The 57671-nt window shown below is 40.0% G+C and carries 46 protein-coding genes, 2 tRNA genes and 1 riboswitch (1 of these 49 running past the window's edge); of the genes, 29 read left to right on the top strand and 19 right to left on the bottom strand.

Annotation, left to right across the window (positions count from 1 at the left end):
* The 3 genes from HO345_RS00240 to HO345_RS00230 form a co-directional block, all read right to left on the bottom strand.
* Positions 1-850 carry the start of a vWA domain-containing protein gene (locus tag HO345_RS00240; protein ID WP_253683311.1) on the bottom strand. It extends 1229 nt beyond the left edge of the window, so the window shows 850 of its 2079 coding nt (coding positions 1-850); its start codon is at positions 848-850; its stop codon lies off the left edge, out of view.
* A 72-nt stretch (positions 851-922) separates the two neighbouring features.
* Entirely contained in the window at positions 923-3628 is a 2706-nt protein-coding gene (gene greA / locus HO345_RS00235; protein WP_253683310.1) for a transcription elongation factor GreA, read from the bottom strand.
* An 18-nt stretch (positions 3629-3646) separates the two neighbouring features.
* Positions 3647-4585 (bottom strand): tetratricopeptide repeat protein, encoded by a 939-nt coding sequence (locus HO345_RS00230; protein ID WP_253683309.1) that lies wholly within the window; start codon positions 4583-4585, stop codon positions 3647-3649.
* A 144-nt stretch (positions 4586-4729) separates the two neighbouring features.
* Positions 4730-4909: riboswitch (cobalamin riboswitch) on the top strand.
* A 144-nt stretch (positions 4910-5053) separates the two neighbouring features.
* Between HO345_RS00230 and HO345_RS00225 the strand changes: the two genes are divergently transcribed.
* The 6 genes from HO345_RS00225 (at position 5054) to nifJ (ending at position 13853) form a co-directional block, all read left to right on the top strand.
* Entirely contained in the window at positions 5054-6709 is a 1656-nt protein-coding gene (locus HO345_RS00225; RefSeq protein WP_010694586.1) for an ABC transporter substrate-binding protein, read from the top strand.
* Between the two features lie 117 nt (positions 6710-6826).
* Positions 6827-7702 (top strand): ABC transporter permease, encoded by an 876-nt coding sequence (locus HO345_RS00220; protein ID WP_253683308.1) that lies wholly within the window; start codon positions 6827-6829, stop codon positions 7700-7702.
* Positions 7703-7752: 50 nt separating this feature from the next.
* Positions 7753-8511, top strand: a complete 759-nt coding sequence (locus HO345_RS00215; RefSeq protein WP_253683307.1) for an ABC transporter permease — start codon at positions 7753-7755, stop codon at positions 8509-8511.
* Positions 8504-9457 carry an ABC transporter ATP-binding protein gene (locus HO345_RS00210; protein ID WP_253683306.1) on the top strand — a complete coding sequence of 318 codons (954 nt, stop codon included), beginning with the start codon at positions 8504-8506 and terminating at the stop codon, positions 9455-9457. The genes HO345_RS00215 and HO345_RS00210 overlap by 8 nt, the downstream gene beginning before the upstream one ends.
* Entirely contained in the window at positions 9450-10115 is a 666-nt protein-coding gene (locus HO345_RS00205) for an ABC transporter ATP-binding protein (protein WP_253683305.1), read from the top strand. The genes HO345_RS00210 and HO345_RS00205 overlap by 8 nt, the downstream gene beginning before the upstream one ends.
* A 177-nt stretch (positions 10116-10292) precedes the next feature.
* Entirely contained in the window at positions 10293-13853 is a 3561-nt protein-coding gene (gene nifJ, locus HO345_RS00200) for a pyruvate:ferredoxin (flavodoxin) oxidoreductase (RefSeq protein ID WP_253683304.1), read from the top strand.
* Positions 13854-13974: 121 nt separating this feature from the next.
* Here nifJ and sufD read toward each other — a convergent pair whose 3' ends face one another.
* From sufD to sufC, 3 genes are read right to left on the bottom strand one after another with little or no spacing between them, the layout of a single operon-like run.
* Entirely contained in the window at positions 13975-15114 is a 1140-nt protein-coding gene (gene sufD / locus HO345_RS00195) for a Fe-S cluster assembly protein SufD (RefSeq protein WP_253683303.1), read from the bottom strand.
* 2 nt (positions 15115-15116) lie between these two features.
* Positions 15117-16583 (bottom strand): Fe-S cluster assembly protein SufB, encoded by a 1467-nt coding sequence (gene sufB, locus HO345_RS00190; RefSeq protein WP_253683302.1) that lies wholly within the window; start codon positions 16581-16583, stop codon positions 15117-15119.
* On the bottom strand, positions 16580-17320 hold the full coding sequence (sufC, locus tag HO345_RS00185) for a Fe-S cluster assembly ATPase SufC (RefSeq protein WP_253684608.1): 741 nt from the start codon (positions 17318-17320) through the stop codon (positions 16580-16582). The genes sufB and sufC overlap by 4 nt, the downstream gene beginning before the upstream one ends.
* Before the next feature lie 172 nt (positions 17321-17492).
* Here sufC and HO345_RS00180 point away from each other — a divergent pair, with 172 nt between their 5' ends.
* The gene (locus HO345_RS00180) at positions 17493-18677 is read left to right on the top strand and encodes a dicarboxylate/amino acid:cation symporter (RefSeq protein ID WP_253683301.1); all 1185 of its coding nucleotides are present in this window, start codon (positions 17493-17495) and stop codon (positions 18675-18677) included.
* Between the two features lie 342 nt (positions 18678-19019).
* A complete protein-coding gene (locus HO345_RS00175) occupies positions 19020-19955 on the top strand; it encodes a radical SAM protein (protein WP_253683300.1) in 936 nt (311 codons plus the stop codon).
* Positions 19956-19983: 28 nt separating this feature from the next.
* Here HO345_RS00175 and HO345_RS00170 read toward each other — a convergent pair whose 3' ends face one another.
* The 7 genes from HO345_RS00170 to cobM all read right to left on the bottom strand — a co-directional run bounded on the left by HO345_RS00170 (position 19984) and on the right by cobM (position 27806).
* Entirely contained in the window at positions 19984-21366 is a 1383-nt protein-coding gene (locus tag HO345_RS00170; RefSeq protein ID WP_253683299.1) for an MATE family efflux transporter, read from the bottom strand.
* A gap of 21 nt (positions 21367-21387) precedes the next feature.
* Positions 21388-22203 (bottom strand): hypothetical protein, encoded by an 816-nt coding sequence (locus tag HO345_RS00165; protein ID WP_253683298.1) that lies wholly within the window; start codon positions 22201-22203, stop codon positions 21388-21390.
* A gap of 164 nt (positions 22204-22367) precedes the next feature.
* Positions 22368-24464 (bottom strand): methyl-accepting chemotaxis protein, encoded by a 2097-nt coding sequence (locus HO345_RS00160; RefSeq protein ID WP_253683297.1) that lies wholly within the window; start codon positions 24462-24464, stop codon positions 22368-22370.
* Between the two features lie 241 nt (positions 24465-24705).
* Complete coding sequence (locus HO345_RS00155) at positions 24706-25443, bottom strand: DUF4469 domain-containing protein (RefSeq protein ID WP_253683296.1); 738 nt, start codon at positions 25441-25443, stop codon at positions 24706-24708.
* A 163-nt stretch (positions 25444-25606) separates the two neighbouring features.
* Complete coding sequence (locus HO345_RS00150) at positions 25607-25939, bottom strand: hypothetical protein (RefSeq protein WP_253683295.1); 333 nt, start codon at positions 25937-25939, stop codon at positions 25607-25609.
* Positions 25940-26010: 71 nt separating this feature from the next.
* Positions 26011-27060 carry a cobalt-precorrin 5A hydrolase gene (cbiG, locus tag HO345_RS00145; protein WP_253683294.1) on the bottom strand — a complete coding sequence of 350 codons (1050 nt, stop codon included), beginning with the start codon at positions 27058-27060 and terminating at the stop codon, positions 26011-26013.
* Positions 27057-27806, bottom strand: coding sequence for a precorrin-4 C(11)-methyltransferase (gene cobM, locus HO345_RS00140; protein ID WP_253683293.1), 750 nt, complete (start codon positions 27804-27806; stop codon positions 27057-27059). The genes cbiG and cobM overlap by 4 nt, the downstream gene beginning before the upstream one ends.
* A gap of 175 nt (positions 27807-27981) precedes the next feature.
* On the opposite strand from cobM, the gene HO345_RS00135 reads away from it, so the two are divergent.
* The 5 genes from HO345_RS00135 to HO345_RS00115 all read left to right on the top strand — a co-directional run bounded on the left by HO345_RS00135 (position 27982) and on the right by HO345_RS00115 (position 32585).
* A complete protein-coding gene (locus tag HO345_RS00135) occupies positions 27982-29448 on the top strand; it encodes an ATP-binding protein (protein WP_253683292.1) in 1467 nt (488 codons plus the stop codon).
* 111 nt (positions 29449-29559) lie between these two features.
* The gene (locus HO345_RS00130) at positions 29560-30315 is read left to right on the top strand and encodes a ParA family protein (RefSeq protein ID WP_253683291.1); all 756 of its coding nucleotides are present in this window, start codon (positions 29560-29562) and stop codon (positions 30313-30315) included.
* Positions 30308-31201: a ParB/RepB/Spo0J family partition protein gene (locus HO345_RS00125; protein WP_253683290.1), complete on the top strand. Its 894-nt coding sequence runs from the start codon at positions 30308-30310 to the stop codon at positions 31199-31201. The genes HO345_RS00130 and HO345_RS00125 overlap by 8 nt, the downstream gene beginning before the upstream one ends.
* Positions 31202-31224: 23 nt before the next feature.
* Entirely contained in the window at positions 31225-31809 is a 585-nt protein-coding gene (locus HO345_RS00120) for a hypothetical protein (protein ID WP_253683289.1), read from the top strand.
* A complete protein-coding gene (locus HO345_RS00115) occupies positions 31809-32585 on the top strand; it encodes a TIGR02757 family protein (RefSeq protein WP_253683288.1) in 777 nt (258 codons plus the stop codon). Before HO345_RS00120 ends, HO345_RS00115 begins: the two co-directional genes overlap by 1 nt.
* Before the next feature lie 5 nt (positions 32586-32590).
* Here the strand turns inward: HO345_RS00115 and HO345_RS00110 are convergent, their stop codons facing one another.
* The gene (locus HO345_RS00110) at positions 32591-33508 is read right to left on the bottom strand and encodes a nucleotidyltransferase family protein (protein ID WP_253683287.1); all 918 of its coding nucleotides are present in this window, start codon (positions 33506-33508) and stop codon (positions 32591-32593) included.
* A 160-nt stretch (positions 33509-33668) separates the two neighbouring features.
* On the opposite strand from HO345_RS00110, the gene HO345_RS00105 reads away from it, so the two are divergent.
* From HO345_RS00105 to HO345_RS00050, 12 genes are all read left to right on the top strand, one after another.
* Complete coding sequence (locus HO345_RS00105) at positions 33669-34604, top strand: beta-ketoacyl-ACP synthase III (RefSeq protein WP_253683286.1); 936 nt, start codon at positions 33669-33671, stop codon at positions 34602-34604.
* A 22-nt stretch (positions 34605-34626) separates the two neighbouring features.
* A complete protein-coding gene (locus tag HO345_RS00100; RefSeq protein ID WP_253684607.1) occupies positions 34627-35601 on the top strand; it encodes an ACP S-malonyltransferase in 975 nt (324 codons plus the stop codon).
* Positions 35602-35617: 16 nt separating this feature from the next.
* Positions 35618-36361 carry a 3-oxoacyl-[acyl-carrier-protein] reductase gene (gene fabG, locus HO345_RS00095; RefSeq protein ID WP_253683285.1) on the top strand — a complete coding sequence of 248 codons (744 nt, stop codon included), beginning with the start codon at positions 35618-35620 and terminating at the stop codon, positions 36359-36361.
* A gap of 125 nt (positions 36362-36486) precedes the next feature.
* Positions 36487-38322 (top strand): N-6 DNA methylase, encoded by a 1836-nt coding sequence (locus HO345_RS00090; protein WP_253683284.1) that lies wholly within the window; start codon positions 36487-36489, stop codon positions 38320-38322.
* Entirely contained in the window at positions 38309-39061 is a 753-nt protein-coding gene (locus tag HO345_RS00085) for a hypothetical protein (RefSeq protein WP_253683283.1), read from the top strand. Before HO345_RS00090 ends, HO345_RS00085 begins: the two co-directional genes overlap by 14 nt.
* A gap of 78 nt (positions 39062-39139) precedes the next feature.
* Complete coding sequence (fabV, locus tag HO345_RS00080) at positions 39140-40333, top strand: enoyl-ACP reductase FabV (protein WP_253683282.1); 1194 nt, start codon at positions 39140-39142, stop codon at positions 40331-40333.
* Between the two features lie 8 nt (positions 40334-40341).
* Entirely contained in the window at positions 40342-41361 is a 1020-nt protein-coding gene (locus HO345_RS00075; protein ID WP_010694534.1) for a virulence RhuM family protein, read from the top strand.
* A gap of 9 nt (positions 41362-41370) precedes the next feature.
* Positions 41371-42723, top strand: a complete 1353-nt coding sequence (locus HO345_RS00070) for an ATP-binding protein (protein WP_253683281.1) — start codon at positions 41371-41373, stop codon at positions 42721-42723.
* 76 nt (positions 42724-42799) lie between these two features.
* A complete protein-coding gene (gene accB / locus HO345_RS00065) occupies positions 42800-43375 on the top strand; it encodes an acetyl-CoA carboxylase biotin carboxyl carrier protein (protein ID WP_253683280.1) in 576 nt (191 codons plus the stop codon).
* Positions 43376-43385: 10 nt separating this feature from the next.
* Positions 43386-44705 (top strand): acetyl-CoA carboxylase biotin carboxylase subunit, encoded by a 1320-nt coding sequence (locus tag HO345_RS00060; protein WP_253683279.1) that lies wholly within the window; start codon positions 43386-43388, stop codon positions 44703-44705.
* Between the two features lie 175 nt (positions 44706-44880).
* Positions 44881-45684 carry an acetyl-CoA carboxylase, carboxyltransferase subunit beta gene (gene accD / locus HO345_RS00055; RefSeq protein ID WP_253680941.1) on the top strand — a complete coding sequence of 268 codons (804 nt, stop codon included), beginning with the start codon at positions 44881-44883 and terminating at the stop codon, positions 45682-45684.
* Positions 45684-46601: an acetyl-CoA carboxylase carboxyltransferase subunit alpha gene (locus tag HO345_RS00050; protein WP_253680943.1), complete on the top strand. Its 918-nt coding sequence runs from the start codon at positions 45684-45686 to the stop codon at positions 46599-46601. Before accD ends, HO345_RS00050 begins: the two co-directional genes overlap by 1 nt.
* 191 nt (positions 46602-46792) lie before the next feature.
* On the opposite strand, the gene hutH is transcribed toward HO345_RS00050, so the two are convergent.
* Together hutH and HO345_RS00040 are read right to left on the bottom strand one after the other, a co-directional pair.
* On the bottom strand, positions 46793-48316 hold the full coding sequence (gene hutH / locus HO345_RS00045; RefSeq protein WP_253683278.1) for a histidine ammonia-lyase: 1524 nt from the start codon (positions 48314-48316) through the stop codon (positions 46793-46795).
* A 34-nt stretch (positions 48317-48350) separates the two neighbouring features.
* The gene (locus HO345_RS00040; RefSeq protein WP_253683277.1) at positions 48351-49433 is read right to left on the bottom strand and encodes an endonuclease/exonuclease/phosphatase family protein; all 1083 of its coding nucleotides are present in this window, start codon (positions 49431-49433) and stop codon (positions 48351-48353) included.
* Between the two features lie 198 nt (positions 49434-49631).
* On the opposite strand from HO345_RS00040, the gene HO345_RS00035 reads away from it, so the two are divergent.
* The 3 genes from HO345_RS00035 (at position 49632) to HO345_RS00025 (ending at position 51584) form a co-directional block, all read left to right on the top strand.
* A tRNA-Gln gene (locus tag HO345_RS00035) sits at positions 49632-49702 on the top strand.
* Positions 49703-49717: 15 nt separating this feature from the next.
* Positions 49718-49789 (top strand) — tRNA-Glu (locus tag HO345_RS00030).
* An 85-nt stretch (positions 49790-49874) separates the two neighbouring features.
* Positions 49875-51584: a DUF5312 domain-containing protein gene (locus tag HO345_RS00025; protein ID WP_253683276.1), complete on the top strand. Its 1710-nt coding sequence runs from the start codon at positions 49875-49877 to the stop codon at positions 51582-51584.
* A 2-nt stretch (positions 51585-51586) separates the two neighbouring features.
* Here HO345_RS00025 and HO345_RS00020 read toward each other — a convergent pair whose 3' ends face one another.
* Together HO345_RS00020 and dnaE are read right to left on the bottom strand one after the other, a co-directional pair.
* Positions 51587-52168 (bottom strand): YggT family protein, encoded by a 582-nt coding sequence (locus tag HO345_RS00020; protein ID WP_010694516.1) that lies wholly within the window; start codon positions 52166-52168, stop codon positions 51587-51589.
* 39 nt (positions 52169-52207) lie between these two features.
* The gene (dnaE, locus tag HO345_RS00015; RefSeq protein WP_253683275.1) at positions 52208-55657 is read right to left on the bottom strand and encodes a DNA polymerase III subunit alpha; all 3450 of its coding nucleotides are present in this window, start codon (positions 55655-55657) and stop codon (positions 52208-52210) included.
* A 144-nt stretch (positions 55658-55801) separates the two neighbouring features.
* Here dnaE and HO345_RS00010 point away from each other — a divergent pair, with 144 nt between their 5' ends.
* Positions 55802-56257 carry a hypothetical protein gene (locus HO345_RS00010; protein ID WP_253683274.1) on the top strand — a complete coding sequence of 152 codons (456 nt, stop codon included), beginning with the start codon at positions 55802-55804 and terminating at the stop codon, positions 56255-56257.
* A 4-nt stretch (positions 56258-56261) separates the two neighbouring features.
* On the opposite strand, the gene dnaA is transcribed toward HO345_RS00010, so the two are convergent.
* On the bottom strand, positions 56262-57671 hold the full coding sequence (gene dnaA, locus HO345_RS00005) for a chromosomal replication initiator protein DnaA (protein ID WP_253683273.1): 1410 nt from the start codon (positions 57669-57671) through the stop codon (positions 56262-56264).

The raw sequence follows: 57671 nt of genomic DNA, 5'->3' as shown, positions 1-57671 counted from the left end.
CGGAAGCTTCTTTAAAGTCCTTTGAAACATCGGTCAGACTGCCTTGTCCTGTTCCGGTATCACTTGAGCCACCCTGATCAGTACCGGAATTTCCGGAGCTTGAATCTCCGCCGGCATAGCCTCCTCCGCTTGAAGTAGAGCCGGAAGTTCCTGAAGTTGAGCTTCCGCCGGTTGAGCTGCCGGTCCCTTGAGTGCCCGAACCACCGTTGCCTGACCCTTGAGTACCCGAACCGCCGCTGCCTGTTCCGGCATATCCGTTTCCTGGATTATAAAATTCTTGGCCGTCCAAGCCTCGTATTACGGCATCGGCAGGATAAGGCAGTTTAACATAATAAACCTTCCAGCCTTTTTTTCTGATACTTCCTGCGAGAAGCCCTATTTCATTTTTTATCTGATCATCAGTATAATTTTTATAAGGACTTGATTCGGGCGGGTTGAAAATTCCATCCGAAATTATAATCAATATTTTTTCTTTTGTATCAGGTAAATTTGAACCGTATTGGCGGGCATACTGAAGACCGGTTAAAAAGTCAGAACTCTTTCCCAACTGGTATAGAAGCAAAAATCTTGAAACAACCCTGGACATATCCTTTTCGCTGTTAATTTTTTGCGACATTTCATAACGTGCATCTGCATTAAAGGATAAAACATGAACCGTATCGCCCTTCCTTACAAATTTATCGTTAATTTCAGACAAAACACGATTATTAATGTCTTCATAGTAGGGAAGAATAGTTCCTGACGTATCCATTAAGATGACAATTTCAGCATTTGTCTTAGCAGTATTTTGAGCAAAAATAGGTATAAAAAGAACAAACAAAAACAAACACAAAGAAACTCTTTTAAACATTTTTTTTCCTCCTTTCGGGGTGCAGTTAGAAGACTTGCACGTCTAAATCAAGACCTGCAAGTCTCAATCAAATTATTTCAAATCCGCGATAGAAATATCTATAATCTTATAGCTCCTCTTTTCGTCATTTACTTCAAATTCAACCTCTTCTCCTTTTTTATGGTTAAATAATCCGTTGCCCAAGGGAGACATATAAGAAATTACTCCGTTTGCAGGATCCGATTCCCACGGTCCTAAAATTGTATACTCTTCTTCTTGATTTGTCAAATTGTTTAAGATTTTTACTCGGCTTCCAAAGTAAACTTTCTTTGCTGTTGCAGTGGTGGGGTCAAAAATTTGAGCCCTGTCAAGCTCATCCTGTAATCTGGTCAAAGCATTTCCTAGGCGGGTTTGTTCTTCTTTTGCAGCCTTATATTCGGCATTTTCCCGCAAGTCTCCGAGCGAAAGAGCAAAACCGATGTCTTTGGCATTTTGCGGAATTTTAACATCCCTAATCTCGATAAGCTCTTTGTTTTTAAGATCGAGCATCTTTGCCGTAACTATCAAGCCGTGAACCGTAACAGTCTTTTCTTCAATATCAAAGAATTTAAAGTCCTTATGTTTTTCAACAATTTTAGCTCGAATATTCATCTTAATTACAGGATCAAGATCTTTTATGTCATCGATAAGAGTATAAAGTCTGGTTATTGTATCTACATCGCTTTCCATTATAAAGTTTTGTAAAAGCTCATCCTTACCGAATAGGATAGTATGTACCTGATGATTGATTTTTCGATTTTCGGTTGTATTTCTTCTCGATGCAATTTCACGATATGTAATATCAAGAATGTGAATAAGCACTATGAGCTGCTGCTCCACGCTGATACCAAGCTCCTTAAACCATTCTTCTTCCTGAATATTTTTAAAGAACCAGATAACGGCACTTCTGTATATGCGGTAGTTTTCAAAACAATCCTTTACCAAATTCTTTACATCATCGGTAGAGCCGGCCTCTATCAGAGCATCCAATATTTCGGAAGATAAAACCGTGGGGAATAGTCTGATATATTCTTTTTCCCAATTGGGAATAAGATTTTTTATGTACTTTAAGAATTTCTGACGAAGAGTCTGTCCCTTTATCGAGACCTTATCCTTTATTTGAGAATATACCTCCATCGGATCTTCAATACGGCTATAAAGTTCTGCAAAATTATATTGTTTTACGGCCGAGATAAGCTGTTTGTCGGAAATAAATTCTTTAACAAGAATATAGGCACAAATAACCTGCTCATTTACCTGACTAAAGGCTTTTAGGAAGCCTTCAAAATAATCAAGCATTTCGCGGAAGGTATCGGATTCATCATCGCAAGCTTCCGAGGTATCATAGGCATTGAGAAGTTCAATTCTGGCAAAAAAGTTCTTTTGAGCTTTAAATTCGTTTGAAAGCTTTTCTTCGGCGGCAATGGGACGCTCTCTTACGCTGTAAAAGTCTATATTATCCGGATTGATACCGAACATTGGATTTTCTTTTAAGACCTTTCTAGCCTTTGTATTCCAGCTGGTCCATTCACCTGCTGTCAAAAGGGATGGAACAAGCTCCTGCTTAATCCTTTTCATGTCGCAGTTATTGTCAAAACTCTTTATTATAATCTTCAGTGCCCATTCGGGATCACTCTTTATTTTTTTTGTAAGAATTTCCTTGCTGACCGTAGATTTTAATACCCAGATATGTTCTCTGTCCAAGGTTTGGAGGGCGGTAATACCCATTTTGAGGCTCATACTGTGACCGCGTTTTTTTGCAAAGTCTATAACCAGGTCATCGTCTTTAATTGAAGCAATGCGTCCTACACCCCATGTGCGGTGGAATACAAAGGAGCCCGTATCAAAGGAAATATGTTTTTCAAAGTCGGCAATAGCATCAAATACGGGGCGCCAAGGCTGGCTCAAGTCCGAAACCTTAATACATTCTGCAAGCTGGCTGTGATCTTTATACTTGTTTTTAAAACATTCTGTAATTTCTTCACGAGCCCAGTTGTCTTTTTCATCGTAAGAAAGAATAAGCTTTAAAATATCGATACAAATATTCCAGTTTTCATTTTCCCTGTAATATTGATAAACATCCTGCATCAATATGGAATTGCGGCTGTTATCCATAGCACCGGTAATCTTAGCCTGTATACGGAAGAAAAAGTCAATCTCATCGGGGATTAAGGTAACAAGTTTTGACCATATTTCTTTTACACCGTTTATTTGCTTGCGGTTTATAAAGCGGTATAAGGCTTTTTTATAATATTCTATAGATTTTTCCGTATTTCCGTCTTTTTCATATTTTTCGGCTAAAAGTTTGGCAACCTCGGCCTCATCATAATCAACCTTAACCAAGCGCTCCCAAATATCATAAAGGTCTTCACTTCCCGCAGCCTTATAACATTCTGCCAAAGTCCGGAGGGCAAATTTAGATTCTCCGTATTCGAGAACCTTTTTACAAAGATATTCAACTATTTGTGTTCTGTGGTTGTCGGTAAATATTCCGATTAGACTTACAACATTTGAATCATCCAAAAGCTGATTTGAAAGAGAAATTATACTTGAAATATAAAGAGCTATTATACTGTTTTTTGTATGTGTTAAATGTTCATCACATATTTGTTTAATTTCATCCACAACATTTTCTTTTTTTGCTGTAGATACTAATTTATATAGATCTTCAAAATTCTTTGTTGTGTAGTTGCCTATAGCTGCTCTAGTCCATTTTTCTTCATTGAGCATCTCGATCAGTTGTTTTTGTATATCAGCCATAAATCCTCCGAAAATCTGCTATCTCATATAGCAATTATATATATTTTGATCTAATACTTTTATCCGCAAAAGCAGGTCATCTATTTTTGACTTGCTTTCATTTACGCTCACATAATGGTCGATCAGCCAAAAATAATGGTTTATTAAACGCGGAACAAGCTTATGTTTTTGTTCTTGAGAGGCATTTTGAACCTCTCCTTCCATCAAAAAGATGTTTTGCTTTAATTGCCCTACTTCAAAGGCCCTGAGCTCACGCTTTACATTGAAAACGCCGTCAATAACGCCGTAAATAGGCACCCAATCAGCAATATCTTCAACCCTGTAGCCAAGATTATAAACTCTATTAATAAGCCTGCAAATAATTTCAGACTCAAGAAATTGAAGCTCAATCCCTTCAGGGTCTATAAAAAAGGCTTCTCTAAAAAAAGCTTTTGCAAATTTTATTTCCCCATATAGGGCATAACAATCGGCCAAATCCGCTAAAACCGATCCCGAATTCTTGTCTATCTCGGCGGCATACCTTAAAAAATCAAGAGCCCTTTCATAGTTTCCGAGAACCTTATAACAAAGACCTATTTTACGGTAAGGCTCTGCATCAGGCAGCTCTGACTCTTCATTAAATAGATCTGCATAGAATTCCAAAGCAATCGTAAAAACAGCACATTTTAAGGAATATATGATAAATTCTTTTTCTTCTCCCTGACGGTGAATATAAGCTAAAAAGGGCTTCCATTGAGAAATCATCATCTCTGCCCTTTCTAGAGGAGTAGAAGCTTTTTTTGCTTTTTCAAGCTTATCTTCCCAAAACCGCACACCCTTTAGAGTATAGTCAATTTCCGCATTTTCAAGGTCATTCTTCAATAACCTTTCAAGCTCGGCATAGGAACCTCTTAAGTCTCCCTGCTTGAGGATGTTTAATGCATTATTCAATTTACTCTGTATGGGTCTTTCACTCATAATATCCTCAATTTACTATTGTACACAAAAAAACGATTTTAGTCAATTGAGCGAGGCTTATGTTTTCCGTACTATGGCTCTTGTATCAAATATAAAAAAAGGATATACTTATTCCCATTGGAAAATAGTTTCCTTAAAATTAAATAACCGAAATCACATTAAGGTTCGGCGTAATTGCCGATTAAAAAGGAAATAGGTGAAAATCCTATGCAGTCCCGCTGCCGTAATTAAAGAGTTCTTTTCAATATGCCACTGATTTTTTTGGGAAGGCGAAAAGAATGATGACTTTTAAGCCGGAAGACTTGCCCTAATGATTTTAGCTTTTGCTCCTTGCGAGAGACGGGGAGGATTGCAGATACTTATCGGCATTGTATGGTGCTTCCTTGTATTTACAAATCCTCTTGCAGGTTTTTCCTGTGAGAGGATTTGTTGCATTAAAGCGGATATCGGTAATATTTTGGAGGGGTTATGAAAAACTCATTTTTTAAAATCTTGTCGGCTGCATTTGCAGCTCTTGTTCTGTCTGCTGCTTGTTCTAAAACCGATTTAGCTCAGCAAGCTCAAAAAGGCGGGCACGTTGAAAATCTTGTTATCGGTACTAATTTAGCTCAGCAAAACGATTTCAGCTCGCAAAGGCAGAGACCAGACGCCTTACAGTACAACGCTTTAACGCAAGCACATTTTGTATACAGCGATAAGAACGGAAAAATACACCCGTATTTTTTTAAGTCCTTTAGCATTTCCAAAGATGCAAAACAATTGGTTTTTACTTTTCCTTCTACGGCTGTTTGGCATGACGGAAAGCCGGTTACAAAAGACGATATTCTTTTTACATTTGATTTTATGAAAAACGTAAGAAAAACCGGTTCTTTAAAAAACTTAGAAAAATGGGAAATTACCGGAGAAAACGAATGTACTCTTACCTTTTCGGAGCCTGATGCTTATTATTGGATTAATAATGCGGTTTTAAGCGCTTTTGTTTTTCCTAAACATGTCTGGGAAGGGGTTGAAGATTATCGCCAATATAATGGAAAGGATGCCGCATTAGGCTGCGGCCCTTATCGTCTTGTTTCTCTCGATAAAGATTCTCAAACGTCCGTTTATGAAGCTGTTCCTCAAAATGCCTTTTTGGGAGAGCTTACCGTTGACAAAATTACCGTACAGACTTATTCGGGTGAAGATACGCTTATGTTCGCAATGGCAAACGGAGAAATAGATGCTATGTTCAATTATGCAAATTCCGTTGATGTTACCGTAATCGATTCTTTTAAAGGAACCGACGGAATAGATTTCGGTGAAAGCGATTATGCCGGAAACTATCAGGTTACATATGGAATGGAAAGAAAGCCGTGTACAGATATTGCTTTCCGAAAGGCTTGCAGGCTTGCATTCGATTACGGTAAACTTGCCGCCGTTATTAACGGATCGTACGGTACGGCTCCGGGTGCAGGCATTATACCTCCTTCATGTAAAGGCTTTGACCCGTCTTTACCCATTCTTAAAACAGACATAAAAGAAGCAGCACGGCTTTTGGATGAAGCCGGTTACAAAGATATTAATGGAGACGGATTTAGAGAATACCCGGACGGTTCCGAATTAAAAGTTATGGTAACACAGCAATTTTCAACTAGAAATAAGGAACTGTTTAACCGCATGTCCGATGTAATTATGGCCTCGTTAAAAAACATAGGCGTTAAGACTTATGTCGATGAAGAAAGCTTAAGGAACGACGAAGTTTGGGAGCAAAATATAATTGACGGAAATTATGATATTTCAATCGGCTATACCACTTCGGGAATGGCTCAATATACAAGTGCTTTTAGGTATTTTTTAGCCGATCCCAGATTTGAAGGTGAAAATACATGGATTTGGGGAACCTTTCATAATGACGAATTTAAAGACACCTTTTTTGCCATGCAGCGGGCTTCCGATGATGAGACCTACATCAAAAATGTAAGAAAACTTCAATCTATGGCAAACGACGTAGCTTTTGCTCAGGCTCTTTGTTGGGAAAAATGTTTTTTCCCATATAGAACGGATAAGTATGAGGGCTGGGATAACTATCCTTCTTGGGGTGTCATCCATCCGACAACATGGTTTGAGCTTAGAACAATAAAAAAATAAAGCTTCAAAGACAAAATGAGATCAACGGGTAAAAAATTTCTGTACGCTCTGTGTACGGTTTATATGATAATATCGCTCAGCTTTTTGCTCATTCATATCATGCCGGGGAAACCCATTATGTATTTGGTTGGGCAAGAAGAATACTATTATCTTTTGGATCAATACCCTGCCGAACTTGAAGCATTAAAATTAAAATTCGGACTTGATGATTCGTTATGGGTGCAATATAAAAAATATTTAAAATGTATTGCAACGCTCGATTTTGGACGAGCTCATTCGAATCATCAGCCCGTTTCAGAAAACGTTTTGAGGGCGGCAAAAAGCACTTTACTGCTTTCTATTCCCACGTGGATTTTGGGCGGAATTTTAGGGGCTGTTTTGGGAACTCTTGCAGGGTGGCGGACAAAAGGAATTTTCGACCGCATTACGACTCCGTTTTTTTTGTTTGTAAACACAATTCCATCGAACTGTATAGGCTTGATTTTTCTCATCATATTTTCGTACAAGCTTAAAATATTTCCTATAAACGGAATGGTAGGACCGGGGCTTTCGGGGATGGAGCGGATTTGGAGTTTATTAAGCCATATGGCATTACCGCTTATCATTTTAGTTCTTTCGCGTACGGCAGGAAATTTTATGCTTATGAAAAGCTCCGTTTCTCAAATCTGTAACGAAGATTATTTAATAACTGCGGAATCAAAAGGATTGGAAGATAAAAAAGTGTTATTCCGCCACGTTTTATGCAACGCACTGCTTCCGTATTCAACATCTCTTTCAATTCAGCTGGGTTGGCTTTTATCGGGAGCGATGATAGTTGAAGTTATTTTCGGCTGGAAAGGAATGGGTTCCCTTATGTTTGACGCGGTAAGCAGGCGCGATTTTCCGACAGCTCAACTGTGTTTTTTAATTTCGGCGGTAAGCGTTGTCGCTGCAAACTGGATCAGCGATATTGTCAATATCATAATAGACCCGCGTGTAAGGGATGAGCAATGACACAATTTTTAAATATAAAAAAAATGCCGTATTCTTTTAAGGCGGGGATTATGATTGTTTTGACGGCAGCTATTATTGCAATTTTCGCACCCTTTATCGCTCCGTATGATCCGTATGAAATGGGAAATATTTATGAAAAGCCTTGTTTTGATCACCTTTTAGGAACGAATGATGTCGGACAGGATATTTTAAGCGAGCTGGTGTACGGTGCTCGAGTTTCCCTTTTTGTAGGTTTTTTTGCGGCAATTACTATTACCGGTATCGGTGTTGTTTTTGCCCTGCTTTCAGGATATTACGGCGGTATTATCGATAGACTTATAACAGTGCTTACCAATATTGCAATGTCTGTTCCTGGGCTGCCTTTGACGGTCTTGTTGGTGGCGTTTATGAAACCCGGAAAATGGAACTTGATTATCGCTATGAGCATTACTTCTTGGACGGGAACCGCACGAATCCTGCGTGCAAAAACAAAAGAAATTGCGGAACAGCCTTTTATAAAAATAGAAAAAGCCTTGGGAGTCCCCGATTTTGTCATTATGTTTAAACACATATTGCCGAACCTTAAAGATATAATACTTATACGCGGCGTACTTTCCGTTTCGGCAGCGATGGTAACGGAATCGGGTTTAAGTTTTTTAGGGCTAGGAACCTACGGCGAAAAATCATGGGGAGCAATTTTGCGGTACGCTTTTTTTAGACACAGTATTTTGCGCGGACAAATATGGTGGTACCTGCCTCCGATTATCTGTATCTCGGTTACCGTTTTAGGTTTTATGCTTATAGGATATTACGGCACAAAAAATGAATAATACTGAAATAAACTTAGCTGAGCTTCCTCTTCTCAAAATAGAAAACTTAAGCGTTTCATTCGGTTCAAAGAATGCTCCTCAAGTTCTTCAAGATTTTAATTTAGATATTTTTGAAGGAGACAAAATTGCAGTTATAGGTGAAACGGGGAGCGGAAAAAGCGTTATGCTTTTAGCGGTATTAAAACTTTTACCTAAAAATGCAACGGTACAGGGTTCAGCTTTTTTTAAGAATCGGAATCTGTTAAACCTTGACCGCAGAACTTTAAACACCATCAGAGGTAAAGAAATATCCTACATTCCTCAAGGCAGCGGAAACTCTTTAAATCCGCTTCTTAAAGTGGGCTATCAAGTAGGAGAACCTCTTATAATTCACTACGGTTATTCCAAAAAAAATGCGGAAGCAGAAGCCGTAAACCTTTTACATAAATTCAATTTAGGTAATGAAGAAGAACGGGCCGTTCAATATCCTCACACTTACAGCGGCGGAATGAAGCAACGGGCTATGATTGCAATGGGCATTTCCGCAGGAGCTCATTTAATATTTGCCGATGAGCCTACAAAGGGCTTAGACTCAAGACGGCTTAAAATGGTTGAACAAGCATTTAAACTCTTAAAAGAAGAAACCTATGTCTGCGTTACTCATGACCTTAACTTTGCAAAAAACATAAGCAAAAAACTATGCGTTATGCATTCTTCATATAGTGTAGAAATAGGATTGACCGAAGAAGTATTTGCAAAACCTTATCACCCATATACCGAAGATATAATAAGAGCAATGCCGGAAAACGGTCTACAGTATAAGGCAAAAAGTATGCAACGTCCCGTTTATGAAACAGGATGCAGATATGCACCCAACTGTGAATATGCCTTTGAAAAATGCAAACAAACCCCTCCCATGATAGAAATAGAAAAAAACAGGAAAGTAAGGTGCTGGAAATATGCTTGAACTTAAAAACATTTCTAAAACATATAAAAATGCCCGCAAAAAAGATTTTGAAGCAATTAAAAATATCAGTTTTTACATAAATAAAAAAGAAACCGTCGGCTTGATCGGGGACAGCGGAAGCGGTAAAACAACTATCGGACAAATTATAACCGGTTTAATAATGCCGTCAAAAGGAGAAATGTTTTTTGAAAACCTTCCGCTCAAATATCCCGTTAAACGGGAAACAAGACGCAAAATTCAAATCCTTTTTCAGCATCCAGAAATATCTTTTAACCCCAAACTGCACATCATAGAGAGCCTAAAAGAACCGTACCGTATTTATTTAAAAGAAAAAGGAACGGAGAAAATTATTCGGGATATAAAAGAATTGGGCTTAAGGGAAGAACATCTTTACCGCTACCCGAGGGAATTGAGCGGCGGAGAATTACAGCGTTTGGCTTTAGCAAGGATTCTTTCCATTACACCTCAACTGATTGTCTTAGATGAGCCGACGGGAATGTTGGACAGCGTAAGCCAAGCACAAATTATCCATTTGTTAAAAGAATATCAAAATACACATCAATCAAGCTATCTTTTTATCAGTCACGATAAAATTTTAGCGGAACAATTTTGTGACAGGCTCCTTTATATAAATGAAGGCCGGCTGGACTGTGAATGACCGGCAACGGAGCACCCGTTAAGTTATTACAATGCGGACACTTGAAAAAATATTCGTTTTATGATATTCTTTCTTTGAGGACTGTTCATTTCCATTATACGCAGTATGCTTTTTAATCATATTTTCTCTTTGTAATAGACTTGAATAATCCCTAATACTTTTATAAGGACGGTTTTTATGAGCCAAGAAAAAAAACTTGTAATGATCGACGGTAATACTGCTGCCGGTCACGTTGCCCACGCTTTAAGCGAGGTAATTGCCATTTACCCGATCACACCGTCAAGTCCGATGGGTGAGGTCGCTGATGAATATTCAGCCCGCGGAAGAGAAAATATTTGGGGTACTGTCCCCGATGTTGTTGAGCTTCAATCCGAAGGAGGTGCTGCAGGTGCCGTACACGGAGCCTTGACCACAGGAGCTCTCTCTTCAACATTTACCGCATCTCAGGGCTTGCTCTTAATGATTCCGAATATGTACAAAATAGCCGGCGAGTTGACCAGCACTGTTTTCCACATTGCTGCCCGAGCCGTAGCTTGCAGTGCTCTTTCAATCTTCGGAGATCATCAGGACGTAATGGCCTGCCGCCAGACAGGTTGGGCTATGTTGGCATCCAACTCGGTTCAGGAAGTTATGGACCTTGCCATTATTTCTCATGCAGCCACATTGGAAGCAAGAGTTCCCTTCCTCCACTTCTTTGACGGATTTAGAACTTCTCACGAAATTCAAAAAATTGAAGAAGTTTCTTATGACATTATGCGCCAAATGGTAAGCGATGAGCTTGTTCGAGCTCACCGAAAACGCGGTTTAAGCCCTGAAAATCCCGAACTTCGCGGAACAGCTCAAAACCCCGATATTTACTTCCAAGGCAGAGAAGCCGTAAATAAATACTATCTTGCTACTCCCGAAATTGTTCAAAAACAAATGGATAAGTATGCAAAACTTACAGGAAGACAATATCACCTTTATGACTACTACGGAGCAAAAGATGCCGAGCAAATCATAATCCTCATGGGTTCAGGTGCTGATACTGTTGAAGAAACGGTAGATGAACTTAATTCCAAGGGCGGAAAATACGGTGTTATTAAAGTAAGGCTTTACAGGCCATTCAGTGCCGAGCATTTTGTAAAAGCTATTCCTGCCACAGTAAAAGGAATTGCAGTTCTCGACAGATGTAAGGAAGCAGGCTCCTTGGGCGAACCCCTCTACGAAGATGTAAGAACAGCTATCGGCGAAATGCAGGCTGCAAAAAAATGCCCCTTTACTCATTATCCCGTTATCATCGGCGGACGTTACGGTCTAGGTTCAAAAGAATTTACACCGGCCATGGTTAAAGGTGTATTCGACAACCTTGAAGGCGAAAAGAAGACCAACTTCTCCGTAGGTATCGAAGATGATGTTACAAAGACCAGCATCAAATATGACCCCAACTTTAAACTTGAAGATAAGGACATGCATCAGGCTATGTTCTTCGGTTTGGGTTCCGACGGTACTGTAGGTGCCAATAAAAACTCTATTAAGATTATCGGTGAAGCCACAGAAAATAAGGCACAAGCCTACTTCTCATACGACAGTAAAAAGTCGGGCGGTTTTACGATTTCGCACCTCCGATTCGGAAAACACGCAATCCGAAAGCCCTACTTAATTACAAATGCGGACTTCGTTGCATGCCACAAGTTCAGCTATCTTGAAACATACGATATGCTCCACAGCCTTAAAAAAGGCGGAACCTTCCTTTTGAATGCTCCTTACGGAAAGAACGAAATCTGGGACAATATGCCCATCGAAGTTCAAAAGCAGATTATCGAAAAAGAAGCTAAATTCTATGTAATCGATGCTATCAAGATTGCAGAAAAAGCCGGAATGGGCAACCGAATTAACGTTGTTATGCAAACCGCCTTTTTCAAAATCTTCGGAATATTGCCTGAAGCCGAAGCCGTAGACCTAATCAAAAAATTCATTGAAAAGTCCTATGGAAAAAAAGGCCCGGAAATCGTTCAAAAGAATATTACGACAATAGATATGGCTCTTGAGGGAGTTGAAAAGGTTGATTATCCCAAGACAGCAACAAGCAAGCTCAAGATGCACCCTGCAATCACAGGCGATGCTCCCGAATTCGTAAAGAATGTTTTAGGCAAGGTTGCTATCCAAAAAGGTGATGATATAAGAGTTAGCGAAATGCCCGAAGACGGAACCTTCCCGACAGCTACCACTCAATATGAAAAGAGAGCTATCGCAGAACATATTCCGATTTGGAAGAGCGATATCTGTATTCAGTGCGGTCAGTGTGTCATGGTTTGTCCCCATGCCTGTATCCGAATGAAGGCTTATGACAGCTCACTTTTGGCAAAGGCACCCCAGGGCTTTAAATCCTGCGATTATAAGGGCAAGGAATTTGAAGGAGCCAAATTTACAATTCAAGTTTCATCGGAAGATTGTACAGGCTGCGGTCTTTGCGTTCAGCAGTGCCCTGCAAAGTCCAAGGAAAATCCCGAAATTAAAGCCATCAATATGGAAAGCTTTGTTGAACACAGAAAGCAGGAAGTTGCAAGCTGGAACTTCTTCTTTAACGATATTCCTGATCCTGATGTAAAGAAGCTTAATTTGAGCGTTCCCAAGGGTATCGGTATGAAGAGGCCTCTCTTCGAGTTCTCAGGCGCATGTGCAGGCTGCGGTGAAACACCTTATGTAAAGCTCCTTTCACAGCTTTTCGGAGACAGAGCCGTTATTGCAAACGCAACAGGTTGTTCTTCAATCTATGGAGGAAACCTGCCCACAACACCTTATACAAAACGATGTGACGGAAGAGGCCCGGCTTGGTCTAACTCCTTGTTTGAGGACGCAGCAGAATTCGGTTACGGTATGAGGTTGACAAGCGATAAGCTCGCAGTTTATGCCCGCGAAGTTGCCGCTAAGGTAAAAGCAAAGGGTATTGCAGCCGGCGTAATCGACAAGATTCTCAATAACGCTCAAGAAGATGATGCAGCTATTGAAGACCAGAGAGCCTTTGTTGCAGAGCTTAAAAAAGAATTGGCAGGTTCAAAGGATGAATTGGCTAAAGAGCTGGATTCTTTAACAGACCACTTTATCAAACGCTCCGTTTGGATCCTCGGAGGAGACGGATGGGCCTACGATATCGGATACGGCGGTTTGGACCACGTTCTTGCTTCCGGTAAAAATATCAATGTTCTTGTAATGGATACTGAAGTTTACTCGAATACCGGCGGACAGATGTCAAAAGCTACACCTATCGGTGCAGTTGCAAAATTTGCCGCTTCAGGTAAGGAAGTAAGCAAAAAAGACTTAGGCATGATGGCGATAAGTTACGGCTATGTCTATGTCGCTCATATTTCTATGGGTGCAAACATGAGTCAGGTAATCAAAGCCTTTCGCGAAGCCGAAAGCTATGACGGACCTTCGATTATCATCGCTTACAGTCATTGTATCAACCACGGTATCAACATGACAAAGGGTATGACAAACCAAAAAGAAGCTGTTTCTTGCGGTTTATGGCCCTTGTACAGATACGATCCGAGACTTGTCGAGCAGGGCAAAAACCCCTTCCAGCTTGACAGCAAGGAACCCGACTTTAATCTTGCCGACTTTATGTACAAAGAAGTCCGCTTTAAGACCTTAAAGAACGCCGATCCTGCAAGAGCTCAAATGCTCTTGGATAAGGCTGTTGCTAAGGCTAAGAGGCAGTGGCAAGAATACAAGTATTTGGCTGATAGGCCCTTCTAAAAATTAGGGGGAAAGGAAAACTTTTTCGGATAAAAGTTTTCCTTTCCCCCAAACCCTCGCCTATGATGGCAAAATCTACAGGATTAAGTATTAAAGAGCCCCTATAAAAGAAGGCACATTTTTAATCCCTTATCTCATCTAAGCTTATCCTGAATTCCTCTAAGAGCTTTTCTCTTATAGTTTCATCGTCAATGCGGTTAAAAACAGGTTTAAAAGCTGCCTCGATTAAGAGCTTTTTGGCACTCAGCTCGTCAAAACCGCGGGTCATAAGGTAGTAAAGCTTGGCCTTGTTTACCGCCTCAAAGCTCGCAGCGTGCTCTCCTATAACGTCATCTTCATCGCAAAAGATTGTAGGGATTGTAGCCCCCACAGTGGTCTTATCGAGCATAATCGTGTTATCCGAAAACCTTGCAATGGACTTTGAGCAGCCCCTGTTTAAAAAGATATTGCCCCGGAACATTTTATGAGCCATGTTCTTTAAAGCTCCTTTTGCAGTAATTGCACCTAGAGAATTTTTTCCGTTGATGATAAAATTTTGCTCCAAATCGATGCGTCTGGTCTTATCTGCAAAATAGAGGGGGTATATTTGAACATCAGCCCATTCTTCCGGCATATAGGTAGAAGTCGAAGCTCCGTTTATCTTTGCTCCAAGCTGAATGTCGTAAAGGGTAACTTGAGCCTTCTCCATTGCAGAAATTTTTACGGTTTCAAAGTTGATGCCGCAGTGACTTAAGTTTTGTACCTTTATAAATTCTACTTGAGAGTTTTTTTCGGCAACTATGCTTAGTAGGCCGTTTCTAAAAATATTGGCCTTTGAGCAATCGTATTCTTTTACATCATGATAAAAAAAGATTTTAGCCCTTGCCCCTTCTTCAATTACAATCAGATTTTGGTCATAAAGAACATTATTGGCTTGATCCATTGTAAAATGGATTAGAACATTGGCGATCTTTTCCTTATCTTCGCATTTTTTTACTCTTATATAAATACCGGAATTCCTTTTATCCTTTACTTCTTGAACATAGTTGTCTCCGAGACCGCAATTTTTTTCGCGTTTTGTCTTCGTAAAATCAAAGAATTTTTCTATATTTTCCGAAGGGGCTGTTTTTAAAAATTGCTCAATCGGCATTTGTTCTATATTTTCAGCTTCGGTGCAGTCTTTGGTACAGCCGTTGGCCTTGCAGGTTAAATTGCAAAAAGGCTTTGAAGGGATATCCGTTTTTGTGTAGTCAAGCCGTTTAAAATAAGTTCTATCACTCATATCTATCCTATAGTTCCTTCCAATTCGATTGTAATAAGATTGTTCAACTCAACGGCATATTCCAAAGGCAGTTCCTTGGAGATAGGTTCGACAAAGCCCTTGATGATAAGGGATTTTGCGGCGGCCTCATCCAAGCCTCTTTGCATAAGGTAGAACACCATTGATTCGCTTATCCTTCCGATTTTAGCCTCATGGCCTATGTCTACATCATCGATATGGGATTCTATAATCGGAATCGTATCGGAGCGGGATTTATCGTCAAGCATTAGGGATTCGCATTCGGCCACAGCCTTAGCTCCGGTTGCATTTGCTCCTATGGACAAAAGGCCTCGGTAGTTTGCTTCCCCGCCGTTTTTTGCGATGGAACGGGAGCGCATTTCCGAAACGGTGTTTTTTCCGATGTGAACGGTCTTTGTTCCCGTATCAAGGCACTGCCCTTCCGAAGCAAAGGTAACCCCTGTAAATTCCGAACGGGAGCGGTCGCCTTTTAAGATACTCATAGGATAAAGCATGGTAACCCTTGAACCGAACGAACCCGAAACCCATTCAATAGCTCCGTCTTCTTCGACTATGGCCCTTTTGGTGTTTAAGTTATATAGGTTTCGCGACCAGTTTTCGATTGTTGAATAACGCAAGGTTGCTTTTTTTCCTACATAGAGCTCGACGGCTCCTGCATGGAGGGCGTTTTTATAGTATTTGGGAGCACTGCATCCTTCGATAAAGTGAAGGTAGGCTCCTTCTTCTACAATTATAAGGGTGTGCTCAAACTGCCCCGACTGCTGGGCATTCAGTCTAAAATAGGATTGAAGCGGAAGCTCGACCCTTACACCCTTGGGAACATACACAAAGGAACCTCCCGACCAAACGGCACCGTGGAGGGCTGCAAATTTATGATCATTCGGCTTTATAAGCTGCATAAAATGCTTTTTTACTATATCTTCGTACTTGTGAACGGCCGTTTCCATATCCAAATAGACTACGCCCTGTTTTTCCAAGTCTTCTTTTAGACTGTGGTAAACGACTTCCGAATCATACTGGGCACCCACTCCTGCGAGGGAGTTTCGTTCGGCTTCGGGAATGCCCAGCCTGTCAAAGGTCTTTTTTATTTCCTCCGGAACGTCATCCCAAGTTTCGGCCAAGGGTTTTGTGTCGGAAACAATGTAGTGGATTATCTCTTGAATATCCAAATCGGAAATATCGGCTCCCCAGTCCGGCATGGGCCGCTCATTAAAGTATACTAGGGATTTAAGACGCAAGTCCAGCATCCACTCAGGCTCATTTTTGCGTGCGGATATTTTCTTTACGACTTCTTCGTTTAAACCGAGCCCTGTCGAATACTTATAATCGATGCTGTCCTTTATGTCATAGACTCCGCGTTCTATATCCGAAACAAATGTACGCTTTCTTTCTTGAAAGAGGGCGGCATCCTCCGGTGCTTTATCTGTGTTTTGGTTTATGGCTTTACTCATAGGCTTTCTTTTATGTTTTCGTACCCGTTCTTTTCAATATATTCTACCAACTCAAGACGGCCTGTTTTGACAATAGTGCCGTCAACAAGAATGTGTACAAAATCGGGCTTTATATAATCTAAAACTTTATTATGATGGGTAATGATTAAAATTCCCATATCGGGGGTGCGTATTTTGGAAACGCCTTCAAAGACTATCTTTGTAGCGTCAATATCCAGCCCCGAATCCGTTTCATCGAGGATTGCAAGTTTCGGGTTTAGAATAGCAAGCTGTAAGATTTCGTTTTTCTTTTTTTCTCCGCCCGAAAACCCGACATTTAAGCTGCGGTTCGCGTATGCAGGGTTGATTTTAAGCTGCTTCATTGTGTCCGATAAAAGTTTATGAAATTTTATCGCAGGTGTTTTTTCACCCGTTACGGCTTCTTTTGAAGCACGCAAAAACTCCTCTATTTTTAAACCCGGCACCTCTTCAGGTATTTGAAAAGAAAGAAATATACCTTTACGAGCCCGTTCATAAACGGGAACATCATTTATAAGCTCACCTTCAAAAAAGATTTTACCTGCATCGATTGTGTATCGAGGATTCCCCGTTATGGCAGCAGCCAAGGTGGATTTTCCGGCTCCGTTCGGACCCATGACCACATGAACCTCGCCCTTGTTTATACTCAAATTAAGGTTTTTGAGAATCTGCTTCTCATCAACCGACATTTGAAGTCCTTGTATATCTAATAATTTCATCATAACTCCTGTAATTGTCCATATAATATAACAATTTGAGGTGTAATATTCAATAAGAAAGGCGGATAAAAATGTTGAAGTCTTTTTGCCTTATGGACAAATCGTTTTAAAGCTGTTAGAATGTGCAAAGTATAATTCTTATACCTAATAATAAAAACTTGAGGAGTTTTTTATGGCAAAAGAAAAAAAGATTGGGCTTTTACCCAAACTCGGTATCGGTATTGCGGCAGGTATTTTGCTTGGACTCTTTGTTCCGGCATCTGTTATGGCCGTCATTAACACAATTAAGGCAATCTTAGGTTCGGTTATCTTCTTTATCGTACCTCTGGTTATCTTCGGTTTTATCGCTCCTGCAATCTGCGGTTTAAAGCAAAATGCAGGAAAAATGTTGGGAACCTTTCTAGGTTTGTCCTATATATCCGCTGTCGGAGCTTCAATTTTCTCAGCTATTGCAGGATATGTTTTGATTCCGTTTTTGCGTGTACCCAGCTCTATGAGTGCATTGGCAGACATCCCGAAAACGGCCTTCGTTTTATCTATTCCGCCTCTAATGCCGGTTATGACAGCATTGGTAATGGCTATCCTTGTAGGTATTTCGGTATTGTGGACAAAAGCCGAAACCATTGAAAAGGTTTTAGTAGAATTCCAAAAGATGATTTTGGAAATTGTAAACCGCATAGTTGTTCCTCTTTTGCCCTTCTTTATTGCAGCAACCTTTGCAGAACTGGCCTATAGCGGAAGTTTAACAAAACAGCTACCCGTATTCTTAAAGGTTATCGTTATCGTTTTAATCGGTCACTTTATCTGGCTTACTGTTCTCTACCTTATAGGAGGAGCAGTTTCAAAGAAAAATCCATTAGACGTTATCAAACACTACGGCCCCGCTTATACTACAGCTGTAGGAACTATGTCCAGTGCTGCAACTCTTCCCGTAGCCTTACGCTGCGCTCATAAATCGGATGCTCTTCCTTCAGAAGTTGCAGACTTTGCAATTCCGCTTGGAGCTACAACCCATCTTTGCGGTTCGGTTTTAACGGAAACATTCTTCTGTATGACAATAGCTCAAATGCTTTACGGTTCGCTGCCTTCTTTCGGAACAATGATTTTATTCTCATTCTTGTTCGGTGTATTTGCAGTAGGAGCACCCGGTGTACCCGGCGGAACCGTTATGGCCTCATTGGGTCTTGTTTTAAGCGTTTTAGGTTTTGACAGCACGGGAACAGGCTTGCTTATAGCTATCTTTGCTCTTCAAGACAGCTTCGGTACCGCATGTAACGTAACCGGTGACGGTGCCTTGGCCTTGATACTCAGAGGTATTTTCTACAAACCTGACGGTACTTTAAAAAAACAGGCTTAACACTATTAATTTTTAAATTAAAAAACCGCCCCCATGCCGGAAATTTTTTCGGCATGGGGGCGGTAAGGTTTAGTTACCGGTACAGGAACTAAACTGATAAGAGAACCGGCTCCCTTGTAAATTCATTTGTTGTTTTTCCTGTTTCCGTTCCCTTACGGGCATTTCAAGTCAAAGCGGTGTTTTTTGCCTCGAAGCTCCGCTGGTTGTACCGCACTGCTTAGGGCTTGGATTGGTACGCCGGCTTGCAAAATAAACACAATTACCAATTAAAAACAGCTTTCACTGAAATCGTCACCTTGAATCTCCAACATTATGAATGTATAATATAAAAGAGGGTAATTTATGGAATATGAAGGTAGAATTTGCAGGCCTCCTATGGAGCGTTCTTCTTTTATGCTTCCCGTAATGGTAGGCTGCTCATATAATAAGTGTAAGTTTTGTAATTTATTCCGCAACATAAAATATAGAGACTTATCTCTTTCAGAAATTGAAGAGGAACTTATACGCGTAAAAAATTTAAACGGGAATCTTTCAAAAATTTTTTTAGGAGACGGAAGCGCCTTCAATTTAAAAACTGAACATCTTTTAAAAATATTGAATTTAATCCATAAGTATTTTCCCGATTGTAATTGCATAAACATGGATGCGACAATCACAGGCATTTTACAAAAAAACGATGCCGAGTTGGAAACCCTATATACACAGGGCATTAGAACTCTTTATATCGGAATAGAAAGCGGCTTGGAAGATGTTCTTTTATTTATGAACAAGGATCACACAAGGGCTGAAGCTGAAAAGGCTGTATCTAAAATACAAGGGCACGGCTATTCTTTCGGAGCCCACATTATGACGGGCATTGCAGGAAAAGACAGAAGCATTGAAAATGCCGAAGCAACGGCAGAATTTTTAAACAAGACAAAACCAATCCGCGTCATAAATTTTTCAATGTTTCTCCACAAAGAAGGTCCTCTTTATAAAGATATAGAGGCGGGAAAATATGAAGCTGCAAGCGAGATGGAAAACCTTAAAGAAGAAAAAAGATTGATCGAGCTTTTAGGTGATGAGGACAATCCTATTTTTTATGACGGCTTCCACGATTATCTGGAGTTTAGGGTAAGGGGAATTCTTCCAAAAGACAGGGAGAAGATGCTGAAAAGCATTCAAGACAAAATCGAAAACTATAAACCTCTACAAAACGATTACGCTTTTGTAAACGGAGAATGTACGCCTTCTCTCGAAAAAGCTGACGGCTCAGGCAAAATATGGAAAACGGCCTAGACAGAACTTTTAACAAAGCTCCCAATCCTTAATCCGTAACCGAACGGAGCCATTTACCTGACCTGATACGCCAAAGCCCCAGAAGGGCCTTAAAAGGTTCTTCGCTAAAAAGACAAATATAAATTCCCCATGCCGGAATAGAAGTATAAACCGACAAAGAATATGCCAGCGGAATGGAAACACACCACATAACTGCCGTATCGCAGATTATACCGAAACGGGTATCGCCTCCTGCTCTTAGAATACCGACAAGCATACACATGTTAAAGGCTTTTAAGGGATAACAACAGGCTAAAATTATAAAAAGCTTCATAACGGTCTGTAAGACCACTGTTTCTACATTAAATAAAATCGGAGTCAAATACGAAATCGGAATTAGCATAGCACCGACAAAAACGGCAACAAAAGGCACAAAGATTGAAACCTTTGCCGCATAAGTTTTTGCCTCATCATAATTTTGCTCTCCGATTTTTTTCCCTATCAAAACGCTGACTCCGTTTCCGAAGCCTATAAAAATAACCCATGTCAACATCGAAACCGTGTTTGTAATATTGTAGGCGGCATAGGCAAATGTTCCGATTCCTGCAAATATCTTATGATGAAAGGTAATACCTAAAGACCATAACGATTCGTTTATTAGAACCGGCATAACTATCGCAAAGTATTGTCTTATAAATTTAAGATCAAAGTCAAAATGGTTTTTAAGTTTTCCGAGTATGGGATATTTCTTTTTCTTTGTTACCGAAAAAAGAATGATAAGCTCGGTAACTCTGGAAGCCACCGTTGCAATAGCCGCCCCCTTAACTCCGAGTGCGGGGAAGCCCAACAACCCGAAAATCAAAATAGCATTCAGTATAAGGTTTACAAAAAGAGAAACGAGCGTTGCCCCAACAGCGACCCTTACCTTTTCTATAGAACGGAGGGTAATCATAAAAATAAAGTTTACCGCAAAGGGCAAAAAGCAAAATGCCGAAACGCTGAGGTAGTCTACCCCCTTTTCGATTACGGCCGCATCCTTTGAATAGAGGGATAAAATTTCTTTTGGAAAAATAGTGCAGGCCAGTGTAAAGATGGCACTGAAAAAAACTGCAACGATGAGAGAAAGAGCAAAAGTTTTTTGTAAACCGTTAAAATCTTTTTTGCCCCAAAATTGAGCGGTAAAGACCATGCCGCCCGAACCTATGCCGTACAAAATCAAGTTCAATAAAAAAAACAATTGATTGCCAAGTCCTACGGCTGCAAGTTCAATAGTGCCCAAACGGCCTATCATTATCGTGTCTAAAATATTTACAAAGGAGCTTATAAAATTTTGCAATATTATAGGTACGGCAATTATAAATAAGTTTTTTAAAAAAGATTTATCCGAAAATACCGATTTTAAATTTACAACCGGTTTTGAATTTACAGTCATAAGTTTCCAAGCTCCTCCGTATTAAAAGTCTAAAATTTCATTTCGATGCTTTATTCCTAAAAGAGATAAATTCTTTTCAAGGCTGAGACTTTGGTCATAATTATCTTTTAAGTCAATCAAAAACCTATTCATCGAAAAATGCTGATAAAGAAAAATTTGCGGTTCTTTTTTATCCGCATATAAATTCTTCATCTCATTTGCATAAGCATAAAATAAGCAGCGGGGCTTAAGCTCGCTGTAGCCCACAAGCCATATAGGGCAGCCCAGTTTTTTTTGAAGCTCAGCCGTTTTTTGAGCCGTAAAGATTTGAGACTCTTCATATAATTTTTTAAAAGAGCCGTCCGCATCTTTTTTTAAAATATAATCCAGCTGCTTTGTCTTTGCCGTATGAATGGGCGTTTTGTTTAGGATAATAACATTCTTTCTAAAATCGATTCCGAACGAGGGATTTTTTTTAAAAAAGTTATCCGCAATCTTTCCTGCAAGGCCCACAAGATATTTTTGATTTTTATGAAGCTGCTCATTTTTCCCCGGATTATCGCCTATAACGATGAGCTTAATTTCATCATCTTGACTAATCGAATCCCAAGAGTGATTATACACAATCGGAGTTTCTACAGGATAGGGAGGTGTTTTACCCGCTAAAGCCGCCTCTTCTTGAAGCACAACCAAGCCCTCCTTAAAAAATGAAGCATTCTCTTTTTTAAAAGATTGGGCGGCACAGTTTTCTAAAGAAGGTTCCTTATATTTATATCCTAAAATATCAAGGTAATGCATACATTCGTTTTTATACTCGCTTTTAAATTTACAAAAAGCATTCCATTTATCTTTTTCCATCGGCAGGATATTATATCAGATTATCTATATTTTTGAAAAGAGCCGTTTAAAATGAGATATGAAGAAAATAACAACAGCTGATAAATTTTTTTGTTTTAATCAGCTGTTGTGTTAAGTTTTTACCTTTTTTGATTAAGGCCATTATTCTTAAATAAACTACTGGTTTACACTTTAAATTTGCCAACTTCTGCCGAAAGGTTCTTAATACTTGCTTTATTCTTTTGGCTTATCTCATTTACTTCCTGCACTGCATTGCTAATCTGCACGGCACCCGAAGCCATTTCGTTCATGCTGTCGGTGATAATGCGTGTAAGCTCGTCCAGCTTTTGCATTTCCAGAGCTACGTTTTCGCCGCCGCGGAGCATTTCGGCAGAGCCGTCATTTACCTGATTAGTTACCGTGTTGATGTCGCGGATGGCATTGAGAACTTCGCGGCTGCCGTTTTCCTGTTCACGCATAGCTTCCATAAGGTTTTGGCTCATCGTTTTGACCTGCTCGGAAAGGGCGAAGATGGCATTGAACTTTTCTTCTGCCGTTTTTGACGAGGTTGAAAGAGCCTCAATCTCGCCGGAGAGGACTTTAAGGGTAGAAGTGATTGTTTTTCCCTGAGTGCTTGATTCTTCTGCGAGCTTACGGATTTCATCTGCGACGACCGCAAAGCCCTTTCCTGCTTCGCCTGCGTGGGCGGCTTCGATTGCGGCGTTCATTGCGAGCAAGTTGGTTTGGCTGGCGATGTGCTGAATAACATTACTGGCTTCCAAAAGTCCGCCCGATTCTTCTGCAATACGCTGGGTAACAGAGTTTGAATTAACTATCGTTTCCTTACCGTCGGCTGTGGCGGAAGCGAGAGTTTTTATAACATCATCGGTTTTGCCGAGTGTCTGTGTGATTGATGCGATATTGCCGACCATCTGCTCGATAGCCGAAGAAGATTCCGCAACGGAAGCTGCCTGATTTTCAATACTCCCGTTAAGCTGTTTTATGGTACGGATAATTTCTTCGATGGTGGCGGCCGTTTCCGTAACGCTTGCGGCTTGGCTAAGAGCCTGTTGTTTTACCCCGTCGATGTTTGCACTTATTTGGTGTACGGCACTCGCGGTTTCGGTCATATTGGAAGCAAGCTCGGTGCCGATTTCTTCCATCGTGTTTGAGTTGACACCGACTTGCTTGATAGAAATACCGATTTTAGAAATGGTTTCGTTGAGGTGTTCAAACATACAGGTAATTTCATTGTTGCCGCGTACGGGCAGACGCACCGTGAAGTCCCCGTGTGCAATCTTCTCCAGTACGGGAATGGAATTTTGAACCGGTCTTACCATTACACGGGCAATAAAATAAACAATTACGAGGGAAATAAGCAAAATAGAAATAGCGGTAATAATTATCGAAATACGCAAAGTATTGACCATACCCATAAATTCATCTTGGGGGGCATCTATGATGATTGTCCAGTCGGTTGTTTTCATTGTGGCATAGGAGGCAATAACAGTTTCTCCTTTGTATTCGTAATAGCCGACGGAAGGCTCATCAATCTCTACTGCCATTTTTTGAAAAGCAGCCAATTCTCGAAGCGAGGCATCCGTTTTTGCCATTTCTGCTGCATTCGCTGCTTTTGTTACAAGTTCTGTATTTTTGTGAGCAATTGTGTTGCCTGTTTCTCCCAAAATATAACAGTAGCCCGTTTGACCGACAACGATGTCGTCAATAGCGTCGGTCAGCCAAATTCCGGGAATAATGGCGACTAAAGATGCAATATGATTGTTGTTGTTATCTATAACGGGAACAATGACCGCCATAACCAGCCTTTTCAGAATGGGCGACATAAAAGGTTCGGAAAAATACTTTTGTCCGCCGTTGGAGCCTTTATACCATGCAAGGTTTGAAATATCCGTTGCTCTGCCGTCGCTGGTATACAGCAATCCTTTGCGGTCGGCAATATTCAAGTCAAGAATTTGATCATTGAATGCCGCTTCGTTGTCGAGCAGGCGGCTTTTTTCGCTGTACGATATGGTCGGGTCGCGGAACGCCGGCATACGCGCAATCCCTTCAAGGAACTGCCAAAATGCATTGACCCGTCCGTCAATAATTTCCGCCGTATCGGTTGCTTTGTCGATAAGGTGTATCTGTACCTTTTCGGTTATTGCTTTGCTCGCCGTACACACAGCTAAAATTCCAAGTGTCAGACAGACTGCAAGAATAAGCAATCCAAATACCAGCATCAGTTCGGTTCTCAATGAACCCCTTTTTTTCTCTTTTTTCATTAAAGAAAATCTCCTTTTAGGGACTTACACCCCTAAAAACCCCATTTTGGAAAGTGACGGGGGTTATCTATTTTGTTTTTTAGATTGAATTGTCCCAATCCGAAAGGACGTTCTCAAGCGGACGGACTATCCGCTGCGGGGAACAGGTCGTTCACCGTTCAGTGAATAAGGTCTTCACCGTACAGTGAACGGGTCATTCACCGCTCGGTGAACGAAGGCTTCACTGAGCGGTGAAGAGTGCTTAAATCTTTGCCGTACAGGGAAGTTTAAAAATCATTTCCCGTACTTCTTTAAGCGTTTTATTACTGCCGGTAAGTTTTGTCCGCACGATGACGGTTACCGCACCCGCCGGTACTTCTTTGGGTACGCGGGCGATGATTTGGCTCGGCAGGTTGACCGAAAGGCGGCGTTCGGTTTTGTACTCTGTGCCGTCGGCGGTTTTAAAGAAAACTCCTTGAGCAGCGTCTTTTTCGTCTACTTTGAGTTTGTCGCCCTCGATGATGATGTCATCTCCTATCGTAAGCGTGCCGTCTTTTAAGCCCGTCGCGGTGTCGGTTATTTCGGTTATGCGGGCAGAGCTTTCTTTTGCGCCCATCACTTTTACGCCGATTGCATCAAGAGCGGTTCTCAGGTCGGCGGTGGGGATAAGGTCAACCGTGCGCTTGTGCACTTTTTCGTCGTATGCTGAGTTTTCCGTCTCCCACACGCCCGATACGCGGGGGCTTATTTGCACAAGCCCGTCCATAAAGCTCAAACCTTCTTCAATCAGGTCTTTTACAGCCTTATCGCGCATTGAAAGAATGCTCATAATTGTTTCCTTGCGGAATTCCGAGCGTTCTTTGGTGATGATTTCCGCAATGTCTTCGTTCCTCTGCGTAGCGGCATGTGCATGAACATCAGCTATGCAGTCCCTGTCGTTGTCTTTGGTTAAGGTATTCGGTCTTAAATACACTTCCCAAACCGATTTTTTCTTTGCCATAGTTTCCTCCTGTAGTTTAAGGGGGATGTCCCCCTTAAAAATCCCCCCAATTAGGGGTGCTTTTTTCTTTTTTCCGACAAAAGAAAAAAGCACCCCTATGACCCCGAAAAAAGAAAAGTGCGGCTTAGGGGCTTACGCCCCTAAGAACCCCGCCGTCCCTCCCCTATACATTTGGATTGACAGATCTCAATCCGGACATGCCGATTATTTCTTTGCGAAGTTGAGCGAAGCTCAGCGCTCTGCGTGCCTTGCGGTTTTTTATGTGAGTAAATTTGTTTGTGTTTGATTGTAAATTTATTTGGGCACAGGAACCCCTCAGCTGTGAAGCTGTGAAGCTGTGAAGCTGTGAAGCTGTGAAGCTGTGAAGCTGTGAAGCTGTGAAGCTGTGAAGCTGTGAATTTTGCCCGATACGATACTTTATGTCAAGTACTTTTGCAAAACTTTTTTGCTCTTTTTTGTAAAGCCGATAAGTTTTACCGTTTTCTCTCTTTAACATAGTAACAGTATACAGGATTAGAGCCTGAATTGCAAGGGTTGTTGTAAGAACTTCTTCAATCGTTTTTAGTTTTAACTCATGCTCTCCGCAACCGAAACGGTTACGCCCTCGTGTTTAAACTTATCTAAAATTATTTTGCCGCCGAGGAGGAAGGCGGAAGGGGCCGAAACATTGTAAACTCCGACCGTCCTTTTTACAAAGTCGGACTTTTCAAAATTGTCTTCTATTTTTTCTATTTGGCTTTTAGAAAAAAAGACGGGGCTTATTTTTAATTCTTTTGCAAACTCAAGCAAGCCTTTTTCGTTTTGTTTTAAGTCTATCGAAGCTATCGCTTTAACAGCCTTTAAATCCTTGTTTATTGAATCGAGGGCTTTTTTTACCGCCTCGGCAAGGGTCTCTTTATCCACTCCTTTTTTTAAGCCTATCCCTAAGTTTAAATTTTTAGGCACCAAGTGAACGATGGGCAAAGACCGGCTTAAAGCCGATATAGTTTCTCTTTTTTTATTTGAAACGATGATAAGGCCTTCGAGTTTTTTTTCTTCGGTTAAAGCCTTAAAATGCGAATTAAAATCTTTTTCTTGTAAAATAAAAAGATGGGGATAATTTATCGGTGCCGCCTTATCTTCGGAACAAAAGCCTATAGTTTTTCCATCTACCATAAGGGAGGTAATTATCTTTGCATCTTCCATAGATAAAATAGCATAATTGTTTTTTTGAGCAAACAAGTCGACGGCTTCTATATTCCGGCCGTCGGAAGCCGTTGTAATTACACTCACAGCCCCGAGCAGCTTTGCAATTTTTTCGGTAAGAGCATTAGCCCCGCCCAAGTGACCCGACAAAAGCGAAATTACAAAACGCCCCAAATCATCGATTACAAGCACCGCAGGGTCTTGGGTTTTATCCTTTATATAATCCTTTATCATTCGGACGGCAATACCGGTAGAAGAAATAAAAATAAGGGCATCCCGATTTTTAAAATCATCGGGAATAAGGGAGCGGATTCCTCCAGCTGTTTTTGCGTTATAAAAATGCTCGATTATAAAATCATCTGCCAAGCCTGATAATTTTTCTCCCAAGAGCTTCCCTTTTTCGGTAAAGGAATAAACTGCTATTTTTTTCATTTTTCCGCTTTTCTAAATTCGTGAGAAAATTTAGGATTGTAAAGCTGAGACCTTTTATAATCTCCCGCAATAAAATTCCCTACCAAGATTTGGGCGGTTTTGTTTATACCGGCCTTCTTTACTTTTTGAGCAATATCGCCGAGGGTACCTATTATTATTTCTTGATCTTCCCAAGTCGCCTTGTAAATTACGGCAGCGGGGGTAGCTTCATCCTTATAGCCTTTAAGAAGTTCTGCAACTACATTTTCTATATTTTGCACCGACAAAAAAATCGACATCGAGGCCTTGTGTGCAGCAAGCGCCACCAGCTTTTCCTCCTGAGGAACAGGGGTGCGGCCTTCCATGCGGGTTAGAATAATTGTCTGGCTTACATCGGGAAGGGTGAACTCTTTTTTGATTGCCGCCGCCGCCGCCGTACATGAACTCACGCCCGGGATAACCTCATAGTCTATCCTGAGTTTATCAAGCTCATCCATCTGCTCCCTGACAGCCCCATAAATTGAAGGGTCGCCGGTGTGAAGCCTCACAATCTGAGCATTGCGGTTTGCCTCCATAACTTTGATAACTTCTTCAAGAGTTATTGAAGCCGAATTATAAGTTTTACAGTTAGGCTTTGCAAACGTGAGATGCTCGGCTGAAACCAAAGAGCCTGCATAAATAATTATATCGGCTTTTTCAATCAGCTTACGCCCTTTTATCGTAATTAAATCCGGATCCCCCGGACCCGCTCCTACAAAATAAACCATAATATTCCTTTTATTGTTTTTATAAGAATTATTCTACTATTCTTTAAAGGGCTGTGTCAACGGCTAAAAAATATTAGATTTTTAACTTAAACAACTAAAAGAAAGCTATCATTGAAATACATTAAAACTTGATAAAATATCTTTTATAAGATATACTACATACAGGAGAAAACAATTGGATATAAATGAAATAAAAAAGGGAGAAAACGAATTTACCGAATTTAAAAAATCCGTTCCGGAGAAAAGTATAAAATATATGAAAACGGTTGTAGCCTTTGCTAACGGACGCGGCGGTAAAATCATTTTTGGAGTTGAAAATAACACCTGCGAAATAATAGGTGTTCCGCAAAAAGAGATTTTCACAATTATAGACTCTATCACAAATGCAATTTCAGACAGCTGCGAACCTAAAATAATTCCAAGTATTTCTCTTAAAAATATAAATGATAAAACAATCATAATAGTAGAAATACTTAAAGGAATGCAAAGTCCATACTATATAAAATCTGAAGGAATTCAAAACGGAACATATCAAAGAATAGGAGCCACGACCAGAAATGTGGAAGCCTATACTCTAAAAGAGTTAATCCTTGAAGGAAGTGGCCGAAGTTTTGACAGTATTCCAATAAATTCACAAAAGCTGACGGAAAAAGAGATAGATGAAACCTGTAAGCTGATTACTTCTTATACAAGAAAAAGAGCTGAAAATGACATTGAAAAAAAATCAATCAAAAAGCTCTCTAAAAATCAACTTATATCTTGGGGCATTATCGTAGAAAAAAATAATAAATATATACCGACCTATGCATATAATCTTTTATCGGGACAACCCTTACCTTCCGGCTTTTCGGAGATTCAATGCGGAGTTTTTAAGGGCAAATCAAGAGCTGTATTTCTTGATAGAAAAACCTACTCAGGCCCAATTTATGAGCAGATAGATGAAGCTTATAACTTTGTTTTAAGAAATATAAGAATGGGAGCAAGGGTAAAAGGCTCATTTAGGCATGATGTATATGAACTACCTCCTTCAACAATTCGAGAACTTATCTGCAATGCCGTATGCCATCGCTCATATTTACAGCCTTCAAACATTCAGGTTGCAGTTTATGACGATCGACTTGAAATTACCTCACCGGGAATGTTATCAAAGGAACTCACAATAGAAAAAATAATGGCCGGATATTCCAAAATACGGAACCGAGGTATCGCAAATGTATTTTCATATATGCACATAATTGAAGCTTGGGGAAGCGGAATTCCGAGAATGATAGAAGAATGTGATGAACATGGAATAAGACCTCCTGAGTTCATTGATTTTGAAGGAGACTTTAGAATTTGCTTATATCGAAATATCAACACCAATGGCACCAATCCTGTCACCAATGGCACCAATCCTGTCACCAATGGCACCAATCCTGTCACCAATGGCACTAATCTTGAGTCTAACGAAATTTTATACGAAAAAGTACTGGACTCGTTAAAAGCAAACCCTAAAATTACTCAACAAGAAATAAGTAAATTACTCAATACATCGCTTCGTACAGTTAAACGTATTTTAGCCCGCATGCAGGAAGAAAATATTGTAAAACGGAAAGGATCTTCAAGAGCTGGGACTTGGCTTGTGGTTGATGAAATTAGATAATTCTAACATGATATTATAAAATTTTCAATTCATTTTCTTCTAATACCTAAAAAATCGTTAAGCTTAAAAACCCCTTACATAAATATTAAAAATCATGTATAATGAAGCATTATGGGAAAAACATTTGTTTTTGTAAACCAAAAGGGCGGGGTCGGGAAGACGACTTCCGTAATTAATTTGGGTGCTTACATCGCACTGACAGGAAAAAAGACTCTTCTAATAGACTTTGACCCTCAGGGGAATATGTCTTCCGGTGTCGGTATTCAAAAAAAGCGGCCGACCGTTTATGATGCCCTTGCCCAAAAGACCTCAATAAAAAATACCATCTACCCTACTACGGTAAAAAACTTATCGGCAATCCCGGCTTCAATAGACCTTTCGGGAGCAACGGTAGAACTTGTAGACGAAGCCGACAGGGAATTCTATCTTAAAAATATTATCGAAAGCGTAAAAAACGAATACGACTATATTTTAATCGACTGTCCTCCGTCTTTGGGCATCTTAACATTAAACGGACTCACGGCAGCCGATCAAGTGTACATACCGCTCCAATGCGAATACTTCGCTCTTGAAGGTTTAACCCTTCTTTTGCAGACAGTTCAAAGGGTACAGCAAAGCCTTAATCCTTCTCTTGAAATAGGCGGAATATTTTTTACCATGTTCGACTCAAGAACCAATCTTGCTCAAGAAGTTGTACAGCAGGTATCCTCATATTTTAAAGATAAGGTTTTTTCGACTATTATTCCGCGGAATGTAAGATTATCCGAAGCCCCCTCACATGGAATTCCGATTTGCAATTATGATGCAAAATGTACGGGAGCAAAAAGTTACGAAAAACTTGCAAATGAGGTACTGAACCGTGGCTAAAAAATCGGCATTAGGAAGGGGCCTCAATGCCCTCTTGGAAGAACAACCGGCAAATCATATAGTGGAATCGTTGAATGTTTCCGAAGACTCAATTATCAATATTGACCCTAAACTGCTGCAGCCGAATCCGTATCAGCCTCGAAAAACCTTTGATGAAGAAAAAATAAGCGAGCTTGCAGAATCAATAAAAGAACACGGAATAATTCAGCCGATTGTAGCCGAAAAACATGAGGACAATGGTTACTTTATAATAGCCGGAGAAAGGCGTACAAGAGCCGCCATCAGCTTAGGTTTGGAAACTGTTCCGGTAATCCTACGCAGCTTTGAAGAAAAAAAGAAACTGGAAGTAGCTCTTATCGAAAACATTCAGAGGGAAGACCTAAACGCAATCGATGAAGCCCTTGCCTACCAAGAGATTATGGAACTGGCAGCCATAAACCAAGAAGAACTTGCAAAGAGGGTCGGCAAAAGCAGGTCGGCAATTACAAACAGTTTAAGAATATTAAAGCTGCCGGAAGAAATGAAAGATGCTTTGCGGGTAAACAAAATTTCGGCAGGCCATGCCCGTTCTCTACTATCCATAGTAAATCCTGCCGATCAAAAAATTCTTTTTTCGAGAATTTTAGAATCGGAATTATCGGTACGCGAAGCCGAGTCAATGGCAGCCGAGCTTAATTCGGGAATAGGCCGCATAACAAAAAAACAAAAAAAAGAAACGCAATCGCTTTCTACTGATGATTTTGAATTAAGAGATATTGAACAGCAGTTTATAAACTCCTTAGGTACAAAGGTTCAAATAAAAGGAAACTTAAAAAAAGGAGTTGTCGAAATATCGTACTTTTCAAAAGATGATTTGGATATGCTATATAAAAAGATAAACTCTTAAACCGGAAAAAATTGGAGGATGATATGGCAAAAAAAGCAAGTGAAACAAAAACTACAAAAAAGGCTAAGACACCGACAAAAGCCGCTGCAAAAAAAACAACAAAGACTCCGGTTAAAAAAACTATTTCCGCCTATAAACAATCGGCTGCCGAAAAAAAACTCGTTACCGAATTAGCGGAACTTACAAAGCAAATGGATGCTGAAGGCCTCTTATTTTTGATAGAACAGGCTCGCGTTCACTTATATAATATGCAGGTAGAAGCTCTTGAAGAAGACTTGCAGGCAATAGAAGAAAAAAGGGCAAAAACCGTCAGCGTAAAAAAAGCTCAGCCCAAAAAAGATTTTAGGATTGAAAGAGCAAGCGACGGTTCCGTTTATCACATAATAAGCGGCGGGAAATGGAAGCTGATAAATGCCGATGAGCTTTTCAGCATTTTAAAAATCGTAAATGCAAAACTGGATGATAATGAAATAAGGCTCAACCTTATTCACTGGTTTTTTAAAGAGAGGGGAGACTTTGTTTCCGATCTTGGACTTGCAGATACCCACGATCCCAGATGGCTGGAGCTTATTAAACTTTTAAAAACAAATTTTAAGATAAAGATATAATGAACTCTCAATTTAAAGACCTAAAAAAAACTCTTGACAAGCTGGTAATAAAATACGAAAAACCGGCCTTTATACCTGCCGATCCTATAAGTATTCCGCACCGTTTTTCTAAAAAAGAAGATATAGAGATTGCAGGCTTTTTTGTTTCCATTTTTGCATGGGGAAACAGAACCGCCATCTTAAAAAGTGCGGATAAACTAATGAATATTTTACAAAACCGGCCTCACGCATTTTTAACGCAAAGCACACCAGCTCAACTAAAAATAATAAACACTTTTTATCACCGAACCCTAAACGGAGGAGACAGCCTCGCCATAGCAAAGGCTATAAGACGCATTTATTTATCGGGTTCAAATTTTGAAGAATTGTTTAAAGCTAAAAATCAGAATGAACCTTTGATAAGCAGGATGAGCCGATTTAGAAAAGAATTTATCAAAAACATGGATCCGCATAATACAAAGCATATAGCCGATATGGAAGGCGGTTCTGCAGCAAAAAGACTAAATATGTTTTTACGCTGGATGGTAAGGTCTCAGGAGAAGGGTGTCGATTTCGGTTTATGGAAAAGCGTTAAACCGTCTGAGCTCTACCTCCCCTTGGACGTTCACTGTGCCCGAAGAGGAAGAGCTCTAGGCCTTTTAACCCGCAAACAAAACGACCGCAAAGCCGTAGAAGAAATAACGGAACGCCTCAGAGAATTTTGTCCCGAAGATCCTGCAAAATACGACTTTGCTCTTTTTGCCCCCGAAGTCGAAAAGGCCTTAGCAGAAAGATAAGAGTTTTACCTCCACAGGAATTCGGGATAGTAGCCTTCTTTTACCTTATTTTCAAGTTCTTTTTTAACAATTTCTCTGTCTTCGGGATAGGTCATTCCGAACCATCTTTCGGTGGTAGTATAAACCTTAACCTTTCCTAAACCCTTTTTCATCATTGCCCCGACACCTTCAGGCAAAAGACATTCGGCTTTTTCGCTTTCTGCATATTTATGAATAAAGTCTTTAAAATACTCATTCATAAAATCGAAAATTTTAGGAGAGAAGCCGAATAGATTCATCGAGACGGTTTCCTTACCTGAAAATTCGACATTCTTTCCCTCATGCTCGGAAATAATCTTTTCGACTGAACCTTCTTTTTTGTATGCAATATCCTTGTGTTCGGTTATTCCGATAAGATAACCGTTTCCTACTTGGCAGACCCCTCTCGAAACGGAACCGGATCGGCTCAAGGTTTTATCCAAGATATAACCGACCATAGCATGTTCCGTGGAATCATTTGACAGGGTTGAAAGATGGGTTGCTATCGTTTTATAAGCCGAGCGGCCATAGTAGTCATCGGCATTTATAACAGCAAAGGGCTCATTTATCTTTAACTCCGCAGACAAAATAGCATGAGCAGTTCCCCAAGGTTTTTTCCGGTTGACAGCCCTTTTTATCTGCTCATCAGTTAAAAACCCTTCCATAGATTGGAATACATAATCGGCATTGCAATTACGCGCAATCCTATTAAAAAAGCGCTCTCTAAAATCGTTCTCAATATCTTCCCTAATTATAAAGACAACCTTTCCAAAGCCGTTATTCATAGCGTCATAAACGGCATAGTCCAATAAGGTTTCATCATGCCTGCCGACAGCAGCTATTTGTTTTACTCCTCCATATCGGCTGCCCATTCCGGCAGCCAGAACCAAAAGAGTTGGTTTCATAAATAAACCTCCTAGAAATAAAGTTAGGTTAAAATCCAACCTGCGTTATCATATCACATAATAGGAATAAATAAAAGACATGCTCAAATTTTCCCTAACAGTTGACATTATTATCAAAAAAATACTAAAATGTTCTTCGTAGATTATAAGCGAGAAAACTATGGCTATTATAATAAAAACAACGGGAAAGGCTATTCCAAAAAGGATAATGCACAACAGCGATTTTCCCGCTTCCTTAGATACTTCGGATGAATGGATCAGAAGCCACACAGGAATAGGAAGCCGCTACATAGCTTCCCAAGAAGACACAAGTGCATCCCTCGGCGCCGCGGCCTGTAAACAGGTATTGGCAAATGAAAATCTAAATCCTCAGGATATAGACTTAATTATCTGTGCTACCGCCACGGCAGAATACCAAGGCTTTCCGTCGAATGCCTGTCTTATCCAAAAAGAACTTGGTGCAAAAAATGCGGCATGTTTTGACCTGTCGGCAGCATGTTCAGGCTTTTTATACGCAATAGATACGGCAGCGGCCCTCATGGAAAGGCACGGCCGGCGTTATGCCCTTGTCTGCGGCACCGAAGTTTTAAGCAAAATAATCGATTGGCAAGACCGTTCTACCTGCGTACTATTCGGAGACGGGGCCGGGGCAGCCCTCCTTGAAAACACATTTGATAATTCAAAGAGGGGCATAGGCTCGGTAATTTTAGGTTCTGACGGAACAGGTTATGAAGCTCTTTATATGGCAGACCATCTAAAAATGAACGGAAGAACCGTCTACAATTTTGCAGTCGGCGTTATAACCGAAACCGTAAAAAGCCTTCTTCAAAAAGAAAACATCAATATGGAAGATGTAGACTTGGTTGTATGCCACCAAGCCAATAAACGCATTTTAGAAGCCGCCGCAAAAAGACTTAACACCGATATGAGCAAATTCGCATGTAATATGGAAAACTACGGAAACACTTCGGCTGCTTCCATTCCGATAACCCTCGATGATTTAAGGCTTCAAGGAAAATTAACCCAAGGAACAACAATAATTACGGCAGGCTTTGGGGCCGGGCTCACATGGGGCGGTGCCGTAATAAGATTCTAGAATAAATAAGGTGAGGATGATGATGAACAGTATATTTTTATTTTCCGGGCAGGGTGCACAATTTAAGGGTATGGCTCAAGATATTGTTGACGAATACGGAGCTGCAAAGGACCTAATTAAAAAAATCAGCGATATAACCGGAGAGGATATAAATGCCCTTTTACGGCACACCGAAAACGAAGAGCTTTCAAGGAGCGACAAGAGCCAGTTGGCTATAATTGCGGTTGAGACGGCCATTCTTGCCGTTTTAAAAGAAAAAGGAATAAACCCATCAGCCGTTGCAGGTTTCAGTCTGGGAGAGTTTTCAGCCCTCTATGCTTCCGGTATTTTAAGCTTTGAAGATATGATACGCATCGTACAAGAACGAGGGGCTATTATGCAGGCAGCCTGCGATAAGATTGCAGCAAGGGCAACAGAGGGCTCCGGTGCCCTGGGTATGTCGGCTATTTTAAAACTTGAGCCCGAAAAGGTTCTGGAACTATTAAAGCCCTATTCCGACCCCAAAAGCGGAATAGTATTTGCCGCCAATATGAATAGTCCCGTTCAAACCGTTATTTCGGGAACGGCGGAGGGCTTAAGCCTTGCCGAAAACTTGTGCAAGGAAGCCGGAGCAAAAAGGTGTGTCCGCCTTGCGGTTGCAGGCCCCTTCCACTCCCCCCTAATGGAAGAAGCGGCAAAAGAATTCGAAGAGGTCTTAAAAAGCTTTGACTTTAAAACCCCTCAAATCCCGGTATTTTCAAATGTTACGGGCAAGCAAGTAAAATCGGGAGAAGAAGCAAAAGCAAACGCAGTTCTTCACCTTACCCATCCAGTCCTATGGACGAGCGAAGAAAAGGAAATCGCTTCTTTAAGCGGAAGCTTAAAACCCTGCCGCCTCTTGGAAGTAGGCCCGGGAAACACCCTGTGCAATCTTTGGAGAGACAGCGGTTTTGCATCGGATGAACTTGCATGTTCACCGACCGGAACTTTAGACCAATTAAACAAGATTATAGAATAGGAAAGGTACAAGTATTATGTTATTAAAAGGAAAAAAAGCATTGGTAACAGGCTCTTCGAGAGGAATCGGAAAAGAGGTTGTTAGAAGATTCATTGAAGAGGGAGCCGAAGTTTGGGGCTTATGTACAAAACCCTCTGCAAGCAAGACAGAAATGGAAGCATTTGCAGAAGAAAAAGGAAGCGCATTTCATGAAATATACGCTGACTGCGGCAATGCGGAAGGCCTTACCGAAACGGTAAAAAAAGCCCTCGAAGAATCGGGCGGCTTTGACATACTTGTAAACAACGCAGGTATTACAAGAGACGGCCTTTCATTTAGGATGAAGCTTTCCGACTGGGAAGACGTTTTACGAGTAAACTTGACAGGCGTTTTTGTCGCCTCGCAAATTATTTCTTCCGACATGATTAGAAAAAGAGCCGGCTCGATTATCAATATGACAAGTATCGTAGGCCTTCACGGTCAGGGCGGGCAGGTCAACTATTCCGCAAGCAAGGCCGGCCTCATAGGTTTTACAAAGAGCCTTGCAAAAGAAACGGCAGGAAGAGGAGTACGCGTAAACGCCATCGCCCCCGGCTATATCGAAACCGATATGACCGCCGCCGTAAACGAAGAAATGCGGAAGGCATGGGTCGAGGGAATCCCCTTAAAAAGAGCAGGACAGCCCCTAGACATAGCAAACGCCGCAGCCTTTTTGGCTTCGGACTTATCGCTTTATATAACCGCCCAAGTCCTAGGTGTCGACGGCGGACTGGGAGCATAGGCTATTTGCTGGTCTACCTGCATAAGGGTTGACCGGCTAAATAATGTTAAGCGGACTATGCCGCGGACGAGCTCGGTTTATAGAGTAATAGTATAAAAATCAAAAATAGAGTATAATTAATTCACATGAATAACTTGAAAACAGCTTTTGCAAAAAAAGATATTCAAAATAGATTTAATATTTCTCTTGCCACTGTAAACAATTGGATAAAAACCGGTGTAATTCCATCGCCTAAAGACGGATATTATACAAAAGATGTATATTCAGCCTTGATAACTTCTATTGAAACAAGTACAAATAGACTACAATCAAGAGCCAATCGCTCATATCAAAATTCTTCAGATCTTATATTTTTAGGAATCAAAGATAAAAAAAGAAAAGAACTTCTTGTAAAACTTATCGAGGAGTTTGAAAACAGTAATCTCTCTATTCAGGAAGCAGTCGCTTGCCTAGGAAAACAAATTCTTATAAACAATAATTTATACGATAAAAACTCAGAAATTTTTACAAAAATAAATAGTATTTACAATGGTAAAAATATTTTCCAAAATTTTCATATAGAAAATAAGAATGATGATATTTTAGGTGCTTTTTATCAATCAGTTCAAAGTATTGCCTGTAAATCAAAAGATGGTTCATTTTACACGCCAGCTGAACTTCTTACTTCAATCGAAATTCCATTGGAAGCAAAAGTGTTAGATCCTTGCTGCGGAAGCGGAAGCATTTTAATCAATACGCTCACAAAGCAGCATAATCCATCAAATATTTATGCCTTTGATATTGATGAAACCGCTCTGTTGATATGTTATATCAATCTTATTATATTTTTTGAAGATGCATTTATTTCTCCTCATATTGAACAGCGTGATTTAATTTTTACGGATACAAATAATTTGTTCAACCAGGATAAGGAAAAATATGATTTTATTGTTACAAATCCGCCGTGGGGAAGTAAACTCTCAAAAGAACAGAAAGATTTTTTGTTAAATACTTATCCGATTTTAGATACAACAGAAGTTTTCAGCATCGCTTTATATAATTCAATGCAAAAATTATCTGAAAAAGGTGAATTAAATTTCTTCCTTCCTGAATCCATATTAAATGTTTCAACTCATAAGAATATTCGAAAATTTTTATTGAACTCTAATCGAAATATAGATATTCTACCATTGGGAATGGCATTTAAAGGAGTCCAATCAGAATGTGTGCTTTTAAAGCTTTCTGAAATTGTAAAAGGTAGTATCAAAATTACTGTTAAAAAAGAAAAAACGAACAAACTCAATATAAATAGTATTTCTGCACCGGATTATTTTATATCTTATAATATTTCTGAAAATGATGATAAAATTTTAAATAAGATTTATTCTGAATATTCCGTAAAACTTCCCACCGATACGAAATTTGCTTTAGGTATTGTAACAGGAAATAATAAAAAATATGTTCACAAAATCAAAGGTGAAAATGAAGAAGCTGTGTTTCGAGGAAAAGATATATTACCGTATAAATTAAAATCACCGGAAACTTTTATAAGTTTTACTCCTGCGATATTTCAACAGGTCGCTCCCGTAGAAATGTACCGTACTAAAAAAATTGTTTATAAATTTATTTCCGATAAAATTGTCTGTGCGTTAGATAGCAATAGCTTAGTTTTAAACAGTGCCAATGTTATTATATCTAATAATTATCCAATGGAAATCTTAGTTTGTTTGTTCAACAGCCCAATCTATTCTTTTATCTATCAGAAAAAATTTAAATCAAAAAAAGTATTAAAACAACACTTTCAAGATTTTCCATTACCTATCTTAAACAATGATCTAATCAAATTATTTTATGATGTATATGCAGACATATTGACAGGTATAAAGAAACAGGAACATGCCGATAAAATCATTTGTTCCTATTTTAAAATATCAGATACCGAATACAATTACATTAAGGAGAGTGTTTATGGAAACACTTGAAAATGAATTGGAACTCTTGATTTCAAAAGTCAAAAACGCTGATAATTTTTGCTCTGAAATTGAAAACATTCAAAATGTATATCCGTTCAATAAATACGAGTACATTATAACAAAACTCGTTGAAGAAAAGATTCTTTCTTATGATGATTATATTGAACTAAGAAATGATTACATCAATAGAAACTTATATCTATATGTTTTTGAAATTTCTGCACCTAGAGGTTTCGGAGATACATGGGGATTCAGTCATTTACTTGCCGTAGAGCCTGAATTAAAACGGCCTTCAAAGAAAATTGATTTGACTTATAAAGGTCTGTATGATTTGTATTTACCGTACATGGGTAAGACTATAAAAATTGAAGTAAAAGGTTCTCGTGCTGTAGATAGAAATAGACCTAATGAGCCTTTGTATATGAAAGCACTTTCTTCTAATTCGACAAAAGATTTTCTTATGAATTTTCAACAAGTAAAACCGACTTGTTGTGATGTCATGCTTTGGTTTGCTGTTTATAGAGATTGTGTTAAATATTGGGTTTTGAAAAATACGGATATATATGATTTAAATTTTTCACCCCAGCATAGAAATGCTGAAACTGCAACTAGAAAAGAAGATTACAAAAAAACTGATATTTACGAAGGACAAGTAATGATTACTCGTGAAAATATTGATTCTATACAGAAATTTCAAGTCGAAGGTCGAGCATTAAGACAAGCAATAATTGAAAAATATGAAGAATAATCGATAATAGTAAATTCAAATAATTGGCATATGATTTTTTTATAAAATATTATATACTATGAGGAATGGAGGTATGATATGATTGTAAAACCTATGGTTAGGAACAATATTTGTCTAAACGCTCATCCGCAAGGATGCAAAAAAGGCGTTGAGGATCAAATAGAGTACACAAAAAAGAGAATTACCACTGAGGTAAAAGCCGGAGCAAAGGCACCTAAAAATGTGCTGGTACTTGGCTGCTCTAACGGTTATGGCCTTGCAAGCCGAATAGCGGCAGCATTCGGCTATGGAGCCGGCACTATCGGCGTTTCCTTTGAAAAGGCCGGAAGCGAAACAAAGTACGGCACACCCGGCTGGTACAACAACCTTGCCTTTGACGAGGCAGCAAAAAGGGAAGGCCTTTATTCCGTAACTATAGACGGAGATGCCTTTTCCGATGAAATCAAGGCACAAGTAATCGAAGAAGCCAAAAAGAAAGGAATTAAATTCGATCTTATAGTTTACAGTTTGGCAAGCCCTGTAAGAACCGATCCCGACACAGGCATAATGCACAAGTCCGTCTTAAAGCCCTTCGGCAAAACCTTTACAGGCAAGACGGTCGATCCCTTTACCGGAGAACTAAAAGAGATCTCCGCCGAACCTGCAAACGATGAAGAAGCCGCTGCAACCGTTAAGGTTATGGGAGGAGAAGACTGGGAACGCTGGATAAATCGGCTTTCAAAGGAAGGCCTTTTAGAAAAAGGCTGCATTACCCTAGCCTATTCCTATATCGGCCCGGAAGCCACGCAGGCCCTCTACCGAAAGGGCACCATAGGAAAAGCGAAAGAACACCTTGAAGCAACAGCCCACCGCCTAAACAAAGAAAACCCGTCAATACGGGCCTTCGTTTCGGTAAACAAGGGCTTGGTAACAAGGGCAAGTGCGGTAATCCCCGTAATTCCTCTATATCTCGCTTCCTTGTTTAAGGTTATGAAAGAAAAAGGAAACCACGAGGGCTGTATCGAACAGATTACCCGCCTTTATGCCGAAAGGCTCTACCGTAAAGACGGCACAATTCCCGTCGATGAAGAAAACAGAATCCGTATTGACGACTGGGAGCTTGAAGAAGATGTTCAAAAGGCAGTTTCAGCTTTAATGGAAAAGGTAACAAGCGAAAACGCCGAAAGCCTAACCGACCTTGCCGGCTACCGCCACGACTTTTTAGCCTCAAACGGCTTTGATGTCGAAGGCATCAACTACGAAGCCGAAGTAGAAAGGTTCGACAGGATTTAAATGAGGTAATGGCAAAAGATATTCAGGTGCGGAACAGTGTCAGCGATTTTCTCATTTTTACTAAGCAAACGGGCGGAGATGGTATACAGGTTCGATTGCATGACGAGAATATTTGGCTGACACAAAAATCGATGGCTCAATTATTTGATTGCTCAATCGATAATATTGCCCTACACTTAAAAAACATATTCAAGTCAGGTGAGTTGGAACAAGTTTCAGTTACCGAGGATTCCTCGGCAACTGCCTCAGATGGTAAATCCTACCGAATGAAATTCTACAATCTTGATGCCATTATTTCCGTAGGATACCGTATTAACTCCGTTCGAGCAACTCAGTTCCGTAAATGGGCAACGGATGTATTAAAACAATTTACCATTAAAGGCTATGTACTTGATAAAACCCGCTTGGAAAACGGACAAATTTTCGATGAAAACTATTTTGACCATCTGCTTGATGAAATAAGAGAAATCCGTGCAAGTGAGCGCAAGTTCTATCAAAAAATAACGGATATTTATGCGACAGCCTCAGATTATTCTCCCAACTCCATAATCTCAAAGACATTTTTTGCAACCGTACAAAATAAGCTGCACTATGCAATTCACGGCTCTACTGCTGCGGAAGTTATTTATACACGAGCCGATCATCAAAAGAAAAACATGGGGCTTACTTCATGGAAAAATTCACCTAAGGGTAAAATATTAAAGAGCGATGTCAGCATTGCAAAAAATTACTTATCCGAAATGGAATTGCAGGATTTAAATCAATTTGTTTCCATGTATTTGGACTATGCTGAACGGCAGGCAAAAAAGAAAATCCCAATGACAATGGAAGACTGGGCTAAAAAACTGGATGTTTTTTTGGAGTTCAACGAAGAAGCTATTTTAAAAGACAAGGGTAAGGTATCGGCAGCGATTGCAAAAAGTTTTGCCGAATCCGAATTTGAAAAATACCGCATCATTCAGGATAAGACCTTTGTTTCCGATTTTGACAAATACTTAGCGGAATTGGAAAATACCATTAGCGGATAATTATAAAATATGGAAGATTATAATAAAGAGTTTAAAATCGATATTCCTAAAAAACAAAGTGCACTTAAAGCTGAAATCGTCTCTTTTTTAAATAGCACCAATGGAGAAATCTATTTAGGAGTTGATGACAGCGGAACTATACATTATGATCTTATAAACGAAAAAAAGAAAGTATGGGAAGAAATACTTTCAAATTGGATTGTAAACGCTTTTAATCCCGATGTAACAAACTTAATATATATCTATCCAAACGAAACTCCCTTTAGAATCAAAATTTTTAAGGGAAAAGAAAGACCTTATTTTTATAAAGACGGAGAAGGCTTTAATACAAAAGGTGTATATGTCAGAGTCAGCAGTACAAAAAGACTTGCAAGTTTTGACGAAATCCAAAGGATGATACGGCAGCATAATCAGCATGATTATGAGCGTTTGTTATGTCATCGGGATGATTTAACCTTTAATTATGTAGAAAATAGATTTAAAGAAAAAGGAGTTCTCTTTGACAAATATGCTCTATCCCTCATCGATAAAGATGACAAATACAATAATGCAGCTCTCTTATTGAGCGACCAAAATCCCACTATCAGTAAATTTGCAGTTTTTCAAGGCACTACGGTAAATGTCTTTTTGGATAAAAAAGAATTTACAGGTTCCATCTTAAAACAATTAGATGATATTCTCTATTTTGCCAATTTATCAAACCGAAAAAAAATCACCATTACCGGAAAACCTGAACGGGATGAATATTTAGATATTCCTGAAAGAGCTCTCAGAGAAGCTATCGTAAACTGTTATTGTCATAGGGATTGGACTTTAAGCGGAGATATAAAAATAGAATTTTACGACGATAGGGTTCAAATTTTTTCTCCCGGCAGCTTGCCTGACGGATTGACATTGGAAAACATAAAAATGGGCATGGTTGCAAAAAGAAATAAAATTATCGTAGATACTCTGGATAAAGCCGATGTTATTGAAAATTATGCTTCGGGTGTACGCAGAATATTTGAAGATTATGCACATTTTAAAAAACAACCCGAATATTATATTTCCGATAACGGGGTAATAGTTACCTTATTCAATCGAAATTATGATATCCAAAATGACGGTCAAAATGACGGTCAAAATGACGGTCAAAATGACGGTCAAAATGACGGTCAAAAAATAAGCACAAAAGATAGACTGGAAAAGATAATAAAATATATAGAAAGCGATAGTGCTATGACAGCAGATAGACTTAAAGACCTTTTAAATGTATCTAAACGGACTATAGAGCGGGATATAGCTAAACTAAGAAAAGATAACAAGATTGAATATATCGGCAGTGCCAAAGACGGACACTGGATTGTAAAAGAACAGGGATAGACACTCTGCCTGTATAAATGATAAAATGACGGCCTTTACGGTTAAATAAATAAAAATAAAACTTTAAGGAGATTTTATGAAAGAAGATTTTATTTTGAAAGTGATAGAAAAGTTTGAAAAAGGCGATGCTGTGGTCTTGCAGATAAAGCAGGACGACTGTGAGCTTATCTTAAAAAAAGAAGGAGCCTTTCCTAAAAAGGAAGCTGCCATTCAGTCAGGTGCGTATGCAGGAGCACAGACAGCCTATCCTATGCCATATCCGGCGATGCCGGCAGGATTTCAATCCGGCCTTTCGGCGGGCATCCAGACAGCTCCGGCAGGAACAACCGGGCAAGCGGCAGCGCCTCAGGCAGCAAGTCCTGCTGCAAAAGAGCCGGCTCAAGCCTCACCCGCAGCTTCATCGGCTCAAAACCTGCTCGAAGTAAAAAGCCCCATTGTCGGAACCTTTTACAGGGCACCGTCTCCCGATTCTCCGCCCTATGTTGAAAAAGGCAGCTCGGTAAAAAAAGGGCAGCCCCTTTGTGTGCTTGAGGCTATGAAGATGATGAATACCCTCGAATGTGAATATGACGGAGTTATAGAGGAAATCTTAGTTTCAAACGGAGACCTTGTAGAATTCGATCAGGTCTTGTTTAAGATAAAGGCTAAGTAGGAAGGTTCCTATGATTAAAAAAATACTTATCGCCAACAGAGGCGAGATAGCCGTGAGGGTTATCCGCTCCTGCCGCGAAATGGGAATAAAAACCGTCGCCGTTTACTCTACGGCGGACAAGGACTGCCTCCATGTACTTTTAGCTGATGAGGCTGTCTGCATAGGCCCGCCCCCCTCGGCTAAAAGCTATCTTAACAGGGAAGCTCTAATCACGGCAGCCCTTTGCACTTCCTGTGAGGCTGTACATCCGGGGGTAGGCTTTTTATCGGAAAACGCAGGTTTTGCCCGAGAGGTAGAAAATGCAGGGCTTTTTTGGATAGGGCCAAAACCCGACACAATCGAAATGCTCGGCGATAAGGTCCGTGCCCGCGAAACAGCCGTAAAAAGCGGCCTTCCCGTAACCCCCGGCTCGGACGGGGCGATAAAAGAATTAGCCGAAGCTAAAAAAACGGCAGAAAAATGCGGCTATCCCGTCATCATCAAGGCAGCCTCAGGCGGCGGCGGAAAAGGGATGCGCATCGTCTATAAAGAATCGGAATTAGCCGAAAACCTAAAAATTGCTTCCGCCGAAGCCGAAGCCAATTTTGCCGACGGCACAGTTTATATCGAAAAATATCTGGTAGATCCGCGCCATGTAGAGCTTCAAATTCTAGGCAATGGAAAAGGAGCCGTTTCCGTTTTGGGTGAAAGGGATTGTTCGGTTCAAAAAAATCATCAAAAGCTGATAGAAGAAAGCCCCTCTCCGGCCGTAAGCGAGGAAATGCGGGAAGCCATGTGTAAGGGAGCTGTCAGCCTTTTTTCTTCCCTTAAATACCGCGGGGCGGGAACAATCGAGTTCCTCGTATCGGGCAATAATTTCTACTTTATGGAAGTAAACGCCCGAATTCAGGTAGAGCATCCAGTTTCGGAGATGATTACCGGCACCGATATAATTGCAGAACAAATCCGTGTTTGTACAGGGGAAAATATGAAGTTTGCCCAAGGAATTTTGCCTACCAAGGGCTGGGCTATCGAAGCCAGAATAAATGCCCGCTCTCCCGGACTTATAAAGAATTTAAGGGTTCCCGGAGGAAACGGAGTGCGTTTTGACAGCTTTTTATATCAAGGCTATTCGGTAGTTCCGTTTTATGACTCGATGACGGCTAAACTCATCGTTCACGGGGCAGACAGGGCTAATGCCATTCAAAAGCTGCTTTGCGCCCTCGATGAGCTTAAAATTGAAGGTATTACCTGCAATATTGAAGAACAAAAGATTATACTTAACTCGAAAAAGTTCAAATCGGGAGTTTTCGGTACAGGGCTCTATGAAGAACTTTTTGGAAATAAGTAAGGAGAGTTGATAAACAGTTCGGCAGGAATTCCGCCTCACTGTTTATCTGACGAGTTTTGTGCTTTGCACAAAACATCGCATTATTGATTGCCGTTTCTCAAAGGTGTTGCGAAACGGCGTAAAAAGTCAAATCGAAAATTGATATTTTCTCATTGACTTTTTATAGGAGACTTAAATGGATTGTCCTAGTTGTAAAGTATCATACGATGAAGAGGTTTTTACAGATAACCTGATGGTTTGTCCTCATTGTAATTGCCATTTACGCATAGAACCGAGGCAAAGGATTACCTATCTGACCGACGAAAATTCGTTTCAAGAGCTGTATCCAAACCTCAAAACATGTAACCCCATCGAAATGGAAGGTTATGAAGAAAAGATTTCGGCGGCCGAAGAAAAAGCGGCCTTAAACGAAGCCGTTATTACAGGCTCTTGTAAGATTAAAGGAAGAGATGCCCTTTTAGCCCTCATGTCCTTTCACTTTATGGGAGGCTCTATGGGCTCCGTTGTAGGCGAAAAAATTTCGCGGCTTATGCTAAAGGGAGCTGCCGAAAGGATACCTGTAATTATCTATGCGACTTCAGGCGGAGCACGAATGCAGGAAGGGCTTTTTTCTTTAATGCAGATGGCCAAAACTTCAAGTGCGGCCGCCGAGTTGGATGAAAAAGGAGTTCCTCTTTTTATAATGCTATGCGACCCGACCACCGGAGGTGTTACGGCAAGTTTTGCAATGCTCGGAGATATAACGGCAGCGGAGCCGGGAGCCCTTATCGGCTTTGCAGGCCCCAGAGTTATCGAAGGCACTATCCGTCAGCAACTGCCCGAAGGCTTTCAGAGGGCGGAATTTCAGTTGGAAAAGGGTTTTGTGGACTGTATAGTGCCGCGCCAAGAGCAAAGGCAATTTTTTGCCCGCATGATTGACGCTCACAGCCTCGGCCTTAAAGAAACCCCGAAAAAGAAAAAGACAGTAGGAGAGAACTAATGAGCGGCGTAGATCAAACAAACTTGTTAAATAATTTAAAGGATATAGCCCAAAAGGCGGGGCTTGATATAAGCGAAGAGCTTGCAAAAATAAATGCAAAACTTGAAAGCTCAACAGCTCTTTCCAAAACATGGGAAAGGGTAGAACTCGCCCGCCACAGCGACAGGCCCAGAACCTTGGACTACATCAACTTGATTTTTGATAATTTTACCGAGCTTCACGGCGATAGATTTTTCGGCGATGACCCTGCCATGATAGGCGGAATAGGCTTTATCGACGGAAGGCCGGTTACGGTAATCGGCACCCAAAAGGGAAGAAACTTGCGCGAAACCATCGACAGGAACGGAGGTATGGCAAACCCTGAAGGCTACCGCAAAGCCATGCGCCTTGCAAAACAGGCCGAAAAATTTAAAAGACCGATTATTACCTTTATCGACACTCAAGGAGCCTACCCCGGCCTTGGTGCCGAAGAAAGAGGAATCGGAGAAGCCATCGCCTTTAACTTGCGGGAATTCAGCCGCCTAAAAACCCCCGTAATCTGCATAATCATAGGCGAAGGAGGTTCCGGCGGAGCCCTAGGCATAGGAGTCGGAGACAAGATTTACATGCTTGAAAATGCTATCTTCTCGGTCATATCCCCGGAAGGATGCGCTTCAATCCTATTGAGGGATTCAAGCAGGGCAAAGGATGCAGCCGCAATGCTTAAAATTACCAGCCAAGAAGTTCTTGATCTAAAGGTTATCAACGGCATCATACCCGAGCCCGAAAAAGGAGCTCACACCGATCCCCAAAAAACCGCAGATGCTATAAAGGAGCAAATCATAAAAGATTTAGACGACCTTACAAAACGCGATCCCGCTGTTTTGGTAAAATACCGAAGCAAAAAGATAAGAAGCATAGGAAAATATTCGGAATAAGCGGAGATTTCTATAAACTAAGCGGTTAAACATAAAAAACGAAAAAAAACCGCAAGGGACACCAAGACCGCAAAGCTGTTGAGAGGCGTACATCAAGTACACTTCTCAACGCGGTAAAGGATCTAGTAACGTCTCTCGTGTCGGCACAATTATCAATTAAACCTTTGCGTCCTCTGCGGTTTCATTTCTTTTTACTTAGCAGCATTTTCAATCATTTCAATGTTTTCATCATTTGAAATAATCTCAAGAGCTTTCATAATGTCGTTATAAAGAATTCGGTCTTCGGTAACCTTGGAGATGTGTTTTCGGATAAGCTTCATCATCTCGCCTGTTCCCTTGCCGTACTTTTTTACTCCCCTTAAATCGCAGGCTTGAGCAGCCGTAAGCCACTCAATAGCAAGAACATGGCGTACGTTTTTAACGATTTCGGTTATTTTTCGGGCAGCGGTTGTTCCCATACTTACATGGTCTTCCTTGTTTCCTGATGAGGTAATGGAGTCAACGCTGGCAGGATGAGCCAATACCTTGTTTTCCGAAACAAGGGAGGCCGCCGTATATTGAGGAATCATAAAGCCTGAATTTACTCCGCCGTTCTCTATTAAGAAGGCGGGAAGACCTCCGTTTAACTGCGGGTTTACAAGACGCTCGATTCGGCGCTCGCTTATGTTTGCAAGCTCGCTGACGGCAATTCCCAAGAAGTCCATAGTAATAGCAATGGGCTGACCGTGGAAGTTTCCGCCTGAAATAACATCTTTATTGTCCGGAAAGACGAGCGGATTATCGGTTACGGCATTGATTTCTACCTCTAAAACCTTGCGCACATAGGCGATAGCATCGGCACTTGCTCCATGAACCTGAGGAACACAGCGAAGGGTATAAGGGTCTTGAACATCATTTTCTCTTGTGTTGATAGAAGAACTGCCCTTTAACATTTTAAGAATAAAGGCGGCCGTATCAATCTGTCCCTTGTGAGGACGGGATTTATGGATTCTTGGGTCGAGGGCTGCGGTAATTCCCCTAAAGGCTTCAAATACCAAGGAGGCTCCCATATTTGCAGCCTTGAGAAGCTGCTCTGCGTCGTGCAGGGCTAAGGCTCCTATACCGGACATTACGGGTGTACCGTTAATTATACCGAGTCCGTCTTTTCCCGAAAGGATGACAGGCTTTAAACCGGCTTTTGCAAGAGCTGCCTTTCCTTCCATCAGCTTGCCTTCATAATAGGCCTTTCCCTCTCCTATCATTACAAGGGCAATGTGGGCGAGGTTTGCCAAGTCGCCGCTTGCTCCTAAAGAACCTTTTTCGGGCACATAGGGCGTTACTCCCTTGTTTAACATATCTACAAGAATATCCGGAACAGCCGGAGTTACTCCCGAAAAACCGCTCGCATGAGTGTTAAGCCTTAGAAGCATTATGGCCCTAACTATGTCTTCGGGAAAGGGATTGCCGACACCGCAGGCATGGCTCAATATTAAGTTCCTCTGCAGAGCACCGTTTTGATCCTTGGTAATGGTTACAGTGGATAATTCTCCAAAGCCGGTCGAAATGCCGTAAGTAGGTTTACCGCTTTTTACGATATCATCTACAATCTTCTTTGAATCTTTGATTCTTTTTTTTGCATCTGCGGACAGCTTTACTTCCGCTCCATGGCGGGCAACAGCTACAACGTCTTCTATTGTTAAACTGCTGCCGGTTACTGTTACTGGTTTTACTTTCATTTTTTGCTCCTTATATTTTTATTTTGAATAAATATCATTTTAAAAGTTTAAATTCTGCAATTACAGGATGATGATCCGAAACTTCAAAATTTAAATCTGTTGTTTTTACTCCGACAATTTCAACATTGGGAGAACATATAAACCCATCTATTATCGTAGTGTAATTTTCTCCTTTAACGTAGGGCTTTTCCAAAAGACGAACCGTCGGTACCGAATTATCAAATCCCCATTTCCAGTCCTTACCGATAAAATCGGCAGGAGAATATTCTATCCATTCAAGAAATTCCTCAGGTGTAGTGTAAGGCATAAAACGATTTTTTTCTACCCCCGGAAAGAGGGAATTCCAATCTCCTCCGGCAATTACCCAATGTCCTTCATTATAAAATTTTAAAGCAAGGTTTCCTAAAAATTCCATCTCCTGTTTTCTTAATACGCCGGCAGCATCGTAAGCTGAAAGATGTAAATTTATTATATAGAGATTTTTCTCCGGAACATCGGTTTTAACTTCAGAAACCAAAAGACAACGCTTTAAGTTGACAGTTTTTAATGGCCATGAAAAGGCTCCGGGAAGCTGAAGTCTTTCTGCATTTTCTATTCCATATTTACTTAAAGTAAAAATACCGCTTTTTACTCTTCCCAAGGGATTCAAAATGGGAGCCGGAACAATCAAGGCATCGTAGTTTGCTGCAAAAACGGAATCATAATCGGTAAAAAAATCAGATAGGGCTTTTTTTTGGTTTATATAAAAGCTGCGTCTTGATTTTACATCGATTTCTTGTAAAAGGTTAAAACTGCAATCTTCTTTTTTAAGGAGTTCTTTTACTTTTCCGAGGTTATTTAATACAGCCTCCTTGCTTCGGGCAATTACGTTTTTTCCGCCGTCATAAAAAAAGTCGTTTTGAGCATCAAGACCGCAATAGCCTATGTTCCAGCTTAAAACCTTCAAAGCCTCATCAGTCTTTAAAAGCTGTTCTTTTGCACTCTTCTTTATATCAGCTTTTTCGACAGCCTTAGGGCGATATTCTGCTATGGTAACAAAAAGGAAAAAAGCGGCAATTAAAAAAAGTAAAATCACTAAGACCATTAGAAGAAAAAGAAACAATTTTCGTGATTTCATTTTAAAGCCCACCTAATATTCAAATTATTCTCCGTATAAAGGATTATACCTCAAAAAAGCAAATTATTCAATTACGGCAGCTAAACATTACATAGCTAAACATAAAAAATGCTTTTTCCAAAGCAGAACTTAAAAAATTTAGCCCAAAAAACCTTATTGACATTTTTTTGATTTGATGATATATTCATGTCCTATTATTCCCCGGTTGTGTAATGGTAGCACCGCAGATTCTGGTTCTGCTTGTGGGGGTTCGAATCCTCCCTGGGGAATTTTTCTATATCTTTGGTCCCTTCGTCTATCGGTTAGGACATGAGATTCTCAATCTTAAAAGACGGGTTCGATTCCCGTAGGGACCGATTTTCCCGTCTATTAAAAAATATCGCAATTAGTATATTTGACACCCTATAGACTTTTTCAAAATTTACGATAATATATAAAGATATGGAAAGAGGTCTATCAACATTTGATCAATTAGTAAAGTCGTTATCCACAGAAGAAACACAAAGCTTACTGGAAAGCATTCAGAACAGTATAGAAGAATTCAGAAGTGAGGCACAACCGGAAGAAAAAGACAGCCTTTCAGAAAGAATCATAGAACACCAGCATGCAGGCATATCAAGCGAACCTTTTTTGATCCGTTTATGGCTTTCTATAAGATCTTTTTTACGGTCAATTCCTTTAAAAGTAATATACAATGAAGAACTCTTAAAAAGAATGGCAAAAAGCCTTAAAAGATCGGCCGGAGCTTATATCAATATAAATCAGAATATCTATACGGGTGTTTTTTACACGGAATTAAAAAATTTACGAAAAACTCAATTATTTTTTACCTCTCTTCTTTCTGCATATGATTCTGGAAAGGGCTCTTTCTATATGCTGGTAAGCTCCTTTGTTGCACCCGCAACCTATGAAAAGCTTATGAAAGAAACAAATCCTTTTTCAATTAAGATAGGCTCGGAAGTTTCCTCAAACATAAGGACAGGTTTTTTAAGAAAAATTGATTCGGTTTTTTCCAATTTAACCGATGACGAAAAAAGTGAAATGTATCTATGCGCTCAAGCCATAGAGTGGATGAAGTCATTTTGCTCTCTGGCATTGGATAGGACCCTGCTAAGGTTTAATGTAATCTCGGATTCAAATGCTTCATGCCAAGCCCTTACAATACAGCCCGAAATGGAAGTCCTCTCATCAATACTTTATTCCAAAAAAAATATACCTCATAATCTCCTGCAAGCCTTATTTTTAATGCATGCACAAGAAACAATAATAGATGATGACAGCAGGATGGTAAAAGAAGCGGACGAATTTATAAAAGACGCTATTGAAGCCCTCGGTGCAATAAGAATCTTTTTAAAACAAGTTCCGCTTCTTGACATTACCCGCTACATCAAAAAAGACATCAATTGGATGCCGTATAAACTAACAGGCGGCGAAGATTGGTTTATTTACTTTAAACAGGCTTGGTATGAGCGCTTTAACCAAAAATGGTCAACTTGGTCATATGAGCAAAAAAAGTTTAATATTAAGGTTCAAATGATTAATCTTTTAAAGGTAGGAGATTTGGAATCCATGAAGTTTTGCCCATGGCGGAATTTATGGGTTGAATGCAAGTTCAAAAAAGAACTACCTTTTTTATTTTTAAAAACATTTTTTTATTCCTTTTACAGCGAAAAACTTTCAAATACACTAAAAACAATTTTGGTAGACGGTAATTTCTACAAACATGAAAATTTAAATGAGTATACAACCTCTTACAATGTGCTTGAACACCGCAAGGGCGAATTTGAAAAGTTTGAAAACCGCTTATCACCCACAGGCGATGTCGGATCAACCTTTGCAAAAATACGTGCAGAAAAGACCGCAACTCTAAAAAATAAAAATCAAATTGAGGGCTTGATGCACACGGTCGAGTCTGAAGCAAAGCAGCTTATAACTTCGAGTATTGATGCTTTAAAATCGATTGAGTTGATTTTAACCGGAATCCTAGGCGGCGGAAAAACAAGCACATATGCAACCATTACAAACTGGGCAGTTATAGCCGGAGTTAATAATGGTCTTTTCCGCGAGGAAGTTGCTGCCGCAAAGGAACAAATACATACAAGCATAAACCTCCTCTCCTTAGCGGAAAAACTTGAGGCCGAAGCTCAATAAGCTCATACAAACCTAAAGTAGGTAAACATTACACTCAAGGATCCTATAAAAGCTCCCAATAAAAAGCGTATAAGAATCAAAACTATTAAGCATACTATTATCTGTTTTCTCAAGCTCATAAATCTTCCGCCGGATAATTTGTGAACTCTAACAAAAACAGGAGACAAAAACCTGTCGAGCATATCTGCAAAATTTCCTTGGCGGTAGTTTTCGGAAAAATCAAGCACCAGCCTGATTATCAATATTATAATAAAGAAATTGAGTAAGAATGAAAAAAATGACCAAACTATACCTACAAGGTTTAATATAATTCCCAAAACTGAAAATGTCCGCATATCTGCAATTTGGAATAACACACCGGAAAAAAGGGATAAAATCCCGATGGCCAAAATAGGCGAAAAATCTACCATTCCGATTTGAGTAAATTTAAACCTTCTAAACCAGCTCAAGTAAGGATCACAAATTTCATAAAGAAAACCGCCTCGTGAATTGGAACCGAACCACGAAAGAAAAATATAAACAATACAAAGGTAAGAATAAATCTTTACTGCAAAACCAAATGTATTAAAAAGTGATGATATCATATAAACCTCTCTACCTATACTTTAATTTAATCATTTTTTTTATTCAAGCCAAATTTGTTCAACCCCGAACTGCATATTTAATTCTTCTATAAATTCCGGAGTTGAAGGAATTCGAATTTGAGGAGAAGCTTTAATTATATAAGCCTTATCCTCATCTTTTACATGAATATAAACCTCGCAATTCCCTGACCGCTCATATAAGAAGTCTTTTAAACCTGTCAATTCTTTTGCCGATGTTATATTTTCATCAAGCTCAATATGAACTTCGCTTAAAGCTTTTTGCTGTAACTTATCAATTTCCAAAACTTCGTCTACCAAAAAGGAATGAGACTCCCCGTCACTGTTATCGATGGAGCCGGCAAAACCGCAGACGGTTTCAGGTAAAAGAACCGCTCTATGTTTTTCCCAAGTCTTTGGAAAAAAAACCAAATCCAATGTTCCGTTTAAGTCTTCAAAGGTTCCGAAACCCATCATCGCACCTTTTTTTGTTTGATGCTGTCTGACTCCTGTAAGCATACCCACAAGGACATATCTTTTTTTTGAGGTAGCACGTGCAAGATGTGAAATATCCAGGGTAGCGGAATTATCTATAACCTTTCGGTATTCATCCAGAGGGTGTCCTGAAATATAAAAGCCCATCAGCTCTTTTTCAAGCCTCAGTTTTTCTTTTTTGGGGAACTCTTCGATTTTTTCAAAAACAAAATCCGAAAACTCTTTTATGCCGGAGCCCTCAAAAAGACTTCCCTGCCCCGTACTTTCGTTTTCTTTTTTTTGGGAAGCGTAAGCAACTGCTGCATCAAGGTTTACCATCAATGTAGAACGTTCCTGCCCCAAGCCGTCAAAACAGCCGGTTTTAATCATAACTTCAAGGTTCCGCTTATTTTGGGTATGCAAATCGTTCCTCTCCAAAAAGTCGATAAACGACTTGTACCTGCCGTTCTTTTCGCGTTCTTCTACAAGTTCGTGAGCCGCCTGCATTCCGACACCCTTGATTCCCAAAAGGCCGAAAATAATATTTCCATCGGAGGAAACGCTAAAATACGGGTCGGACAAATTTACATGAGGGGGAAGAATCTTAAGGCCCATCTTTTCGGCTTCGGCAATGTATTCGGGAAGTTTGTCGGTAGAGGTAATTTCGTTGGTAAGGTTAGCCGCCATAAATTCTGCCGGAAAATGAGCTTTTAGATAAGCAGTCTGAAAGGCTAAAACCGAATAGGCGGCTGCATGGCTCTTATTAAAACCGTAGCCTGCAAAGGGGATAAGAATCTCAAAGATTCTATCGGCATCTTCCCTGCTGAATCCCTTTTCTTGAGCGCCTTTAATAAACTTTTCTTTTTCGGTTTTCATAACCTCGATTTTTTTCTTTCCCATAGCACGGCGAAGTATATCGGCTTGACCTAAAGAGTAGCCCGCTATTCTTTGGGCAACCTGCATAACCTGTTCCTGATAAACGATAACTCCATAGGTTTCGGAAAGTATATCTTCAAGGCAAGGGTCGGGATATTTGATTTTGGAATTATCGAATTTTGACTCGATAAACTGGTTGATATAATCCATAGGCCCCGGACGATACAAGGCGTTTAGAGCAATCAGATCTTCCATTTTGGAGGGCTTTGCACGCTTTAAAATATTTTGCATTCCCTGACTTTCAAACTGGAAAACTGCAGCCGCCAATCCTTCACTCAACATCTTAAAGGTAGCCGCATCCGAATAATCAATATCGCCTATAGAAAATTTTAACCAGTCTCCGCCTCTTTTATGGATTAGGTCTTCGGTATGTTTTATAAGGGTTAAGGTTTTTAAGCCTAAAAAGTCCATCTTTACAAGGCCGCAGTTTTCGATTAAGTCCATTGTAAACTGAGTTGCAACCTTTCCGGTTTTTGAATCCTTGTAAAGCGGAACATAGTCGGTTAAGGCTGTCTTACCTATAACGATGCCCGCAGCATGAAGACTGGAATTACGGTTTCGGCCTTCAAGAGCTATGCTTATTTCAAAAAGCTCTTTATATTGAGGGTCTTCGGCCATTTCTTTTAATTCGGGAACTACATCAACAGCGTATTTTAAGGTAACCTCTTTTATACCGTCCGTTAAGGGTTTTGGAGGTATGAGCTTTGTAATGGCATTTACATCGGCAAGCGGAATATTTAAAACCCGTCCCACATCTTTTACGACAGCCTTAGGTTTTAAGGTTCCGAAGGTAATAATCTGACCGACATTTTCGTCCCCGTATTTTTGACGCACATACTCTATTACCTCCTGTCGCCTTTCAAAGCAAAAGTCTACGTCAAAGTCGGGCATCGAAACCCGTTCGGGATTTAAAAAGCGTTCAAAAAGGAGGTTGTACTTTAGGGGATCTATGTCGGTAATCCGCAAAGAGTATGCAAGGATTGAACCGGCTCCGGAACCGCGCCCCGGGCCTACGGGAACTCCGTTATTTTTTGCCCAGTTTATAAAATCCCAAACAATTAAAAAATAGCCGACAAAGTCCATTTTTATAACTATATCGAGCTCATAGTTAAGTCTGTTCTTTATTTCATCGGTAATAACGGGATAACGCTTTTTTAAGCCTTCCTCAGCCAGATGCCTGATATAGTCTTCCTTTGAGCTAAAATCTTCAGGGATTTTGTATATCGGAAGAATGGGGCCGGGTTGAGGGATTTCCAAATTGCACATTTCAGCAACACGGACAGTGTTCAAAATTGCTTCGGGATATTCGGGGAAGAGTTGAGCCATGTCTTCTCCCGACTTAAAATAAAATTCGCTTCCCTCAAACTGCATGCGGTTAGTATCGGTTCTAAGTTTTTTCATTCCGATACACATTAAAATGTCTTGAGCTATATAATCTTTTTGTTCTACATAATGAATATCGTTGGTCAAAACCAGAGGAACACCGACCTTGCGGGCCATCTCGATTAAAAGTTTGGATGCTTTTTTTTCTTCTTTTAGTCCATGGTCTTGAAGCTCGATAAAATAATTTTCGGCACCGAAAATTTCACGGTATTTTCGGACATGGGCTTCGGCCTTTTCTTTTTCGCCGTTCAATAAAAGAACAGGAAGCTCTCCTGCAAGACAGGCCGACAAGCATATAAGCCCTTCCGAATACTGTGCCAAAAGCTCATCATCGATACGCGGCTTATAATACATGCCCTCAGTATATCCCTTAGAGCAAAGCACCATTAAATTGCGGTATCCTGTTTCGTTCTTTGCCAAGAGAATAAGATGGTAGTATTTTTTTCCTCCCGGAGTTTCTTTTTTTTCAAACCGGCTTTCGGGAGCCACATAAAACTCACAGCCGATTATGGGTTTTATATTTTTTTCTTTACAGGCATTATAAAAATTTATAGCCCCGAACATATTGCCGTGATCGGTCAATGCAAGGGCAGTCTGCCCCAGCTTTTCAGCCTTTGCCGCAAGAGCTTTGACCGAAGCCGCTCCGTCTAAAAGAGAAAAATCGGAATGAACATGAAGATGAACAAAATCGACAGCCATAAGGCTTTAAGACTACCACAAAAATCTCTTTTTTTCAAGACTTGGAAAAAGAAAAACACCCAAGCTGCCAATCGGAATAAAAACCGGATAATTTAAAGTAGAAAAAATATCTTAAAAATGATATTATACCGGGGAGTATTAAATATGAGTATAGATAAATTTATTTACTTAGGTATTCTTGTAATACTTGGAGTTTTTTTTATTATTAAGATGTTTAATCCGCCTTTTGGACCTCAGTATAACTTGAAAACAATTTCTTTTGCCGATAAAAAACTGCCGAAAACAACAGACCTTGGTAAGCATATTTTCGTATCAAGGGCAAAAAATAAATTGATACTGCCTTGGGAGTTTGATTTCTGGACACAAGCCGATTTATTTGAAAATGCCATTGTTCTAAAAAGATATAAAAAAGAAAAAGTTATATTTTTTTATAAACTAAATGCCATTGAACCTATGTTAATTAATTCGCTTTTTACAAAAGATAAATACTTCGGATATAAGCTAAACAGTAAAGATGGCAATGCTACTATTTTAAAAAGTTCGAATTTATGTGATTTAGATATCTTTATCGGTAAACTTTGCTCATTGTTCCAACAATAGATACCTATTTATTAGTATTTTCCTTTATCGTGTTTCTAAGTTCATGTATAATTTTTTCTAAACTTGGGTCGGCAGCAATTTGCTCTTCAATCTTGTTGCAGCCGTGCAAGATGGTCGTGTGGTCCCTGCCTCCGAAGTCGTTACCCAACTCGGTGGTAGAACACTCGGTCATTTCCCTGCAAAGGAACATGGCAATTTGGCGCGGAAACGAAAAGCTCTTGGTTCTTTTTTTACTTTTAATGTCCGAAATCGAAATACTAAAATAATCGGCAACGGTTTTTTGAATGAGGTCGATGGTAACATTCCGTTGGCGGGTTGAACCGAAAATATCTCTTAAAAGATTTTTTGCCGTAGCCTCGTCCATTGTTTTTTTTGTAAGCTCCGTATAGGCGATAAGTTTTGTTAAAGCCGCTTCCAAGTCACGCACATTTGAAGAAACATTTTTTGCAATCATATCAATAAATTCGTTAGGAATTTTTGTGCTGTGTTTTTCCATTTTCTTTAAAAGAATCGCATAGCGTATTTCATAGGCCGGAGTCTGTAAGTCTACATTTAAGCCGCGTTCAAACCTCGATTTTAAACGCTGTGAAAGATTTTTAAGCTCTGCGGGCGGGCGGTCGCACGTAAACACAATCTGCTTATTTTTTTCGTAGAGCTCATTAAAAGTATGAAAAAGCTCTTCTTGAGTTTCTACCTTTCCTTGAAAAAAGTGGATATCGTCTATGAGAAGGACATCAGCCTTTCGGTACTTACTTTTAAAAGCAGGCATCATCTTTTTTTGTACACATTCTACGAATTCGTTTGTAAAATTTTCTGCCGTAACATAAATAACTTTAAGCTTTGTCGTATCCCATATTTTATTTCCTATAGCCTGCATAAGATGGGTTTTTCCCAAGCCTACCCCGCCATAAATCAAAAACGGGTTATAAGCGCTCCCCGGATTTGTAGAAACGGCTATAGCGGCATTTACTCCAAAGTTATTATTCGGGCCTACAACAAAGTCCTCAAAATTATATTCAGGTCTCAGATCGGGATGCTGTCCCCTTCCTCCCTCGGTTTTTACGGATTTTTTCTTGGATTCCGCAGATGTCGGCTTTTCGGCATCTGTTTTTTTATCATTTCCTACCTCATTTTCTACTTTAGAAAGGTCTTCGGAAGTATTTGGTTTGATGATAAAATCTATAGATATTTTTTTACCTGACAGCTCAAACAGTTTTTTTTCGATACTATTCTTATAATTATGAATCATCTGATCTCTAAAAAATTTCGACGGAACACTAAGATATACGGTATTTTCCGTAGATTTTTCATATTTGGACGGTAAAAACCACATAGAAAATATAGAAAAGGCTAATTCTTCCTTAAACTGCTTAACAGCTTCATCCCAAAAAATTTTATAATCCCATTCACTCAT

This window comes from Treponema denticola, assembly GCF_024181645.1.
GTDB lineage: Bacteria > Spirochaetota > Spirochaetia > Treponematales > Treponemataceae > Treponema_B > Treponema_B denticola_A.
This window is presented reverse-complemented; position numbering and strand designations above follow the sequence as displayed.

What these genes read in the sequence shown, in the direction of transcription:
- greA (WP_253683310.1), bottom strand. Translation starts at nt 3,628, where the DNA reads ATGGCTGATATACAAAAACAACTGATCGAGATGCTCAATGAAGAAAAA.
- HO345_RS00230 (WP_253683309.1), bottom strand. Translation starts at nt 4,585, where the DNA reads ATGAGTGAAAGACCCATACAGAGTAAATTGAATAATGCATTAAACATC.
- HO345_RS00225 (WP_010694586.1), top strand. Translation starts at nt 5,054, where the DNA reads ATGAAAAACTCATTTTTTAAAATCTTGTCGGCTGCATTTGCAGCTCTT.
- HO345_RS00220 (WP_253683308.1), top strand. Translation starts at nt 6,827, where the DNA reads ATGTATTTGGTTGGGCAAGAAGAATACTATTATCTTTTGGATCAATAC.
- HO345_RS00215 (WP_253683307.1), top strand. Translation starts at nt 7,753, where the DNA reads ATGATTGTTTTGACGGCAGCTATTATTGCAATTTTCGCACCCTTTATC.
- HO345_RS00210 (WP_253683306.1), top strand. Translation starts at nt 8,504, where the DNA reads ATGAATAATACTGAAATAAACTTAGCTGAGCTTCCTCTTCTCAAAATA.
- HO345_RS00205 (WP_253683305.1), top strand. Translation starts at nt 9,450, where the DNA reads ATGCTTGAACTTAAAAACATTTCTAAAACATATAAAAATGCCCGCAAA.
- nifJ (WP_253683304.1), top strand. Translation starts at nt 10,293, where the DNA reads ATGAGCCAAGAAAAAAAACTTGTAATGATCGACGGTAATACTGCTGCC.
- sufD (WP_253683303.1), bottom strand. Translation starts at nt 15,114, where the DNA reads ATGAGTGATAGAACTTATTTTAAACGGCTTGACTACACAAAAACGGAT.
- sufB (WP_253683302.1), bottom strand. Translation starts at nt 16,583, where the DNA reads ATGAGTAAAGCCATAAACCAAAACACAGATAAAGCACCGGAGGATGCC.
- sufC (WP_253684608.1), bottom strand. Translation starts at nt 17,320, where the DNA reads ATGAAATTATTAGATATACAAGGACTTCAAATGTCGGTTGATGAGAAG.
- HO345_RS00180 (WP_253683301.1), top strand. Translation starts at nt 17,493, where the DNA reads ATGGCAAAAGAAAAAAAGATTGGGCTTTTACCCAAACTCGGTATCGGT.
- HO345_RS00175 (WP_253683300.1), top strand. Translation starts at nt 19,020, where the DNA reads ATGGAATATGAAGGTAGAATTTGCAGGCCTCCTATGGAGCGTTCTTCT.
- HO345_RS00170 (WP_253683299.1), bottom strand. Translation starts at nt 21,366, where the DNA reads ATGACTGTAAATTCAAAACCGGTTGTAAATTTAAAATCGGTATTTTCG.
- HO345_RS00165 (WP_253683298.1), bottom strand. Translation starts at nt 22,203, where the DNA reads ATGGAAAAAGATAAATGGAATGCTTTTTGTAAATTTAAAAGCGAGTAT.
- HO345_RS00160 (WP_253683297.1), bottom strand. Translation starts at nt 24,464, where the DNA reads ATGAAAAAAGAGAAAAAAAGGGGTTCATTGAGAACCGAACTGATGCTG.
- HO345_RS00155 (WP_253683296.1), bottom strand. Translation starts at nt 25,443, where the DNA reads ATGGCAAAGAAAAAATCGGTTTGGGAAGTGTATTTAAGACCGAATACC.
- HO345_RS00150 (WP_253683295.1), bottom strand. Translation starts at nt 25,939, where the DNA reads ATGTTAAAGAGAGAAAACGGTAAAACTTATCGGCTTTACAAAAAAGAG.
- cbiG (WP_253683294.1), bottom strand. Translation starts at nt 27,060, where the DNA reads ATGAAAAAAATAGCAGTTTATTCCTTTACCGAAAAAGGGAAGCTCTTG.
- cobM (WP_253683293.1), bottom strand. Translation starts at nt 27,806, where the DNA reads ATGGTTTATTTTGTAGGAGCGGGTCCGGGGGATCCGGATTTAATTACG.
- HO345_RS00130 (WP_253683291.1), top strand. Translation starts at nt 29,560, where the DNA reads ATGGGAAAAACATTTGTTTTTGTAAACCAAAAGGGCGGGGTCGGGAAG.
- HO345_RS00120 (WP_253683289.1), top strand. Translation starts at nt 31,225, where the DNA reads ATGGCAAAAAAAGCAAGTGAAACAAAAACTACAAAAAAGGCTAAGACA.
- HO345_RS00115 (WP_253683288.1), top strand. Translation starts at nt 31,809, where the DNA reads ATGAACTCTCAATTTAAAGACCTAAAAAAAACTCTTGACAAGCTGGTA.
- HO345_RS00110 (WP_253683287.1), bottom strand. Translation starts at nt 33,508, where the DNA reads ATGAAACCAACTCTTTTGGTTCTGGCTGCCGGAATGGGCAGCCGATAT.
- HO345_RS00105 (WP_253683286.1), top strand. Translation starts at nt 33,669, where the DNA reads ATGGCTATTATAATAAAAACAACGGGAAAGGCTATTCCAAAAAGGATA.
- HO345_RS00100 (WP_253684607.1), top strand. Translation starts at nt 34,627, where the DNA reads ATGAACAGTATATTTTTATTTTCCGGGCAGGGTGCACAATTTAAGGGT.
- fabG (WP_253683285.1), top strand. Translation starts at nt 35,618, where the DNA reads ATGTTATTAAAAGGAAAAAAAGCATTGGTAACAGGCTCTTCGAGAGGA.
- HO345_RS00090 (WP_253683284.1), top strand. Translation starts at nt 36,487, where the DNA reads ATGAATAACTTGAAAACAGCTTTTGCAAAAAAAGATATTCAAAATAGA.
- HO345_RS00085 (WP_253683283.1), top strand. Translation starts at nt 38,309, where the DNA reads ATGGAAACACTTGAAAATGAATTGGAACTCTTGATTTCAAAAGTCAAA.
- fabV (WP_253683282.1), top strand. Translation starts at nt 39,140, where the DNA reads ATGATTGTAAAACCTATGGTTAGGAACAATATTTGTCTAAACGCTCAT.
- HO345_RS00075 (WP_010694534.1), top strand. Translation starts at nt 40,342, where the DNA reads ATGGCAAAAGATATTCAGGTGCGGAACAGTGTCAGCGATTTTCTCATT.
- HO345_RS00070 (WP_253683281.1), top strand. Translation starts at nt 41,371, where the DNA reads ATGGAAGATTATAATAAAGAGTTTAAAATCGATATTCCTAAAAAACAA.
- accB (WP_253683280.1), top strand. Translation starts at nt 42,800, where the DNA reads ATGAAAGAAGATTTTATTTTGAAAGTGATAGAAAAGTTTGAAAAAGGC.
- HO345_RS00060 (WP_253683279.1), top strand. Translation starts at nt 43,386, where the DNA reads ATGATTAAAAAAATACTTATCGCCAACAGAGGCGAGATAGCCGTGAGG.
- accD (WP_253680941.1), top strand. Translation starts at nt 44,881, where the DNA reads ATGGATTGTCCTAGTTGTAAAGTATCATACGATGAAGAGGTTTTTACA.
- HO345_RS00050 (WP_253680943.1), top strand. Translation starts at nt 45,684, where the DNA reads ATGAGCGGCGTAGATCAAACAAACTTGTTAAATAATTTAAAGGATATA.
- hutH (WP_253683278.1), bottom strand. Translation starts at nt 48,316, where the DNA reads ATGAAAGTAAAACCAGTAACAGTAACCGGCAGCAGTTTAACAATAGAA.
- HO345_RS00040 (WP_253683277.1), bottom strand. Translation starts at nt 49,433, where the DNA reads ATGAAATCACGAAAATTGTTTCTTTTTCTTCTAATGGTCTTAGTGATT.
- HO345_RS00025 (WP_253683276.1), top strand. Translation starts at nt 49,875, where the DNA reads ATGGAAAGAGGTCTATCAACATTTGATCAATTAGTAAAGTCGTTATCC.
- HO345_RS00020 (WP_010694516.1), bottom strand. Translation starts at nt 52,168, where the DNA reads ATGATATCATCACTTTTTAATACATTTGGTTTTGCAGTAAAGATTTAT.
- dnaE (WP_253683275.1), bottom strand. Translation starts at nt 55,657, where the DNA reads ATGGCTGTCGATTTTGTTCATCTTCATGTTCATTCCGATTTTTCTCTT.
- HO345_RS00010 (WP_253683274.1), top strand. Translation starts at nt 55,802, where the DNA reads ATGAGTATAGATAAATTTATTTACTTAGGTATTCTTGTAATACTTGGA.
- dnaA (WP_253683273.1), bottom strand. Translation starts at nt 57,671, where the DNA reads ATGAGTGAATGGGATTATAAAATTTTTTGGGATGAAGCTGTTAAGCAG.